66 protein-coding genes and 1 riboswitch (2 of these 67 only partly in view) are annotated in these 53,783 nt (G+C 59.5%); of the genes, 16 read left to right on the top strand and 50 right to left on the bottom strand.

Annotated features, from left to right (window positions below):
- The 14 genes from J3353_RS03185 to J3353_RS03120 all read right to left on the bottom strand — a co-directional run.
- Positions 1–362, bottom strand: the 5' end (the start) of a protein-coding gene (locus J3353_RS03185; protein WP_207684148.1) for a hypothetical protein. The gene continues 1,270 nt to the left of window position 1, outside the view; only the first 362 of its 1,632 coding nucleotides appear in the window; its start codon is at positions 360–362; the stop codon falls past the left edge of the window.
- Between the two features lie 4 nt (positions 363–366).
- Positions 367–1,380 carry a siphovirus ReqiPepy6 Gp37-like family protein gene (locus J3353_RS03180; protein ID WP_207684147.1) on the bottom strand — a complete coding sequence of 338 codons (1,014 nt, stop codon included), beginning with the start codon at positions 1,378–1,380 and terminating at the stop codon, positions 367–369.
- Positions 1,377–2,249: a phage tail domain-containing protein gene (locus J3353_RS03175; RefSeq protein WP_207684146.1), complete on the bottom strand. Its 873-nt coding sequence runs from the start codon at positions 2,247–2,249 to the stop codon at positions 1,377–1,379. The genes J3353_RS03180 and J3353_RS03175 overlap by 4 nt, the downstream gene beginning before the upstream one ends.
- Before the next feature lie 15 nt (positions 2,250–2,264).
- Positions 2,265–6,032: a phage tail tape measure protein gene (locus J3353_RS03170; protein ID WP_207684145.1), complete on the bottom strand. Its 3,768-nt coding sequence runs from the start codon at positions 6,030–6,032 to the stop codon at positions 2,265–2,267.
- Positions 6,033–6,213: 181 nt separating this feature from the next.
- Positions 6,214–6,810 carry a Gp15 family bacteriophage protein gene (locus J3353_RS03165; protein ID WP_207684144.1) on the bottom strand — a complete coding sequence of 199 codons (597 nt, stop codon included), beginning with the start codon at positions 6,808–6,810 and terminating at the stop codon, positions 6,214–6,216.
- Positions 6,803–7,330: a DUF6673 family protein gene (locus J3353_RS03160; protein ID WP_207684143.1), complete on the bottom strand. Its 528-nt coding sequence runs from the start codon at positions 7,328–7,330 to the stop codon at positions 6,803–6,805. Before J3353_RS03160 ends, J3353_RS03165 begins: the two co-directional genes overlap by 8 nt.
- Before the next feature lie 66 nt (positions 7,331–7,396).
- The gene (locus J3353_RS03155) at positions 7,397–7,951 is read right to left on the bottom strand and encodes a phage tail tube protein (protein WP_207684142.1); all 555 of its coding nucleotides are present in this window, start codon (positions 7,949–7,951) and stop codon (positions 7,397–7,399) included.
- Positions 7,952–7,955: 4 nt separating this feature from the next.
- Positions 7,956–8,405 (bottom strand): hypothetical protein, encoded by a 450-nt coding sequence (locus J3353_RS03150; RefSeq protein ID WP_117533262.1) that lies wholly within the window; start codon positions 8,403–8,405, stop codon positions 7,956–7,958.
- Positions 8,402–8,809, bottom strand: a complete 408-nt coding sequence (locus tag J3353_RS03145; RefSeq protein ID WP_207684141.1) for a hypothetical protein — start codon at positions 8,807–8,809, stop codon at positions 8,402–8,404. Before J3353_RS03145 ends, J3353_RS03150 begins: the two co-directional genes overlap by 4 nt.
- Positions 8,809–9,219 carry a hypothetical protein gene (locus tag J3353_RS03140; protein ID WP_207684140.1) on the bottom strand — a complete coding sequence of 137 codons (411 nt, stop codon included), beginning with the start codon at positions 9,217–9,219 and terminating at the stop codon, positions 8,809–8,811. Before J3353_RS03140 ends, J3353_RS03145 begins: the two co-directional genes overlap by 1 nt.
- Before the next feature lie 14 nt (positions 9,220–9,233).
- Positions 9,234–9,629 (bottom strand): hypothetical protein, encoded by a 396-nt coding sequence (locus J3353_RS03135; RefSeq protein WP_207684139.1) that lies wholly within the window; start codon positions 9,627–9,629, stop codon positions 9,234–9,236.
- Between the two features lie 3 nt (positions 9,630–9,632).
- The gene (locus J3353_RS03130) at positions 9,633–10,628 is read right to left on the bottom strand and encodes a hypothetical protein (RefSeq protein ID WP_207684138.1); all 996 of its coding nucleotides are present in this window, start codon (positions 10,626–10,628) and stop codon (positions 9,633–9,635) included.
- Between the two features lie 14 nt (positions 10,629–10,642).
- On the bottom strand, positions 10,643–11,272 hold the full coding sequence (locus tag J3353_RS03125) for a phage scaffolding protein (protein ID WP_207684137.1): 630 nt from the start codon (positions 11,270–11,272) through the stop codon (positions 10,643–10,645).
- 444 nt (positions 11,273–11,716) lie between these two features.
- Positions 11,717–11,944, bottom strand: a complete 228-nt coding sequence (locus tag J3353_RS03120; protein WP_207684136.1) for a hypothetical protein — start codon at positions 11,942–11,944, stop codon at positions 11,717–11,719.
- Positions 11,945–12,111: 167 nt separating this feature from the next.
- Here J3353_RS03120 and J3353_RS03115 point away from each other — a divergent pair, with 167 nt between their 5' ends.
- The 7 genes from J3353_RS03115 (at position 12,112) to J3353_RS03085 (ending at position 14,182) form a co-directional block, all read left to right on the top strand.
- Positions 12,112–12,267 (top strand): hypothetical protein, encoded by a 156-nt coding sequence (locus J3353_RS03115; RefSeq protein ID WP_207684135.1) that lies wholly within the window; start codon positions 12,112–12,114, stop codon positions 12,265–12,267.
- Positions 12,268–12,270: 3 nt separating this feature from the next.
- Positions 12,271–12,522 (top strand): hypothetical protein, encoded by a 252-nt coding sequence (locus tag J3353_RS03110; RefSeq protein ID WP_117533255.1) that lies wholly within the window; start codon positions 12,271–12,273, stop codon positions 12,520–12,522.
- A gap of 3 nt (positions 12,523–12,525) precedes the next feature.
- Complete coding sequence (locus tag J3353_RS03105; RefSeq protein WP_207684134.1) at positions 12,526–12,756, top strand: hypothetical protein; 231 nt, start codon at positions 12,526–12,528, stop codon at positions 12,754–12,756.
- Positions 12,757–12,758: 2 nt separating this feature from the next.
- A complete protein-coding gene (locus tag J3353_RS03100; RefSeq protein WP_207684133.1) occupies positions 12,759–13,004 on the top strand; it encodes a hypothetical protein in 246 nt (81 codons plus the stop codon).
- Between the two features lie 3 nt (positions 13,005–13,007).
- Positions 13,008–13,229, top strand: coding sequence for a hypothetical protein (locus tag J3353_RS03095; RefSeq protein WP_207684132.1), 222 nt, complete (start codon positions 13,008–13,010; stop codon positions 13,227–13,229).
- A 13-nt stretch (positions 13,230–13,242) separates the two neighbouring features.
- Positions 13,243–13,509: a hypothetical protein gene (locus J3353_RS03090; RefSeq protein WP_207684131.1), complete on the top strand. Its 267-nt coding sequence runs from the start codon at positions 13,243–13,245 to the stop codon at positions 13,507–13,509.
- A gap of 112 nt (positions 13,510–13,621) precedes the next feature.
- Complete coding sequence (locus tag J3353_RS03085) at positions 13,622–14,182, top strand: hypothetical protein (RefSeq protein WP_207684130.1); 561 nt, start codon at positions 13,622–13,624, stop codon at positions 14,180–14,182.
- Positions 14,183–14,322: 140 nt separating this feature from the next.
- On the opposite strand, the gene J3353_RS03080 is transcribed toward J3353_RS03085, so the two are convergent.
- From J3353_RS03080 to J3353_RS02940, 29 genes are all read right to left on the bottom strand, one after another.
- Entirely contained in the window at positions 14,323–14,832 is a 510-nt protein-coding gene (locus tag J3353_RS03080) for a hypothetical protein (protein ID WP_207684129.1), read from the bottom strand.
- A 65-nt stretch (positions 14,833–14,897) separates the two neighbouring features.
- On the bottom strand, positions 14,898–16,106 hold the full coding sequence (locus J3353_RS03075; RefSeq protein ID WP_207684128.1) for a phage minor capsid protein: 1,209 nt from the start codon (positions 16,104–16,106) through the stop codon (positions 14,898–14,900).
- On the bottom strand, positions 16,100–16,303 hold the full coding sequence (locus J3353_RS03070) for a hypothetical protein (protein ID WP_207684127.1): 204 nt from the start codon (positions 16,301–16,303) through the stop codon (positions 16,100–16,102). Before J3353_RS03070 ends, J3353_RS03075 begins: the two co-directional genes overlap by 7 nt.
- Positions 16,290–17,813, bottom strand: coding sequence for a phage portal protein (locus J3353_RS03065; protein ID WP_207684126.1), 1,524 nt, complete (start codon positions 17,811–17,813; stop codon positions 16,290–16,292). Before J3353_RS03065 ends, J3353_RS03070 begins: the two co-directional genes overlap by 14 nt.
- Entirely contained in the window at positions 17,810–19,102 is a 1,293-nt protein-coding gene (locus J3353_RS03060) for a PBSX family phage terminase large subunit (protein WP_181967220.1), read from the bottom strand. The genes J3353_RS03065 and J3353_RS03060 overlap by 4 nt, the downstream gene beginning before the upstream one ends.
- A complete protein-coding gene (locus J3353_RS03055) occupies positions 19,029–19,439 on the bottom strand; it encodes a helix-turn-helix domain-containing protein (RefSeq protein ID WP_117533246.1) in 411 nt (136 codons plus the stop codon). The genes J3353_RS03060 and J3353_RS03055 overlap by 74 nt, the downstream gene beginning before the upstream one ends.
- A gap of 149 nt (positions 19,440–19,588) precedes the next feature.
- On the bottom strand, positions 19,589–20,854 hold the full coding sequence (locus tag J3353_RS03050; RefSeq protein ID WP_207684125.1) for a DNA modification methylase: 1,266 nt from the start codon (positions 20,852–20,854) through the stop codon (positions 19,589–19,591).
- A gap of 73 nt (positions 20,855–20,927) precedes the next feature.
- Positions 20,928–21,173 (bottom strand): hypothetical protein, encoded by a 246-nt coding sequence (locus J3353_RS03045; protein WP_207684124.1) that lies wholly within the window; start codon positions 21,171–21,173, stop codon positions 20,928–20,930.
- 17 nt (positions 21,174–21,190) lie between these two features.
- Entirely contained in the window at positions 21,191–22,009 is an 819-nt protein-coding gene (locus tag J3353_RS03040) for a hypothetical protein (RefSeq protein ID WP_207684123.1), read from the bottom strand.
- 70 nt (positions 22,010–22,079) lie between these two features.
- Positions 22,080–22,241, bottom strand: a complete 162-nt coding sequence (locus J3353_RS03035) for a hypothetical protein (protein WP_207684122.1) — start codon at positions 22,239–22,241, stop codon at positions 22,080–22,082.
- Between the two features lie 23 nt (positions 22,242–22,264).
- The gene (locus J3353_RS03030; RefSeq protein ID WP_207684121.1) at positions 22,265–23,116 is read right to left on the bottom strand and encodes a hypothetical protein; all 852 of its coding nucleotides are present in this window, start codon (positions 23,114–23,116) and stop codon (positions 22,265–22,267) included.
- On the bottom strand, positions 23,116–23,790 hold the full coding sequence (locus J3353_RS03025; RefSeq protein ID WP_207684120.1) for a DUF4417 domain-containing protein: 675 nt from the start codon (positions 23,788–23,790) through the stop codon (positions 23,116–23,118). Before J3353_RS03025 ends, J3353_RS03030 begins: the two co-directional genes overlap by 1 nt.
- Positions 23,791–23,940: 150 nt before the next feature.
- On the bottom strand, positions 23,941–24,150 hold the full coding sequence (locus J3353_RS03020) for a hypothetical protein (RefSeq protein WP_207684119.1): 210 nt from the start codon (positions 24,148–24,150) through the stop codon (positions 23,941–23,943).
- On the bottom strand, positions 24,147–25,520 hold the full coding sequence (locus tag J3353_RS03015; RefSeq protein WP_207684118.1) for a DEAD/DEAH box helicase: 1,374 nt from the start codon (positions 25,518–25,520) through the stop codon (positions 24,147–24,149). Before J3353_RS03015 ends, J3353_RS03020 begins: the two co-directional genes overlap by 4 nt.
- 33 nt (positions 25,521–25,553) lie before the next feature.
- Complete coding sequence (locus J3353_RS03010) at positions 25,554–25,952, bottom strand: VRR-NUC domain-containing protein (protein WP_207684117.1); 399 nt, start codon at positions 25,950–25,952, stop codon at positions 25,554–25,556.
- A 396-nt stretch (positions 25,953–26,348) separates the two neighbouring features.
- Positions 26,349–28,751, bottom strand: a complete 2,403-nt coding sequence (locus J3353_RS03005) for a virulence-associated E family protein (RefSeq protein ID WP_207684116.1) — start codon at positions 28,749–28,751, stop codon at positions 26,349–26,351.
- Positions 28,748–29,014, bottom strand: a complete 267-nt coding sequence (locus tag J3353_RS03000) for a hypothetical protein (protein WP_117533240.1) — start codon at positions 29,012–29,014, stop codon at positions 28,748–28,750. The genes J3353_RS03005 and J3353_RS03000 overlap by 4 nt, the downstream gene beginning before the upstream one ends.
- Positions 29,011–29,217 (bottom strand): hypothetical protein, encoded by a 207-nt coding sequence (locus J3353_RS02995; protein ID WP_147322501.1) that lies wholly within the window; start codon positions 29,215–29,217, stop codon positions 29,011–29,013. Before J3353_RS02995 ends, J3353_RS03000 begins: the two co-directional genes overlap by 4 nt.
- A gap of 5 nt (positions 29,218–29,222) precedes the next feature.
- The gene (locus tag J3353_RS02990; RefSeq protein WP_207684115.1) at positions 29,223–31,226 is read right to left on the bottom strand and encodes a DNA polymerase; all 2,004 of its coding nucleotides are present in this window, start codon (positions 31,224–31,226) and stop codon (positions 29,223–29,225) included.
- Positions 31,227–31,285: 59 nt separating this feature from the next.
- Entirely contained in the window at positions 31,286–31,831 is a 546-nt protein-coding gene (locus tag J3353_RS02985) for a DUF2815 family protein (RefSeq protein WP_117533237.1), read from the bottom strand.
- A 2-nt stretch (positions 31,832–31,833) separates the two neighbouring features.
- Positions 31,834–32,988: a DUF2800 domain-containing protein gene (locus tag J3353_RS02980; protein WP_117533236.1), complete on the bottom strand. Its 1,155-nt coding sequence runs from the start codon at positions 32,986–32,988 to the stop codon at positions 31,834–31,836.
- Complete coding sequence (locus J3353_RS02975; protein ID WP_117533235.1) at positions 32,975–33,559, bottom strand: hypothetical protein; 585 nt, start codon at positions 33,557–33,559, stop codon at positions 32,975–32,977. The genes J3353_RS02980 and J3353_RS02975 overlap by 14 nt, the downstream gene beginning before the upstream one ends.
- 207 nt (positions 33,560–33,766) lie before the next feature.
- Positions 33,767–33,961, bottom strand: a complete 195-nt coding sequence (locus tag J3353_RS02970) for a hypothetical protein (protein WP_117533234.1) — start codon at positions 33,959–33,961, stop codon at positions 33,767–33,769.
- Between the two features lie 56 nt (positions 33,962–34,017).
- Entirely contained in the window at positions 34,018–34,641 is a 624-nt protein-coding gene (locus tag J3353_RS02965) for a hypothetical protein (protein WP_117533233.1), read from the bottom strand.
- The gene (locus J3353_RS02960; RefSeq protein WP_117533232.1) at positions 34,638–34,829 is read right to left on the bottom strand and encodes a hypothetical protein; all 192 of its coding nucleotides are present in this window, start codon (positions 34,827–34,829) and stop codon (positions 34,638–34,640) included. Before J3353_RS02960 ends, J3353_RS02965 begins: the two co-directional genes overlap by 4 nt.
- Positions 34,826–35,182: a type II toxin-antitoxin system PemK/MazF family toxin gene (locus J3353_RS02955; protein ID WP_117533231.1), complete on the bottom strand. Its 357-nt coding sequence runs from the start codon at positions 35,180–35,182 to the stop codon at positions 34,826–34,828. Before J3353_RS02955 ends, J3353_RS02960 begins: the two co-directional genes overlap by 4 nt.
- Positions 35,183–35,184: 2 nt before the next feature.
- Positions 35,185–35,469: a hypothetical protein gene (locus J3353_RS02950; protein ID WP_117533230.1), complete on the bottom strand. Its 285-nt coding sequence runs from the start codon at positions 35,467–35,469 to the stop codon at positions 35,185–35,187.
- The gene (locus tag J3353_RS02945; protein ID WP_117533229.1) at positions 35,466–35,726 is read right to left on the bottom strand and encodes a helix-turn-helix transcriptional regulator; all 261 of its coding nucleotides are present in this window, start codon (positions 35,724–35,726) and stop codon (positions 35,466–35,468) included. The genes J3353_RS02950 and J3353_RS02945 overlap by 4 nt, the downstream gene beginning before the upstream one ends.
- A gap of 5 nt (positions 35,727–35,731) precedes the next feature.
- Positions 35,732–35,923 (bottom strand): helix-turn-helix transcriptional regulator, encoded by a 192-nt coding sequence (locus tag J3353_RS02940; protein ID WP_207684114.1) that lies wholly within the window; start codon positions 35,921–35,923, stop codon positions 35,732–35,734.
- A gap of 198 nt (positions 35,924–36,121) precedes the next feature.
- On the opposite strand from J3353_RS02940, the gene J3353_RS02935 reads away from it, so the two are divergent.
- The 3 genes from J3353_RS02935 (at position 36,122) to J3353_RS02925 (ending at position 39,225) form a co-directional block, all read left to right on the top strand.
- Entirely contained in the window at positions 36,122–36,775 is a 654-nt protein-coding gene (locus tag J3353_RS02935) for a LexA family transcriptional regulator (RefSeq protein ID WP_207684113.1), read from the top strand.
- A 429-nt stretch (positions 36,776–37,204) separates the two neighbouring features.
- Positions 37,205–38,275, top strand: coding sequence for a site-specific integrase (locus J3353_RS02930; RefSeq protein ID WP_117533226.1), 1,071 nt, complete (start codon positions 37,205–37,207; stop codon positions 38,273–38,275).
- A gap of 311 nt (positions 38,276–38,586) precedes the next feature.
- A complete protein-coding gene (locus J3353_RS02925; RefSeq protein WP_207684112.1) occupies positions 38,587–39,225 on the top strand; it encodes a hypothetical protein in 639 nt (212 codons plus the stop codon).
- A 57-nt stretch (positions 39,226–39,282) separates the two neighbouring features.
- On the opposite strand, the gene J3353_RS02920 is transcribed toward J3353_RS02925, so the two are convergent.
- Entirely contained in the window at positions 39,283–39,429 is a 147-nt protein-coding gene (locus J3353_RS02920; protein WP_207684111.1) for a hypothetical protein, read from the bottom strand.
- 322 nt (positions 39,430–39,751) lie between these two features.
- Between J3353_RS02920 and J3353_RS02915 the strand changes: the two genes are divergently transcribed.
- On the top strand, positions 39,752–40,522 hold the full coding sequence (locus J3353_RS02915; RefSeq protein ID WP_207684110.1) for a TraX family protein: 771 nt from the start codon (positions 39,752–39,754) through the stop codon (positions 40,520–40,522).
- A 62-nt stretch (positions 40,523–40,584) separates the two neighbouring features.
- On the opposite strand, the gene J3353_RS02910 is transcribed toward J3353_RS02915, so the two are convergent.
- On the bottom strand, positions 40,585–40,776 hold the full coding sequence (locus tag J3353_RS02910; RefSeq protein WP_242700832.1) for a hypothetical protein: 192 nt from the start codon (positions 40,774–40,776) through the stop codon (positions 40,585–40,587).
- Positions 40,777–40,859: 83 nt separating this feature from the next.
- Here J3353_RS02910 and J3353_RS02905 point away from each other — a divergent pair, with 83 nt between their 5' ends.
- Positions 40,860–42,599: an ABC transporter ATP-binding protein gene (locus J3353_RS02905; RefSeq protein ID WP_207684109.1), complete on the top strand. Its 1,740-nt coding sequence runs from the start codon at positions 40,860–40,862 to the stop codon at positions 42,597–42,599.
- Positions 42,596–44,239, top strand: coding sequence for an ABC transporter ATP-binding protein (locus tag J3353_RS02900; RefSeq protein ID WP_207684108.1), 1,644 nt, complete (start codon positions 42,596–42,598; stop codon positions 44,237–44,239). Before J3353_RS02905 ends, J3353_RS02900 begins: the two co-directional genes overlap by 4 nt.
- Before the next feature lie 60 nt (positions 44,240–44,299).
- On the opposite strand, the gene J3353_RS02895 is transcribed toward J3353_RS02900, so the two are convergent.
- Positions 44,300–45,382 (bottom strand): mechanosensitive ion channel family protein, encoded by a 1,083-nt coding sequence (locus J3353_RS02895; RefSeq protein ID WP_207684107.1) that lies wholly within the window; start codon positions 45,380–45,382, stop codon positions 44,300–44,302.
- A 126-nt stretch (positions 45,383–45,508) separates the two neighbouring features.
- A riboswitch (FMN riboswitch) is annotated at positions 45,509–45,628 on the top strand.
- Between the two features lie 141 nt (positions 45,629–45,769).
- Between J3353_RS02895 and J3353_RS02890 the strand changes: the two genes are divergently transcribed.
- A complete protein-coding gene (locus J3353_RS02890; RefSeq protein WP_005932003.1) occupies positions 45,770–46,369 on the top strand; it encodes an ECF transporter S component in 600 nt (199 codons plus the stop codon).
- 59 nt (positions 46,370–46,428) lie between these two features.
- Here the strand turns inward: J3353_RS02890 and J3353_RS02885 are convergent, their stop codons facing one another.
- Both J3353_RS02885 and J3353_RS02880 read right to left on the bottom strand, forming a co-directional pair.
- A complete protein-coding gene (locus J3353_RS02885; RefSeq protein ID WP_207684106.1) occupies positions 46,429–49,221 on the bottom strand; it encodes a class I SAM-dependent DNA methyltransferase in 2,793 nt (930 codons plus the stop codon).
- Positions 49,222–49,245: 24 nt separating this feature from the next.
- Positions 49,246–50,652 (bottom strand): MATE family efflux transporter, encoded by a 1,407-nt coding sequence (locus J3353_RS02880; RefSeq protein ID WP_207684105.1) that lies wholly within the window; start codon positions 50,650–50,652, stop codon positions 49,246–49,248.
- Between the two features lie 227 nt (positions 50,653–50,879).
- Here J3353_RS02880 and J3353_RS02875 point away from each other — a divergent pair, with 227 nt between their 5' ends.
- Positions 50,880–51,824 (top strand): phospho-N-acetylmuramoyl-pentapeptide-transferase, encoded by a 945-nt coding sequence (locus J3353_RS02875; RefSeq protein WP_207684104.1) that lies wholly within the window; start codon positions 50,880–50,882, stop codon positions 51,822–51,824.
- Positions 51,825–52,092: 268 nt separating this feature from the next.
- On the top strand, positions 52,093–52,707 hold the full coding sequence (locus tag J3353_RS02870; protein WP_207684103.1) for an MATE family efflux transporter: 615 nt from the start codon (positions 52,093–52,095) through the stop codon (positions 52,705–52,707).
- Between the two features lie 50 nt (positions 52,708–52,757).
- Here J3353_RS02870 and J3353_RS02865 read toward each other — a convergent pair whose 3' ends face one another.
- Positions 52,758–53,273, bottom strand: coding sequence for a cob(I)yrinic acid a,c-diamide adenosyltransferase (locus J3353_RS02865; RefSeq protein WP_207684102.1), 516 nt, complete (start codon positions 53,271–53,273; stop codon positions 52,758–52,760).
- Positions 53,270–53,783, bottom strand: partial view of a histidine phosphatase family protein gene (locus tag J3353_RS02860; RefSeq protein ID WP_207684101.1) — the 3' portion only. 83 nt of this gene lie beyond the right edge of the window; only the last 514 of its 597 coding nucleotides appear in the window; its start codon lies beyond the right edge, outside the window — the gene reads right to left on this strand; it ends in the stop codon at positions 53,270–53,272. The genes J3353_RS02865 and J3353_RS02860 overlap by 4 nt, the downstream gene beginning before the upstream one ends.

Raw genomic sequence — 53,783 nt, 5'->3', positions numbered from 1 at the left:
GTGCGAGAGATGGCCGGGGCCGTGGGAGTGCTGGATGCCGTGCCCTGCAACACATGCAGGCTGGCGGCTCTGGCACCGGCATCATAGCGCATGACGATGCGGTCGATGCGGGGGAGAGACGGGTCGGCCAGCGGCATGGTCAGGGTGTCGGCCTCCCGCTTGGTGATGGAGTAGCCAGTGAAGCGGCTGGGGTGCACCCAGCCACGGCCCGCCCCCACGGTGACCGTCAGCCCGCCTGCGGCTGTCACCGGGAAGTCCTCAGCTCCGCTAAACACACCCGAGGTGAGGCCCGCAAGGTAGGCCGCCACGTCTGCGGCATCGAAGTCGCAGTCGTTGGCGGGATATAAAACGATTTTGCTCAAAAGATCATCTCCTTAGCTTGCGCCAGACCGGCGTACCCAGCCGCACGGTGCGGGTGGTGCTGTCGCTCTGGCTTTGGGTGATGACATCGGCCACCCGGACGGTGGCCTTGTAGCCCAGCTCCGGGATGGTGCAGAAGGCCACGTCACCGGGGGAAAGGCCCTCGGCATCGATGATCAGCTCAATGGAGCCGGTGCGCAGCTGTTCCAGCAGTTTGTTGGTGCCCCGGGCCATGAGCCGTTCGAGGTAGGCTTCGCTCCTGCTGGTCTCGCCCTTTTCCTCGTCCGGCTGCACATCCCGGGCATCCACATACAGCTCCCGCCGGTCGGCCCCGGTGGCATCGGTCAGGCCCACGGTCACGGTGGCCCGGTTCTCGCCCTCACCGGCCCCCTGCACCACGGCGACGTTGGCATAGTCGCTGTCCCCAAAGGCCCACGCAGCCTGCTGCAGGGAGCCCCACTTGGTACTGAACCTGTTGTTGAGGTCGGCGGTGGGCCGATAGACCTCGAACGTTAGTTTTTTCTGGTCGTTTTTACCACTGAGCCGCACCCGGAAGCCCAGATCACAAGCCGCGCCGATGGTCATCAGGTAGTCCATGATGCTGCCGCCGGAGGTCTGGGCGGTGTAGGTGGTGTCGAAGCCCACAGCAGCACCCAGCTCCAGCTTGGGCCATGGCTGCATTGCGCTGACCAGTCTGCGCATGGCCTGTTCCGCGTTCTCGTTCTTCACGATGCTGGTACCGGCCCGCTTGGTGAAGATCCACGTCCCCGGGAAGCCGGTGACCACTAAGTTGCTGTCCTGATTCTCGTTGCTCCGGTGGCAGATGCGCATGGGCACATCGCTGTCATTGCGGCGCAGCCAGCGGCCCTCCCGGAGAAGAGCGAGGTTCTCCTCGGTGGGCCGCACTTCCAGCGTCATGCTCCCCTCGGTGTTGTAGGGCTCGTCCCAGTAAAGGCTCACCCACACCTCCACCCGGCCCAGCCGGGCGAGGGTCAGCTCGTCCAATACGTCCAGCGTCACGAGATCACCTCCGGCAGGATGCCCGAAACCATGGGATAAAAGCGCACCGTCACCTGCAGGCTGGTCTCGCCGCTGTCGGCGGTGGCTTTGAGTAAGTTGTCGCCCGGGGCCAGCTCCAGCAAGTCGCTGTCCTCATCCAGCAGGGAGAAGATGTTCTCCTCCGTGCCGTCCTCTGTCCGCTTGACAGCCAGCTTGTCGGTGGTGGTGCGGTAGATCTCGATGACCTGCCCGGGGGTCAGGGTGGTCAGGATGCGGATGCTCTGGCCGGTGACGATGTTCAGCACGGTGGGGTTGACCACAGCGCCGTCGCTCTTGAGGGTGGCCGTGAAGGGCACTGCCAGTGCCCCGGGGTTGACCGCGTTCAGCCAGCCGACGGAGGTGCGCACGCCGAAACGGTGGGGTGTGCTGTAGTTGATGGGCAGCCTGAAGCTGGGCACAAAGCCGTTGATGCAGAAGCTCTGGGCGGTCAGGTCGTACCAGAAGGGTTTCGGGCAGAAGAGCATGAAGGCCAACACCGGGTAGGGGTGGATGCTCTTTGTGTAGGGGGTCTTGGAAAGCACGAAACGACAGAAGAATTTATCCTCGAAATACATTGTGCCGCTGGTGAAATAGGGCAGCTTTTCCAGCAGTAATTCCGCATCCGCATCGCCGTGGGAGCTGTGGCAGTGGATGATGAGCTCACGGCTCACCCCGGCCACGCTCTGGCGCTCCACGCTCACGCCCACCTGGTTCACGCCCTGTGCGGTCTGCACGTCCACGTCTACGCCATTGATGGGGTCGAGGGAGTAGGGCGTGCCGTAAGCCCACCCGATGTCGAGAGTGGCCCCGGCATCCGTGACCAGCTGCAAATGGTCTTTTCTGAATGGCATTGTGGAGCCCTCCTTTCATCGTTTCTGGGCCTTGGCCCGGTCGGCTTCCCAGCGGGCTTCCCGCTGGAGGTCTGCCGCCGTCTGGGCCTTGGAGTAGATATACTGGTTGACCGTGGTGTCGCCCTCCCGGTGGTAGTTGTTGGCGGCTGCGGCCACCTGTGCCGTGCCGGAAGCGGCCACAGACCGGCTGATGGCCATGTTGTCCGATAGCACCAGAGAATCGGCTTGCCGCACCATCTCGGCCAACTTGCTGTTTGCGGCCAGCAGGGCCTCGGTGTTGGCCTCCACAGCGTCGGTCAGGTCTTTGTCCGGGGTGGGAGCCGTCGGCGTGGTGGGGGCCGTCGGCGTGGTGGAGCTGCTGGTCTTGGTGATGTCATTCAGGCTGCGCTCAATCTTTGTCTGGATGCCATCCACATAGGTGGTCACGGTCTTGTAGGAGCGCTCCACGCCGTCCACCAGCTTGGTACCCGCCTCGGTGACGGTCTTGGTCACTCGCTGGGTGATCTTGCCGGTCTCGTCCTGCAGCTTCTCGGTGAGCACCTTGGTGGTCACGGTGCTGCCGTCGGCATTGGTGGTCTTGCTGGTGTCGGTCATGCTCTCGATGACCTTCTGAGAGCTGGCGGAGGTGCCGGAGTTGCTGGGGTTGTTGATGGCTTCCTGCTGCTGTTTCCGTTCCGCCTGCCGCTTGGCCCGGTCGGCAGCGATCTTGTTGGCGTAGTCCCACGCCGGATTGGAGATGTAGTCAATGTGACCGCCGAAAAATCCGGCCACGAAGTTATAGGCACCGATCAACCCGTTGATGAGGACGATAAAGCCCTCGATGCCCGCCGCCACGACGCGAAGCAGGCCCTCGAAGATGTAGCTCATAAAGTCCTCAACGCCCGCCCAGACATTCTGGAAAGTGTTGGCAATCTCTTTGTTTTTGCCGGAGAAGTTCAGCAGGGCACCCACCAGCATCCCGATGAGGGAGATGACGAGGAGGATGGGGTTTGCGTCCATGGCCACGTTCAGGGCGGTCTGCCCGGCTGTGGCGCTGGCCGCGGCGGGCACGAACTGCGCCACCAGCCCCATGGCCAGCTGAGAGAGGTTCCCGAACACGCCGCTCAAAGCGCTGCCCAGCTGGTTCAGGGCCCCCAGAGCGATGGAGTTGATCTGCGCCTGCTGTTCCTTGGTGCAGGCCTGCCAGAAATAGCTGGCAGCCCACAGGCCCAGGCTCTCGAGGTCGCCATCCTTGAGGGCCGTTGCCAGCGTCTCGATGGCCCCCAGCGCATCCGTCTGGATGTCGGACTGGATTTGCGCCCAGCCCTCGGTGAGCTTGGTGCGGAGCTGGGTGGTCAGCAGCTCACCCACGCTGCCGTACTGGGGCCCGGCATCCTCGATGGTCTTTGCCACAGTCTGTGTGCCGTCGGCGGCGATGGTGGTCACGGTCTTGACCGTGTGCTGCACGCCCTCGATGACCTCAGTGCCGGTGCTGGTGATGACCCGCTTGACCTGCTCGCTGCCGTCTGCCAGCGTCTCGGTGGTGGTCTGGGTGGTGACCTTGGCCCCGTCCACGAGGGCCGTCTGGGTCGCGGTGACCGTGGAAACCACATCACGGACGGCTTCGATGCTGCGCTTGACAGATTCAGAGCCATCGGCGGCGCGTTCCGTGACCGTTTTTACGGTCTTGGCCACGCCGTCGATGATCTGTTGCGAGGTCTCCGTGATAATCTGTTTCTGCTGGGTGGAGCCGTTCGCCATGGTTTCGGTGACGGTCTCGGTCACGGTGGTTACGCCGTCCACAATCTGTGTAGCGGTGTCTGTGACGGAAGCGACCACAGTCTTGGCTGCGTGCTTCACCCGGGCGGTGCCCTTGCTCAGACCCTGCGCCAGACCTTTGCAGGTGTTCACGCCGATCTCGTCAAAAACCTTGGAGGGTGAGTGGATGCCCAGAACCCGCTTGACGATGTCGGGCAGCTGCTGGGCCAGACCACCGACTTTCTTCACCAGGGTCGCCCAGCCGCCGGTCAAGCCCTTCCACAGGCCCTCTACGATCTGTGAGCCGATGTCCAGCCACCGGAAGGCGATGAACACGTCAAAGATGGCCTTGCAGATCTGGGGGATATTGGCCACGAGGGTAGGCACTGCCTGAAGCAGCCCCTTGCCCAGCATGAGGATCAACTGGATACCGGCCTCGAGAATCTTCGGGGTGTTGTCATTGATGATGCTCGCGATATCCGAAACGATACCGGGCAGATACTCAATCAGGGTAGGCAGCCCATCCATCAGGCCCTGCATCAGGCTCAGAATGAGCTCGATGCCTGCGTCTATGATCTGGCCGATATTCTCCCGCAGGCCGCTGGCAAAATCAGCGACAAGGGGGAGCGCCTTGGCCAGAAACTCGGGGATACCGGAGGCCAGGCCCGCGCTCAGCTGAGAGATCATCTGGATGCCGGTGCTCACCAGCTGAGGCAGGGCAACGCCCAGCGCCTGCACCAGAGCGCCGATGATCTCAGCGCCGGACGAGAGCAGCTGCGGTGTAGCTACTACGATATCCTCTGCAAGCTGAACGATGATCTCGGTACCGGAGGTTACCAGCCCCGGCAGCTGTGCGGTAACGCTGGCGGCCAGATCGGAGATGATCTGACCCGCTGCCTGAAGCATCGCTTCCGGGCCGCCCTCAGACAGGGCCTTTGTCAGGGTAGAGAAGCATTCGGAGCCCCACTTGGCTGCCTCGTTCAGGCTAGGCTCCAGATAGTCGTAAATACCCAGCTGCAGGCCCTCCAGGGCGCTCTGCATGATGGTGACGGAGCCCTGCAGGTTGTCCAGCTGTGTCTCTGCCATCTGGGCCATAGCGCCGGAGTCACCGGCTGCCTCGCCCGCTGCGTCGATCTGCTGGGCCAGTGACTCCCACTGCTCACCCTGCGCCGTCAACAGGCCGTTGACGGCTGCGAGGTCGGTCTTGTTGAACAGCGCGTTGATGACGCTGTCCTTCTGCCCCTGTGTCAATCCAGCCAGAGAGCCGCTCAGGTCGGTCAGGATGTCGTCCAGGCCGCGCATATTGCCCTGCGCATCGTACACCTGCAGGCCCAGCTGCTCCATGAGCTTGGTGGCATCATCGGTGGGGGACTGCAGGGACAGTATGATGTTGCGCAGGTGCGTGCCGCCCTCTGCGCCCTTGATGCCGACGTTTGCCAGCAGGCCCAGGGCGGTTGTTAGCTCCGTGGTGCCGCCCTTCAGATTCGCGGCGGTGCCGCCCACTGTCAGGATGGCTTCGCCCAGCTGACTGACGTTGGCGTTGGCTTTGCTGGCCGCCTTGGCCAGTTTGTTGCCGAACTCGTCCACATTCTGCTTGTTGGCCTCGAGGTTCAGCGAGGCCATAGCATCGGTGACCAGATCGGACGCATAGGCCAGATCCATGCCGCCCGCTGCGGCCAGGTTCAGGACGCTGGGCAGCACCTCAGCAGCCTTGTTAGCATCGTAGCCAGCAAGCGCCAGATAGTTCAGAGCGTCCGCTGCCTGTGTAGCAGTGAACGCTGTAGTGCTGCCCATCTCCTTGGCCTTGTCCGTCAGGCTCTGGATCTGATCCACACCCACGCCCATGGTGGCGGCCACCTGGGACATGGAGGACTGGAAGCTCATGCCGACACCGACAGAGGTTTTTGCCAGCGCTGTCAGCTTTCCGGTAGCAGCTTGCGTCAGCCCGGAGATCAAATTGCCTGCGGCTACCGACATCGCGCTCAGGCCCTTATTAAAGCCGCTTGCGTCCAGCCGGGTATCGCCGGTAATACTGTAGTCCGCCACTGTGTCCACCTCTCATTCGGAGCACGGGCACAGGGGCACAGGCTGTTATAACTTGATTTCTACCTCCCGCTTACATGCGGGGTTCTTACATTTCACCCACAAACCGTGGGCGCAGGCTTCGGGAGCCGCCCACACGGGCAGCGCTCTGCCGCAGAAGGGGCAGGGCACCGGGGCGCGGGAATCAACCGAAGCGGTCGAGGAAAGCGTCCTCGTGCTCTTGCAGGGTTTCGCGCCGCTTCACCCCCTTCAGCCCATCCGGCAGGGCAAAACGCTCTTTCAGGGTCTCGTAGTAGTCCCGGTCGGCTCTGTCCATATCGGAGGTATCCTTGCCCCGGATCTCCACGATCTTGCCCAGCGACGTTTCCGGCGGCAGGGCATGAAGCAGTGCTTTGAAGCGCCACCAGTGCACCTTGTCAGCGGTCAGGTCGATGCCGTAGGCCTGCTGAAAGGCCCCCACGATGTAGTCAGCATCGCACCGGTAGTCCAGCACAGGCTCGTCCTGTGGGTCGCTGCTGCTGCCAGTCCCGGTGCGCTCCTCGTCCTCGGGGCCGCCGCCCTGGCAGAAGCGCACCAGAGATTCAAAGGCTTCCTGGTACTGCACTCCGGGCACCGGCTCTACAAAGAACCGCTGAACGGCTTCACAAATCATCCGGGCGCTGTCCTCGTCAGTCTTGGCGCGGCGGGTGCGGATCAGCAGCCAGATCATGGGCCGGAAGTCAGGGTCGATGGCGCGGCCCTCCCACTCGGTGGGCAGGGTGTCCGTCAGCAGGTCATGCATTGTCCAGTGCCTCAAGCTCTGCCTTCAGCTGGGCACGGCGGGCGGCCTTTGCCGCTTCCTGTGCTCGGAAATCCACCACGGCGGGATGTGTCTTGACCGCGGCCCGGCGCTGCTCACGGTTCATGGGGGCAGGGATGGCCTGTGCTGCCGAAACCTGTGCTGCCGAAACCTGTGCTGCCGAAACCTGCGCCCGCTCCTCGGTGGGGTGGATCAGCGCGCTGGCACTGGCCTTTTCTGCGGCCATGGCCTCGGCAAAGGCCTTGCTGACCGTCAGGCAGGCGTTGAAGTTGCTGCCGTCCAGCCCCAGCTTCTCAGAAGCACCCTCGCCTAGAACTTCGTCCAGGTAGTCCATAAAGATGCGGCACTGGAAGCGCAGCCAGGCAGGGTAATCGCTCTCGGGAGTGTAGCGGCTGCCCTCCGTCCGAGCACGTTCCTGCTGCCGGGTCTGTGCAGCCAGCATCCGATCCACGTCGTTGGCGTTCAGGGTGGAAAAATCAAATTCAATGCCGTTGATGATCATGGAAAATCCTCCTGTTACAAAAAGGGCCCCCGTTCACCGGGGAACGAGGGCTGTGTGGTGTTGTTATCAGACCTTGGCAGCCTTGGTGGACTGCGTGTCGGCCTGAGTCAGGGTCAGGTAGTTGAACTCAGCCGGAACGCCAACACCCTTCACGTCGCAGGCAAAACCTGCGGAGTTGCTGGCGGAGCCGCTTGCATCGGAAGTGACGATAAAGGCAGCTGCGCCCTTCTCGCCCTTGCCGGTCTTTGCGCTGAAGTAGATATAAGGGAAAACCACCTCAGTGCCGGAGCCGAACTTGATCTTGTGGGAGAGCAGGAAATCCTGCGCAGGGTCGCCCACGCAGCGGTTACCGTTCAGGGAGAAGGTGCGCTGGGTCTCGCCCTTCTCGGTGACAGTGCCTGCGCGGATATAGGCCACGTCCTCGGTGGAAGCGTTCAGGGCACCGGAGTGCTCCTTGACACGCTCTGCAAACACGACCCAGTCGCTCTCCTTGGTCTGGGTGGAGGCATCGGTCTGGATTGCAAAGATGAAGTCATCGGCTTTTTCGGTGCCGGTGTAGTCCGCGCTGGGCACGATGCCCTTCTTGGTCTTGAGCGCGGTCAGGGTTTCGGAAACAGTCATAGGGTTATCTCCCTTCCTGATAGTATTGAAGTTGAAGCTGAATTTGGAATCGGCAGGTGTTGGCATCCTGGTTCAGGATGTACCCCGGGGAAAGGCACACCACAGCCTCTGCCTTTTTATCACCTGCCAGCTTGGGCAGATTCTGCGCGGAGGTCTGCGTCTCCACCCAGTCGGCGAAGTCGTCCCAGAAGGAGCTGTTCGCGGCCTGCTCCACCACGTTCTGGGTGTAGCTCATCCGAGAAGCCAAGACGTAGTTCTTGGCCCTCAAGCTGCCCCTGATGTACTGCTCCAGAATCGGCGCGGTCGGGGTGCTCTCCAGGGAGAACTGACAGGGCTCTGCGCCCAGATAGTCGATGGAGAACGCCACATCGCCGTCGTTCAGAGAAGCGGCAAGCGGGCAGGAGGCCAGCCATTCCAGCATGGCCTGAATGTCGGGGGTTTTGGTTTCGTTCATTTCAGCTCCTTCTGCGCCCTGGCCTTGACAAAGGAGATGAACTCCTGCCCGTGGTCATTGACACAACGTTCGCCCCAGTGGGGGCCTCGTCCGTCCTCCCGCACGCCCCGGCCACAGGGCAGCCGGTAGTACTGGGCGGCGGCGTAGGGCGTGGCCTGCACGATCTGCCCACTGCCGAGAACGGTATGATCGTTCGTGCTGCCTGCCAGAGCGCCGGTGCGCAGGGGGATGTATGGTTTTACCAGCCGGACAAATTCGCCGTCGGCCTCCTTCTGGAGCCGTTCAAAGGCTTCTGTGTACTGCCCGGCGAGGTCTGCTTTCCAGCAGATGCCGAGGTTCAGGTTGCCCTTCTGCCCCAGCTTGACATCTGCGGGCTGGTTGATCTTCAGCAGAGGGTTGGCCATCAGCTCACCTCCACATACCAGTGAGGGCAACGTCCGCTGCGGTTGTCCTGGACGCACGTTACCGTCCCGGTGCGCCCGCTTGGTAGAAGCACCTTGTCCTCCAGCGCTACTGTCCACCGACGGTCCCGGAGCGCGGCCTCTGCGGCCTTGAATGCCTCGGGGGTGAGGAACGTGCTGCCAGCCGGATTGGGGCTCTCAGCAGCCCCCTCCGGGGCTGCTGTGGTGTGGCCGGGAAAGATGCAGAACGAAGTCTGCTCCTGCCGGGCAAAGCCGGGGGTCTCTACGTGAGCGCTGCTGACTTCACGACAGCTGACACCGGACAGTACTGTGGTGTAGCTCTTGCTCACAGTGCCCTTGCGGATGATGTGAGTGATGGTGACAGTCTGGTCTGCGCCGAGAGGCTTTCGCATCGGTTGACCTCCCTTCAGCGTCTGCGGGGCGGGTGGTACACGCCGCCCTGGTACAGCATCCAGCGGGTAACCGGGGCGCTCAGGGTCTGCTCCACGATCTGCTGCTGCCGTGCGCCGAGGTAGGATTGCATATCCAGCCCGGATGCATAGCTCTCAGTGTACCCGTGGTTGCTGACGTTGGTCACACCGTCCCAGCTGGCGCTGACCTCTTCTGAGAGGGCCACCAGCCGGGCCTGGCACAGGGCCAGAAGCTCTGTCTGCTCCGGCTCAGCTGCGATGCTGGCGCACCAACGTGTAGCGTTCTCGATGAAGAGCGCCGCGTCGATGGCCATTGGCGTGAACTGCGGCTCAGTCAGACTGCTGTCTGGGTACTTCTCCTTGAAATCGGAGTAGGTCAGCCAGCTGTCCATAGGTTACGCCTCGGCAAAGTTCGCCTTGGGAATGGTGATCTTACCCATGCGGACGTTCTTGTGGTCAAACTTCAGCTTCCAGTTGGTGGAAGTGGTGAACTCTGCGTCGGTGGGGGTCTCCTTAGCAATCTTATCCGCGTCGAAGCTCAGACCGTTGGGGTGCAGGATGAAGGCGCGGTTGTTGTACAGGATGTCCGTACCGCCTGCCTTGGCTGCATCGTACTCGGTGGTGTCCGGGGAGATGACCTTGGGGTTTGCGGTCAGAACGGAACCCTGACCCAGCAGGAAGGTGTTGTAGTTGGTGCCGTCATCGGTGCCGCGGTCGTTCTCGATGACGACCAGGCCGTTGATGGTGGGCAGGCTGACTTCCTTCTGGAGCACATTGGTGATGGTGTACTTGTTGTAGTTCAGCAGGCCCAGCTTCTTATACTCGGCCATGATCTTGGAGTGCACCACCAGCAGGCCGAACTTGCCGGAGAAATCGCCCAGGGCGCTCTGCTGCACGTCGATCAGCTGGTTTGCGGTCACGCCGCCGGTCTTGACGGTCAGAGAGTGGTTCTCCAGGCCGGTAACGCCCAGAGCGGCGTTGACCAGCTTGACCAGCAGGCCCTGCTTGTACATGCGCCAGTAGCGGCCAGTGTTGCGGGCCACAGCAGCCATAGGATCAGCCGCGGTCAGCTCACGGGTCAGCTCGGTGGCTTTCCAGGCCTTCATGCGGTCGATACGAATCCAGCTCTGCTTGCCGCCGGAGATCTCGGTGGGCACGTTGTCGGCCACGCCGTCGCGCACCAGAGGAGCGTCCTGATCGGGGTCGAGGGGGTTGTAAAAGCGGATGGTACCCTGCACGCCGCCGTTGTCCAGGGCGGAGGCCATGCTCTGGTCGTTGGCCAGAATGCCGGATGCAAGGATGGAATCGGAGAAGGTGGCCTCCTGATCTACGAAGCCCTGATAGACCTCGGGGTCAAACGGGAAGCCGCCAAAAGTGCCGGTGATAGGCATAGCTCATTACCTCGTTAGTGTCGTGCAGCCCTCACCAGTGTGGAGAGCTGCTGGAAAAGCGCCGGGTTGCGGGTGCGCAGGGCCATGCGCTCGGCACCGGTCATCTGGAGAAACTCCTGCAGGGTGGGCTGTGCACTGCCACCCTGGCTGCGGGGCTTCGGGACGATGATCGGGTTGCCCTGGGGCTCGTTGCCCGGCTGCGGTTCGGAGCCGCCATCCTGCGGGGCGGGGGAGCCCTGCTGGAAAAGGTACGGCTTGCGGGATTTGAGATCAGCGAATGCCTGCTTGACATCCTCCGCCTGATTCTTGCTCTCACGCAGTGTAGCTCTGTCCGGCAGCAGCTGGATCACGTCCGCCTCATCCAGAGCGCCTGCCTCCCGGGCAGCGCTGCGTAGCACGTTGTTGAATGCGTACTCGGCAGCCTGGGTGTTCAGCTGGTTCGTCAGGTTGGTGATCTGACTGCGCAGGTCGTTGACATCCACGCCCTCAAAGGCGGCCAGTCCCTGCTGAGCGGTGGCCAGCTGCGCCTGCAGGCCCTGTACAGTGGCCTGGTAGGTGGCTGCGTCCTGCCCGTGCAGGCGCATGATCTCGTTGATCTGCTCCTCGGTCAGACCTTCGATGGCTCTCAAATCATCACGTTTCATGGTTTTACCTCCCGGAGGGCGTACAGCAGATGTTTCGCGCTGCCGGTCGCGGTGCCCTCTGCGCCGCTTATACACCGGGCGCGTGGTGTAATCTGGGATTATCGTATCACAAACCAGGGGCCCAAAACGTTACGACTTGAGCGCTGCGTACCTGAAACAAAGCATACAAAAATTCCTATAAACCCTACGCGGGCGGGCATCAAGCGTGCCCTCGCGTGTATGTATTCTTATTTTCTTCTATTCAGGGTCAGGATAAGAGTTTGAGTAGACATTGTATGTTTTGGCCTGAAAACCCGCATGAACACTCACTTTTTCGTGACTACAAAGTTTGTATTGCGCTGAATGTTGCGACAAGCTAGAATTTTGTTGCAACCGTATACAAGCAAAACGCCCCGCGCCGGGAGGTTTGTCCTCTTCAGCGCGGGGCGTTTTGCGGTGTAGCGGTCACTCCTCGTCCGGTGCGAGGATAAGCTGGGAGCCGTCCGGGAGGATGAACGCCAGCTTTGCGCCGCAGAGGGCGGCGGCCTTGGCGAGGTCTCTGGCCGACCAGCTGTCCCGTCTCAGCTTGTTGCTCATGGCCTGCGGGGTGGTCATCCCGAAAGCGGCGGCGAAGGTGTTCTGGTCGGTCTCGGTCAGCTCCAGAAGAGCCTTTACTCGGCTTGATGTGGTCATCTCGGGTCACTCCTTTCTGCCACAAGGATATGACTTGCCGGGGCAAAAGTCAACAACAAAAAGAAATTAAAAAATAAATCAAAAACAACTTGACTTTGTTTCCGCGCAGAGGTAACATACAGCCACCGAAAGGGTTTTGGGATAAAAATAACGGAGGAAAACGAAAAATGAGATGTGATGATTGGGCATCCGCAGCGGCGCTGTATGACGGCGGCTGGCGGGCAGAAGACCGGGACGAGCTTGTAGCGGAGTACGACCTCTCCGAAGAAGAGGCAGACGCAATCTGCGAGGATCTCCGCAGGATGGATGAGAAGGAGGATTGAACCATGAAGAAAGATGAACTGCGCCGCCACCTGGGCACCGTAACCCTCGGGCTGGATACTCAGTGGGGCCTCATGCACCGGCAGGACTTGGATGACAGCACTCGGGTGGCTGCCGCTGGGCAGTATCAGGGGATGCTCTTCACCATCACTGCTCTGGGCGGTGATTGGCTGCGGGATGACAACAACAAGCATCGGGTGTTCCTGATGGGCGAATCCAGCCGGGACACCGACGAGTACAACAGCAAGGAGGACTGAACCATGAAAGAGCGTGCATTGACCTACGAGGAGTTCATCGCACTGGCCAAGGCAAACTATACCAAGGGCGGCGATGGCTACGTCGAGTGCTGGGATGACCGCACCTTCACCTACTTCGTGAAGGAGTTCGGGCCCATCACCAAGACCCAGGCGCTGCAGATGTTCGCTGCGGCATTCGACGAAGAGAAGGAAGAACGGGCAATCGCCCAGGCAGCTGCGAAAGGAGAATGGTAACCATGAAGAAGCTGAACATCACTTACGACACCGCAGAGATCGAGAACGGTGAGAAGATCGTCGGGGAGACCTGCTACACCGTCACAATGCAGGACGCGCTGGCCGAGCAGCTGCTCCGTGACCCCGGCTCCTGCGGGGCCATCGATATGGCCCACCTCGAGTTCCTGCTCCAGAGCGTGGAGATCCTGCAGGGCCGGAGATTCGTGGACGGCAGCATCAAACACTATGAACTGGTAAAGGAGGGCTGATCTATGAAAACAAGCGCATTCAACCGCATTTATGCGGAAGCCCAGCACGTCAATATCCAGAGCAGCGAGTGGTTCAACTTCGCCGGATTCTTCTGGATGCAGTGCACCGAGCACCAGCTGTCGAAGATGCGGGAGCTGCTCCGGGCACAGGGTTGCAAGACCGTGCAGAAGGACGATGGTGTGTGGTTCGCATTGGACAACGGCATTCTGATTAAGGCAAATTGAGGAGGGCTGATCTATGAAGAAAGTCAACTGGAAGGTGTACGGCGAAGCGCTGGATGCACTTCAGGCGCAGTTCTCTGCGGAGGACGGCATCCAGATCCACAACTGCAACTTTGCTCGGCAGGGTACCCCGGTGAAGATGGGTGTCCAGTGGGCCTCCCTCGGAACCAAGAGCCCGGAGGAGGCTGCCGAGTATGCAGACCGGATTCTGGATGCTGCCATGGCGGCAGAGCACTTCGTGTATAACGGCTACGTGGTGGACTATAAGGGAGGCGATCAGTGATGCGTGGATTCCGTGCGGAGATGGGCGGTCAGTTCTGGCACGAGGGTCAGGCTGAGCGGCGCGGTCACTGGTTCGCATACCATTCAATCGGTAGGGATGTATAAGGGGTGAAATGATGGAATCTTTACATTTTAAGGTCGATTCGCCTGCAAACTTTGTTAAGCTGGCCTGTACAATTCTTTTTGAGCGAAAAGAAGAACTGGTGAAGGAGTACGGCTCAGTTTGGCATGATGTGTTTGACGGGAAATCTGGGGATCAGCGTTTTCAGCAGTTCATGGAAGAACTATTCCCGGATGGATGTACCATCGGAGAACGGGAGCTGAATCGGCTGACGGATCAGGCGATTCGGTTTTTGAAAACAGATACGGTTTGCCTCGACTTGAAAGCGGGATACGACAAGATGCGGTTTACTTTCTGGGTGTACTTCATTCCAGAGCATAAGGTTTATCCGTGTCAGTTTTCACAGCACGAAGAAACCGTCATTGATATACTGGTTAATTTTTTCGGCGTGAATGTGCAGAAGTATAGCGTGGATAGCTTGCAAAAATTTATACTTGGCGCATTTCAGATTCAGTCCAATAATACTTCTGTGCGAGCCATTGCTGATGATTCTGCGTATATTCAGCGGACGGTGTATTATAGGGCTGATGGGTTACGCAGAGCCGGTAAATAAGTAACAGAAAAGGCCCGTAGGCGTTTAACCTACGGGCCTTTTCTACTGTCATCACGAAACACATCTTGATGAGCCGCACATTGAGTTCGTATGTGCGCGTTATGGAGGTGCATTCCTTCAGGGCGTTTTCGATGTTTTATTTATCGGACTTTCTCGAGCTCGCCGGTTTCGATGTTCACAAAATATTCGGCCAGCACAGTTCCGCTGCCCAGCATCTTTGCGTCGTGCTCTTCCTTGGCAACGTACTCCTGTACGGTTACGTCCAGGTCGCCGCCCATCACCATGATTTTGGTGGTCGTGTTGTAGTTGAAGTTAACGATGAAGTGAATCTCGCTGTCGTCCGTGAAATATTGCTTGTAGTAGTCCAGGGCATACTCGCTCATGTCGATGTTCTCTGCGATCAGCGAAATACGCCATTTCCCGGTGGTATCATTCCGGACTTTATCCGCTCTAAAGCTGATGCCATCCAGCGGCGAGGATTCTGTGCTGGCGGGTTTTGCCTCTGGTGCGGTGCTCTCGGCCACGGAACTGGCCGGGACGCTGGATGCCACGCTGCTTGCAGTGCTGGAAGCGCTGCTGCCACAGGCGGTCAAGCTGACGGCCAGCGCGAGCAGGACGATGCCCGCCTGGACATGGTTCTTGATTTTCATAGGGTGAGACCTCCTTTATTCTGGCCTGAAGTATAACACGGCCTTTTCAGAAAGTCCAGCACGACTCATTTTCTCGCCTGGGCTGCTGCGCTGGAGGCCTCGCTGCGGCCAAAGCCGGGCACGCTTTCTCGCAGCTGATACTGCTTGAGCCCGGTCTGCTGGAGGAAGTCCTTCAGCTTGTCTCGAGAGGCCGCCAGCTTGGCCGCTGCGGCCTTTTCTGTGTCCTTCTGGCCGCTTTCCTTGGCAACCAGAAAGGCCCGTTTCTCGGCCCTGATCTGGCGCTCCTGGGCACGCTGTATCTGGGTTGCTTTGTACCGTCCGATCTCCTTGCCGTTGTAGGATACAGTAGCTGCGTTGATTGCGGCCAGCCTCTCGGGCGTGTAGCTTCGCACACTTGCGCCCTCCCAGTACATGCTCCAGTTGTGAGCGCAGTTGGCCCCCATAAAGCCGCGCACGTCTCCGTAGCCGATGTCGTCCAGTGAGAGGTAGCCGTGCTTGCCGCTCCGGCTGACAATCTGGCCCTGCCACCAGCTGTGGTTTGTCAGGTTCTGCCCGCCGTCCCCGGTGCGCGCACCGACGTGGGCATCCAGCTCCATCAGGTCGCACTCCAACTGATCCGCGTTAAAGCGGGTGATCTCTCCGGCGGTTTGGTTGATACCGGTGCGGGTGGCCCGAAGAACCACCACGTCCAGACTGTCCATGTGGCCGCTGGGATAGGTGATGGCCCCCACGCCCTTGGCCGCCAGCTCGTTGAGCGCCCGCCTGGCAGAATCGTCCGAGCTGAACGCTCCGCTGACGGCATCGGCGTGGGCCATGTCGAGGTAATACGCCAGCTGCCGCTGGGTGGTCTCCACCATGTTCTGGTTGCCCATCACGGCCCGGGTCTGGGTCAGATTGTACAGGGTGTTCATGGTGCGCCGATAGCCGCTCTGGATGATCTGCTGTGCCTCTTCGCTCTCGCCAAGAGGGGCCAGAGAGCGGCCTGCTGCGGCTGCATCCTGCACGTCGATGCCGTAGGCCTGTTTCATTGCCTGGGCAAACACAGCGGCCTCCTGGGGCCCCAGCTGCTGCACGATGGCCTGCATCTGCTGGAGGAGGTATGCACGGCTGGCTCCCAGCGCCTGGGCGCGGTAGCTTTGCCATTGTGCGGTTGCCGTAACGCTGCCGGTCTTGACGATCCGGCGCACCATGTCACGCAGGATGCGCTCGCTCAGCTCGTCCCACGGTGCTGCCATGAGCCCGGCATAGCCGTTGACCTCGTCCGGTGTCAGCATGGGTGCACCTCATGCTTGCCGCCTGTCTGGGTCACCGTGAAGCCCAGAAGCTCGGCGGTGTGTACTGCCTCGTGATACTGGCCCCACACAGCGGGGTCTCGCAAAATGCGGGCGTTGGCTGCCAGAAAATCCAGCCGGTCAGCTGCCTGCGCCATCCGCTCGGCCTGCAGGGCCCTATTGGTTTTAGCCGTCGCCATTGTCCAGCACTCCCTTCAAGATATCCGCAGCCCCGGCCTCCTGCTGAATGGCCCGCACTGCCTGTGTAGCGGTCTCCTCATCTTCACCAAAGAAGTGCATCCGGTACTCTGCCTTGCTGCGGAGACCCATGCTGACCTCCTGCTGCCACTGGGCCATCTCGGTGAGCCGGTCGAGGATGATGCTGTCATCCCACTTGAAGGCAATGTTCAGCTTGCCCTTGCCCGGCGCTCCGGGGATGTGGTCGGCCCAATAGTCTAAGGCACTGATCAGCCCTCGCAGCGCGTCCTCCAGTGCTGCCTGAAGGTCGGACACCGTGGCGTACAGCTTCTGCTTGCTGTTGACAATCTCGGTGGCGGTCTTTTCTACGTCCGCTACCTGCGAGATCACACCAAAGCTCAGGCCCGCATGGCTTTCCACGTTGCGCAGATACTGGTTCAGACCGGTCAGGTAGCTTCCGTCCCGCAGGGCGGGGGAGAACACCTGATAGAAAGGGGTGCTGTCGGTGATGCCGGTGTTGACGTTGATGCCGTGGAACAGCCGCTCTCTGTGGTGCGGGGCAGTGTGGTCAATGGCTTCCGGCGGTACGCCGTATTCCTTCAGCGCCTGCGCCTTGGAGAGCTGCTGCCCGGTGGCGCTGGGCTTGAGGAACTTCTCGTCGGTGTCCACGGCCAGTTCTCCGCCCTCGTACTCCCAGTCCAGCCGGGTGTACTGCTCGTCGGCATCAATGATCTGCCTGCGGGCGGGCTCGAACACGGCAGCCCCCAGCTCACTATCGGGATCAACGCTGTTGACGATAGGGGTCACGAAATAGCCCACGGGCAGCGTCTCCTGCCCGGTCAGATAGGCTACGGGCTCGATCTCGTCCCACTCCGGGCGGATGCTCAGATCCTCCGGGCTGCCGAGGCTGTCCTGGGTCGCACTGCGGAAGGCAAGGTTTACCACCTTGATGCAGGGAAACTGTGTAGGTGCTGCGAGGTCATAGTCCTCCAGTTGCGCCAGCTCGGCATCTCGCAGATCCTGTCGGCGCTCCAGAACGTGCATCCACTCCAAACGGTGGTAGTAGCTGTCGTCCTCCTGGATGGTGTCGATGAACACGCCCTCGGTCAAACTGCCCTCGACATCGTGGGCGACCGGGAAGTACCGGGTTGCGTTTGCAAAAGAGATGCCCAGCTTGTTGCCGCTCTGGTAGGGTTTCCAGATGCCGCTGCCCAGGGCCAGCGCCACCGTAAAAATGCGCCGTTTGCGGGGCGTGAGCACCCGCTGCAGCCGGGTGTTGATCCAATCCGCGCGGTCACTGCCCTCCACTGTGGCTTCCAGCTCGAGTGTCGTCAGCCGGGCCAGCTCGGCGCAGATCAGCGCGGGCAGGTCGAGGGTCAGGGTCTCCGGGTTCTTGTCCAGCGGCAGGCCGTTGATGGCTGCATCGTACCAATCCTCGATAGCCCGCTGCATCCGGTCAGTGACAAGGGTCTTGCAACCGATGATATTCTCAATATCTGCGTGGTTTATCATGCGTTTTGAACACCTCTCTTTTGCCAGACGGGCTCCATGGCGTAGCGTGTCATATCGATGCTGTGGTTCGCTGCATCAACATACCCCGGCATCACGTCGCCGGTCTTTTTGTCGATGGCGTACTCATACTCGGAAAACTCCCGGGCCGTCCACGGACAGCGCTGGGGGTCAATGACGATCTTTGCGCGGCTTTGCAGCCACTTCATGCCGTCGGTGACGGACGTGCCGCCGTGTGCTGCGTACTTCCGGCAGCCCCGCAGCCGGTCAAAGCCCAGATCGCGCAGTGTAGCGATTGAGCGATTGGCCGCACTATCGCCGATGATCTCGTCGTGCAGGTGTCGGCGCAGTGCCTCGGCCAGCTGGGCATCGGTCTCCTTCTGCGCCCTGTGCTCCTCGAAGATGTACAGGGTCTGCTGGGCGTGCTGATAGGCCATGCCGCCAAAGTGGTTCGGGTCGGGATACCAGCCGAAGTCCAGGCCGTAGTAGCGGCGGTCGAAGCCTGCGATCTCCTCACTGGTGATGGGCCGCAGCTCCAGATTCTCAAACACGGCAGTGCCACAGCCCACGACCTCGCCCAGATACTCGTGGGCGTAGGCCACCGGGTCGCGCTGCTTCAGGGTCTCTGCGTCATCGTAGAAGCGGGGGCCCAGCCACTCGGGCGGGGTGGTCAGGTAGGTTGTGTGATGCCGGAACTGCTTCGGCTTTGCCTCCCGCTTGTACCGGTTGACCCAATGCCGCGCCATGGCGGGGGAGTTGAAGGTCTTGAAAGAAAAGCTGAAGGGGCCACCACGGAACACCGACTGCTCTACGTTTCGTATCTCTTCGGGCCCATCGTATTGGTCGAACTCCTCAAAATGCATCACACCGAAATAGCCAAACGGAACAGCGATGGATTTCAACTTGCCAGGGTCGTCCAGACCGTAGAACTGGATGGTCTGCCCGGTGGGAACATAGGTCAGAGTGTACGGCTTCTTGGTCTGCTTCCAGAGATGCCGGATGCCCATCCGGTCAATCACGCGGTTGTACTCCGGCCAGACGCTGGTGGCAATGGTGTTGCCGACCTTGCGCAGGACGACCGCGTGGATGTTCGGCACCCGCATGACGAGTAGCACCACTTCGGTGGCTGCAAAGGTGGACTTCAAGCTGCCGCGTCCACCATCGCCCAGATACTCGTTATACTCACCTGACCAGATGGCGGTGTGGGCGGCGTAGTATTCAGGGATGATCAGGCTGCTGAGTTTCAGTTGCTGCTTGAGCAGGTTTGGGGGCTGCCGTCTTTGGTATGTCATCCACGAACACCACCTTTCCATCGTAGCCGCGCAGCTCTGGGTGCTCGCTCCAGTGCTCGGGGTCACGGTTTTTCAAAAAGAAACACATTGCGCCCAGGTCTCCGCTCTGGGCTTTCTTGAACAGGGCATTCTCCACGCTGGCCAGCGCGGCCTCTGCACCTACGCTGATTGCCTTCTTGATACGCGGGTCTTGAGTGCACCAGCGCCGGAAAGTGCGCACCGGTACGCCGATCTGCTCGCAGATCTCCGCCTGCGTCAGGCCGTGCATTGCCAGCCGCTGCAGACGCAGCAGTCCGCTGGGGCTGTTCCATTTTCCGATTTGGGATTCTCGTGCCAAGGTTTCACCTCCGTATGAGAAAACGGCGCACACTGGTTCCACTCTGGAGGAACCCTACGGGCGGAGGATGACCCGAGTGTGCACCGTTTTGGCTATGAAAAATGCCGGGGCGGGAAAGGAGTAGAAAACCGGCCCCGGCAGGGGAATGGTTATTTCAGACGGACGGCCTTTTCACCGGTGAAGTCCTCCCAGCGCTGGACGATCACGTCCACATAGCGCGGGTCGTACTCCATGGTGTAGCACTTCCGGCTCAGCTGCTCACAAGCGATCAGCGTAGAACCGCTGCCGCCGAACAGATCGAGCACGGTCTGCCCAGGCAGGGAGCTGTTTTTGATCAACTTGCCGCAGAGCACCACCGGCTTCATGGTGGGGTGCTCTGCATTGCGGGGCGGCTTGTCACAGCGGATGACGCTGCTGGGCTTCTGGGTCAGCAGCTCCTGGGCTTTGATGGCCCACTCCAGCAGCTGGTCTTTCTTCATGTGCCGCAGGTCGTCTGGCTTTGCGTCGTCGATGACAGTGGTCTGGCTGCGGTCGTTGACAAAGTAGTGGTTTGCGCCGGGCTTCCAGCCATACAGGCAGGGCTCGTGCTGCCACTGGTAGTCGCTGTGGCCGAGAACGAGGCTGTTCTTGACCCAGACCAGACATCCGTGCAGGCCCCAGCCTGCCTCCCGGAACATGGCCCGGAAGGCCTCGCCCTCCGTGTCTGCGTGGAATATGTACGCGCTGGCACCGGTGCGGCAGGCCTCAAAGGCCCGACTATATGCCTGAAGCAGGAACTGCCGGAACTGGCTTTCTGCCATGTTGTCGTTCTCGATCTTCTTGCCGTTCGAGCCCTGATAGTTCACGTTGTAGGGCGGGTCGGTGAGCAGCAGGTCGGCCAGCTGGCCGTCCATGAGCTGCTCCACGTCCTGCGGGCTGGTGCTGTCGCCGCACATGACCCGGTGTTCGCCCAGCAGCCAGATGTCTCCCCGCTGGGTGACCGGCTGCTCCGGGGGCTCTGCGCTGAAGTCGTCCTCCTTGACCTCCTCGTCGATCTTGATCTGGAGGTTCAGGCCGAAGTCGGTCATATCGTAGTCGATGCCGGTCAGCTCCTGCACCAGAAGCTGCAGATCCCACTCGGCAACTTCGCCGGTGGAGTTGTCTGCGATGCGCAGAGCCTTGACCTTTTCCGGGTCGAGCTCTGCCGCAACGATGACCGGCACCTCCTGCAACTTGAGCCTCCGGGCGGCCTTGTACCGGGTGTGCCCTGCGATGATCACGCCGTCCCTGTCCACGATGATGGGGGACTGAAAGCCAAACTCTTTGATGCTGTTGGCGACGGCTTTTGCAGCCTCATCATTGCGCCGGGGGTTGTTGTCATAGGGGCGGATTTCGTCCAGCCGTTTGTACTCGATTTGGTGTTTCACGCTCTCCATGCAATCCCTCCGGGCAAATAAAAATAGGCTCTCTGGCAATTGTACCAGAGAACCTATGGCAAAACGTTACGACTTACTTTTTGGCTTTCGCCTTGGTGGTCTTGGGCTTGGCCTTTGCGGCCTTGTCCAGCTTGGCGTAGGGGTCTTTCCAGCCCTTGGGGAGATCACTTTTTTCAATGCGTCCGGTGTGAGCGTCCCATTCCATGGCTGCAACAGAGCGGCAGTCCCGGAGTTCACCGGGGGTCTTGGCCTTTTTCCGGAGTTCTGCTTCTCGGGTAGAGATGAATGCCTCTACTTGGTTGTTGGTGTAATTTGCCATGGTCGTCCTCCTTGTTCTCACCAGTTGGTGCCCTTTCGCTCGACCTGTTGTCTGCTCTTGATCGTGGAACAGATGGTCAGGGCTTTTCGACTGTATGCGACTTTGTATCCCCAGTCTCCGTTGTCGTACGCATTGTAGCCGGAGCTTGTCAGCCATATAGTTTTCAATTCGCTTTTACCCCACTGCGTATTTGTATGGCTGCTGATTAGGTATTGGTACGTCTTGGGGTGCTTTGTCTCGAAATTGATTCTGGCTTGTTTTAGATCAGCGGCTTTGGCTATGCGCGCATGGTTATTCAGGAACATCTTTACCTGAGAGCCGTGCGTGCCTGCATACACAGTGGCGTTACCAACAGCGTCATAGTCGAGGTAGGTGCCGCTCCCGTGGGTGCCGAAAGAAGCAAATGCGGTTTTGCCTGTTTGAAGCTGCTGCAGGGTCTTTACTGCCGTTGTCGCCTTGCCGTCATAGGGGGCATCACTGTGGTACAGTTTGTTTGCGCCTGCTTTGCGGCGGGCCTTGCCGAAAGCCACATCATCCAGAACCTCGGGCATCTCGTTTGCCAGTCCGGTGGCATTCAACCATCGTTGACAGAAGGTGTCATTCTGGGTGCCATCCGTTGCGATGGGCTGCGCAGCAATCGCCTTGACCGTTTCCAGCGCATCCTGATCACTCATCTGCATCAGGGCCGCCGGGTTGCCCTTGATCTGTGCCAGCAGCTGCTGCTGGCGGGTCTGGGGTGCAGCCTGCGCCGGTGCTGCTGCTTTCGCTGCACCGCCTGCGCTGCCGCCTCCGCCCATGCCGTGGCTGCCGCCCATGCTTCCGCCTCTGCCTCCCATGTGAATCCTCCCTTGGCCGTGAATTTCTCGGTCAAGAGTAACATGAAAAGCGGGGGCAAAACGTTATGACTTACTTTTTCTTGGGTTTCGCCTTGGTGGCTTTCTTCTTGGCTGCGGGCTTCTCCATGCCCAGATTGGGGAAGGGGCGGCTCGTTTTCGGGGTGTCAAGAGGCCGGAACTTCTGCTCTGCGGTTTCGATCTCTTTCAACTTCTGTGCGGAAATTTTCGCCATAGTGAGATACCTCCAATTTAATTTTACCACACTTCGATTTCCAGTTCAATCACGCGCTTGCCAGAGCCGAGGGTGTGCGAGGGCCCGGTGCGGGTAGACCGGACACCGGTGATTTTGTGGTGTGTGCCAACGGCCAGAACGGCTTCCGACTGGCTGGGCTGGATGAACGCCGCCCGGGTGCTCTTGGCGGTGTGATACCGGATCAGCACCTCACGGTTACCGGAAACGGAGCCACCCTGGCCATGTTTGCCGGTGCTTCGCCTGCCGCCGGGCTGCGGCCAGAAGGGGTTGTCCCGGCTGTCGTAGGCTGTGGACTCCAGACAGTCGTTCGTCCAGGTCTTGCCCACCAGCGCCTTGCGCAGCTGGCTGTCGCTCATGCTCTGGTAGTTGTTGATCTTCAGGCGCTTCAGGAAATCGTCGTGGTCGGCGCGGTACAGGGTGGTTTCCTGCCCGATGGGCTTTGCCAGCTTGTCCACTGCATCCATCATGGCCTGCTGCCGCTTAGTCAGGGGCAGCCCGTTGGCTGCTGCCCAGTTGGCGTTCTGGCTCAACGCCTTGCCGTTGCTCTGCATGACCGGGTTGATGTAGTCGGTCACGCCTGCTGCCAGTGCCGGGTCACGCATCATCTGCCGCTGTGCGGCGCTCTCCATCGCGGAGACCTGCTGCGGTGTCAGGTGGCCGAAGCCGTTTGCACCGGTGGGCGGGCCTGCCTGCTGGGGCGCTGCTTGAACTGCCGGTGCTGCCTGAACTGCCGGTGCTGCCTGAACAGCAGGTGCCGCCTGAATCGTGGGCATTGCCTGTGCGGCTGCTGCGGGCGCTCCTGCGCCGCCTCCCATGCCCTGGGAACCTTTCATGCTGCTGCCTCTGCCGCCCATTACTGCGCCTCCTCTCTGGCCCTGACGCGGGCCGCCATGCTGTGCGGGAATGCCTGCCAGGCTACGTTGTGCTCCCGGAGCATCGCTGCCATCTCCTGCGGCACTTTGCCGTAGACCAGCAGCTCCTCCGGCTCGGTCTGCCGGATCAGCTCCGCCACGCCACGCAGGAGCCCTTGCAGTGCGTCCTTGTGCACCAGGCATCCCACCGTGCTCACAGCCACCGCGCCGCCCTTGCTGATGCCGTCGAAGCACCAGCGGAAGCTGTCCTCGTCCGACCAGCTTGCGGTGGGAATGGTGCAGACACCGTTGTGCTGAAGCCATGCGGTCAGCAGCTGGTTCCGGTAGTGGTTCCAGTGCTGGATGGGCGCGGGGAAGTCGGTGTAAAGCGAGAAGTCCGGGCCGATGACCAGCGGGCACTTCTCCAGCGCGTAGAGGTACCGCTCCGGCATCCTCCAGAATCGCTCGAACTGGTAGTCATCGAGGAAAAAGTGCACGCCTGCGTTCTCCGGGTGCTTGCAGGTCAGAAGCTCGTTGAAGCCGATCAGGTGGTCAACCCCGAAGGGCAGTGACAGGGCCTGGGTGACAGGGTATCCCGCCGGGGTCAGCTCGAGGCCGTCCAGCAGGAACCAGTTCACCAGCTGCCCTGTCCTCATCCTCTCGTTAGAAAAACCCATGCTCTGTCCTCCTGTGTGTTATCCAGAAGAGCATAGCATGGGTTTTGCTGTGAAAACGTTATGACTTGCGCACAGCGGCCCCTGCGGGCTTCTGTGCGGGGCTCTTGAGTGCGTTGCGGGAAGTTTGCCGCCTTGGGTGCTGCGCGGCTCTCAGAGGCGCTGCAGCTCCTTCCAGGCCCAGACCCGCAAGGTCTCAGGGGATATGCCGCCACCGTAGAGCAGTGCCGCTTTTTGCCAGCTGACCTTGCCCGGCCCGAGAAAAACGATCTCGAAGGCCCGGCGGGTCAGCGGGTCGGTGATCGTGTCAATGAAGCCCCGCCGCTGGGCGCGGGGAAGTCTGCGGAATGCCCGAATACTCACTTGCTGTCTCCTCTCTGCGCCGCCTTGATGTGGGTCTTGACGGCCTGCATCAGGCTGTTCTGGTCGGTGTCCTTGCGGTTCAGCGCCTTGACCACCATCTCGTCGGCACCACCCTTGACGATCAGCCGGTGAACGATGACGCTCTGGGTCTGGCCCTGGCGGTAGAGCCGCGCTTCGCCCTGGGCGTAAAGCTCCAGGCTCCAGGGCAGGCTGTACCAGATCAGGTGGTGACCGCCCTGCTGCAGGTTCAGTCCGTAGGCGCAGCTGGCGGGCTGGGCCAGCAGAACGTCCAGCTTTCCTGTGTTCCAGTCTGCGGCATCCTGCCCGGAGCGCAGCACGGCGAATCTGAGGCCCTTGTGGCGGGCTCTCAGGGTCTCGGTGAGCTGTTCCTCGTCGAAGCGGAAACCGTAAAACACGAGGGCTTTCTGGCCGTCCAGCGCGTCGATGAGCTCATCGAAAGCATCCAGCTTGCACCGGTGGATCTGGTGCACCGTGCCGTCCTCGTCGTACAGGCTGCCGTTGCACAGCTGGAGCAGCTTGCCGGTCAGGGCGGCCGCCTGCTGGGCGGTGATGGTCTCGCCGTCCACCTCCAGCAGGTAGTTCTTCTCCAGCTTCTTGTAGGCCGCCTTGGCGGGCTTGTCCAGCACCACGGGGATGTCGTCGGTGATCTTCTCCGGCAGGGTCAGGTGGTCGGCGGCTTTGAAGCTCAGGACGATGTCCTTGATGCGGCTCTCCACCGTCTCGGCGGCACCCTCCCGGGGCTCGTAGCTGTACTCGGTGGGCCAGAAGTAGGCCTGCCGGTAGTGGGTGATGTACCGGCCCAGCCGCACCCCTTGGTCGAGCAGGTAGATCTGGGCCCAGAGGTCGAGCAGGCTGTTGGGCCTTGGCGTGCCGGTCAACTCGACCACTTTGTGGATGCGGGGACGCACCGCCTTGAGGGCTTTGAACCGCTGGGCGGCGTGGTTCTTGAAGCTGGATGCCTCGTCCAGAACCACCATGTCAAAGTTCCAGCCCCGGCCCAGTGTGTGAACCAGCCAGGGGACGTTCTCGCGGTTGATGATGTAAATATCCGCTGGGGCTTCCAGTGCGGCTTTGCGCTGCTTCTCTGTGCCCAGCACGGTGGAAATGCGCAGGTGCTGCAGGTGCTCCCATTTCTCTGCCTCATCCTGCCAGGTGGCTTCGGCTACTTTCTTCGGGGCGATGATGAGCGCTCTGCTGATCTCCAGCCGGTCGTAGATCAGCTGGTCGATGGCGGTCAACGTGACCACCGTCTTACCCAGGCCCATCTCCATCCAGAGCGCCACCCCGGGCTTCTCGAGGATCGCTTCGATGCCCGCCTGCTGATACGGGTGCGGGTGAAACTGCTGCATTGCTTTGACCTCCGTTTCTTTTAGGGCAGCGTGTCAGTCGTCGCTCTCCTCATCGTCAGGCCCTTCGCTGTGGTCTCCGATGAAGTGCCATGCTTTCATAGCCTCTTCATCTTCCGTCTGCCGCCGGAGGCTCTCGGCGCTGAGGTCTGCGGCCAACTGCTGCGCTTGGTATTTGTCGTTAACCTCGTGGCATGGGAAGCCAAAGCTCTGGATCTTCTCTCGCCACCACTCCTGCAATCCTCCCGCCTTGACCTTTGCCCCGGGTCGCTTGAGTTCCACAAAGGCGATGATGCCGCCGGGGAAGAGGATCATCCGGTCAGGTACACCTCTGTGTCCGGGACACACCCACTTCAGGCACAAACCTCCCTCGGCCTCCACGGCCTTGCGCAGGACGTTTTCGATGCTCTTCTCGAGGGGCTTATTTGTCGGCATTTTAGTTTCTCCTTTCGTGCTTGGGCTGAACATACAAACATACTCAAATCCTATAAAACCCTCACGCGAAGAATATAAAGCTCTCACGTGTATGCGCGTGCGCTCTTATTTCCTTTGATTTTTCCCTTTAAAGAGAAAAAGTGTGTATGTTGAGTATGTTTTGGCCTGAAAACCCGCATGGATGCTCGCTTTTTCGTGCATACAAACTTTTTGGCCTTTGTATGTTGGCTGTATGTTGTGTATGTTTTGACCGCTGCTGCTGCTCTTGTTTTCTTCGGTTTTCTTAATGTTTGCCGAGTTCTCTGTATGCTCGGTTTCGCCGACCTGCTCTGTATGTTCAGTATGTTTTTCAAAGCGGTTTCGGCGGGTTCTGTATGCTCGTTTTTGAACGGGTAATTACTCCGATTTTCTGCGCCAGATACGCTGCATTCCGTAGGGCCCGCAGCGCTGGGGATACTTGCCCGGAGCCCACCCCGGGAGGCTATTCAGCACGGCTGCAATGCGCTTGGACTGCTGCCGGTCGGGGGCCTTTCCGGTGCTGTCGAGCACCTCCCGCCAGACCTCGTTGACGCAGATCGAGGTGCGCTGCTGGGTGGCAGTTGCAGGGTCTGCGGGGCCGTTCTCCCACCAGCAGACCCGCTCGTCGATGGTGCGCTTGGCCCAGTCCAGAGGGAGGGGCTTGTCCAGAAAATCGAGAATGCTGCCCTCCCAGGGGTCGCGCTCGGTGTGCGCCTGCTGCTCTGCCAGAGCGGCCTTCTGCAGCTCATCCCGGAGGATCAGCTCCTCTCCCGCGTTGAATCGGGCCACCGCTTCGGCCCACAGCTGATCCACTTCTGCGGGGGTCAGATCATCGTGCACGACCCGTGTGCGCCGCTCGTAGCTGCAATCTATGGGCCAATATCGGCGGTTGCCGGTGGCATCGCGGAGAAAATCGGAGCTGTTGGAGGTACCGAAGAACACGCACCTGCGGGGGTACTGCACCGTTCTCCGGCCATAAGCGGCCCGGTATCTGTCCTCCGTCTGGCTCAGGAACTGCTTGGCCGCCTCGGATTCGCTCCTGCTGAAAGCCGTCATTTCGCCCAGCTCTACGATCCAGACACCCCGCAGGTTCTCCCGGGCCTCCTTGCCGTCGAAGCTGGTGATGCTGTCGTTGAACCACTCCTTGCCCATCCGGCTGAGGAGCAGGCTCTTGCCGATGCCCTGCTTGCCGCTGAGGATGCAGATCTGGTCGAACTTGCAGCCTGGGCGGAAACACCGGGCCACCGCAGCAACGAACATCTTCCTGGTGACCGCGCGAGTGTAGCTGCTGTCCTCCGCGCCTAAGTAGTCGATGAACAGAGTGTCCAGCCGCTCGGTGCCGTCCCATGTAAGCCCGCTCAGGTACTCCCGCACCGGGTCTTTGGCGTGGCGGCCTCCGGTCAGCGCCACCGCGTCGGCGGCTTTATTGACCCCACTGAAGTGGTAGGCCGTCTCCAGATACCAGCGCACGCCAGCGTCGTCCTCGTCGCTCCAGTCCCGCTCCTGGGTCTTGTCGCTCCAGGGGAAGGGGCCCTTGCACCGCAGCCGCTCCGAGAAGGTATCCGACCAGATCCGGCCTTTGAGCACCGGGTCGTGCTCGAGGATGAGCCAAGCATTTTGAATGGTGCAGGCAATCGCGCCCTTCTGGGTGCGGTCGAGCTTTTCCTGCCACTTATCCGGGTCGGTGTCCTCCTCGGGCAGCGGCTCGAAGCCCTCCATCGCGTGGTCTACGGTCTCCTGCCGCAGCAGGGCCGCCGTGGGGCCGTCGTTCTCGGCCAGGGCCCGCATCTGTTGCCAGCTGGGGAGGGACGCTGCGGGTGTGCCCGGCGCGGCATCGGCATCCAGCTGACCGAAGAGGTGGATTCGCACCAAATCCCAGGCATTCAGCAGCTTGCCGCCTGCGGGGTCGGTGCTGTGGTGGCTGTAGATGAAGTTGCCTTTGTCGTAAAGCACCGCGCCCGCCGTGGTGCTGCCTGCGGCGTAGGTCAGGCGGCCTGCGCCTGCATCCACGTACACACCGGGGAGAAACTTCTCAATCGCTGCGGGCACGTCGTAAGTCCGGCAGAAAGCGCCCACCACGCCCTGCTTGGCGGTGGGGTCGGCTTGCTTGCCGCCGGGCAGCTTGACCGTCTCAGCGGAGCAGGCGGGCCATTGGCGCACGTCGTGCCAGTCCTCGTAAAGCCAGAGGGTGTCGTCCACGCTGATCCGGTCACCGTCCTCGGTGGCCTCGCAGACCCACTGGCTGTCGCTGCTGCGGCTGGGCCAGTACATCAGGCGCTCGGCTTCAAAGGTGGTTTTGTCGAACACCTGCATGGTGGGGTCGAGCATCTGGGCCACCATTCGGGCGCAGGGCTGGTACTCCTCTGGCTGCATCACGCGGTCGGTGGGGAAGATGGCCCGCAGCCGTGGGTGCTCCGGGTCGTGCTTCCGGGTGGAATAGACCGCTGCTGTGCCCAGGGCCTTGATGGCGGCCACCCACTGCTGTGTGCTGCCGGGGGCGCAGCCGTCCATGTCCAGCGTGATCAGGCTGCGCCCGGTGCAGCAGCCGCGGCGGCGCAGGCCGTCCCGCAGGCTGCCGCCCACAAAGCCGCCCACGTCCTTGCGCTTGTCCTGCTCTGCCTTGGACAGGGCCATGTACTCGGCGTGGGTCTCAGTGCTGGCGTTGTTGTACATCCGGGCCGACAGGCTTTCGGTGAAGTCCTCCCAGGTCATAAGATCCTGCGCCCAGCTGGATGCCCATCGGCTGCCGCCCACGCTGATCTCAATTGGTGTAGCGCTCATTTGTCCTCCTCCTTCAGCGGGCCATAGCGGAAGCGGTGCGCGTTCCATCTGGCCTTTGCATCAATCTGCGTGCTGCCGCGCTCGCCGACCCTGCCGCAGCGGGTGCAGACCACCGACCAGCCTCCGTCGGCTGCGTACCTGCTGCTCTTGCGGTACTTGGTCAGCCCGACCGTCCCGTCAGTCCTCACCCCGACACCGTAGGGCAGGGCCCCGCAGGTGCAGGGGCACACACCTGAGTTGTCGGGTGGATAAGTCTTGCTCATCGTCTGCTCTCCCTCCATTCCTTTTGGGTGAGAATGTGTAAATCTAAGCTGCGGATGATCCGCATTGCCAACGCTACGCCGTGAGCATCACCGAAGCGTTTCTGCGTAAACAGGGCATCATACTCTGCTGACAACCGGGTCAGTGCATCCTCCTTCGAGATTGCGTAGACAGCCGCCTTGTCGGAAATCATGGAGTTTTTCATCGTCCTCAGTCCTTTGTAAAGAAGTCACCGTACCAGCCTGCCGCGTTCAGGGGCAGCCCCTCGGCCCAGGGCGGCACAATGCTCATACTGCGTACCACGTTGTCCAGCGCGGCCTCTGCGTCCTGCGTGGTCGGCAGCTCGATGATGACCTCGTCGTGGACGTGGAACACCACCTGGTACCCAGCCCGTCGGAGGTTGTCCAGCGCGAAAGCCAGGCAATCCCGGCCCACAGCTTGGGTGAGGTTCTCGGTCAACTTGCCACCGTAGGTCTCGGCTTCCCGCCAGCTGCCCGTGTCCCACTCCTTATAAGTAATGCGGTCATCCGGCGTGGTGCCGGGGTCGGCGTAGAAGAGCTTGCGCCCGCTGGGCAGCTGCATGGTCAGAAACGGGAAGGGGAACCCGAGGGCCAGCTCCTTGCGGAGCGTCACCCCTACTCGGGGTACGGTAGTCCTGCCGGTGCGGATGGTGTGCACGGCGGCTTTCTGCATCGTATCCCAGAGCTTGCAGATGCTGGGGTTCTGCCTGCGCCAGCGCCGGACGATGTCCATCAGGCCGTCGTCGTCCAGGCCCAGCTGATCGCCGCCCATCCGTTTCATGGCCCCGACACCGCCCTGGTAGCCCAGGGCCAGCGTTGCCACCTTGCCGCGCTGGCGGTACTTGTAGTTGGGGTTGCCCTTGACGATGCTGTCGAAGGGCACACCGAAGATGCGGGCTGCGGTGGCCTCGTAGATCTTGCCGGTGGTGCGGAAAACGTCCAGCACCCACTCCTCACCAGCCAGCCATGCGATCAGCCGGGCCTCGATGGCCGAGAAGTCGGCATCTACGAAGGTGCACCCTTTGCCGGGCACCAGCGCTGTGCGGATCAGCTGGCTCAGAGTGTCGGACACATTGTCGGTCAGCAGAGCTAACGCTTCGGGGTCGTGTAGCTTTACAATGCTGCGCCACTCAGCTTGATGGTCGAGGTAAGTGCGGGGCAGGTTCTGCACCTGAAGCAGCCGCCCGGCCCAGCGCCCTGTCCGGTTGGCCCCGTAGAATTGCAGGGTGCCACGCACCCGGTGGTCAGGGCCCGCGCTGGCTGCGATGGTCTCGTACTTGGTGTTGCTGGTCTTGCCCAGCTGCTGCCGGAGCTCCAGCACCCTGCGCACGTCGCTGGGCAGCTCTCCGGCCAGCGCGTGGGTCACATCCTCTTTTGTCAGCCCCGGCAGCTCTATGCCCCGGTTGTGGAGCCAGCCGAGGAGCTGGGCACGGCTGCCGGGGTTGGTCAGCCCGGTCAGTGTCTTGCTCTCGGCGGTCTGCTCCTCCGTGATCAGCGCAGAGCAGGCGAGGGCTCCCTCTACCAGGGCCATATCCACAGCCACGCCCCGGGCGTTCATCTCCACATCCTCCCGCCACTGCTGCATGATGCTCTCGGGAACCGGCCAGGGAGCCAGCTTCCGGTCGTTGGCCCGCTCAGCGATCACGTCCATACCGTTGTACCTGCAGAACAGCCGCCACTTATCGGGGTCGTGCTGAGGCAAGTTGCGGGTGCGCCCGCCGTTGCGCTTTGTGGGCTTGCAGGGTTTACAGAAGTAAGTGATCAGCGCCTTGCCCTCTTTCATCTTGAGGGCATCCTCCGGCTGCTGCAGTACCTGACCCAGCGCACCCAGCTGGGCGGGCAGGCCGCAGTAGAGGGCGTGGATCATGCTGCATTCCCACTGCTGCAGCCAGAGCACCCGCTGTCCCCAGCTCAGGCCCATGGCCTCCGACAAGCACCACCACTCAAACGCAGCATTGTGCGCCCGCTTGGTGTAGCTGGCATCCAGCAGCCACGGCAGCTGCTCCCGAAGGAAATGTGCCGTGTCTGGCCAGGTTGTCAGGTCGATGACCGTTGGAGTGTCCAGATCTTCGTTGACATAGCCCAGCAGCAGGATCTGAAAGTCTGGGTCTTGGGCGTATCGGTAGGCACCGACCTTGGCGATGTCCTGCGGCGAGTAGGTTTCTATATCCACCGTGATGATCGGTTTCTTCACGGCTGCCTCCTTTCAAAAAGGCCGGAGGCCCGTTGTGCGGAGCCTCCGGTGGGTGATACTCAGTTCAGAAAATCGTCGTCCTCGTCGGTCAGCACCTCGAAGCCGTCCAGGTTGTTGCCTCCGCTCAGGCGCTCGCCGTCGCGGATCTTCTGGATGACTTCCAGCCCTGCGCCGATGCCCCGGTTGCCGCTGGCGCTGTAGGAGAAGAAGCCGACCTTGACCTTGGCGTAGCAGCCGCTGTACACCTCGTCCTGATCCAGCACTTCGTTGCAGGCCCGGTCGATGATCCGGGGACGGCGGTCTGCGTTGGCGTTGGCGTTGATGAACCAGCAGCCTGCGTAGTTCTCGTCGTCCTTCTCCTCGTCGCCGTCACGCAGGGGCTCTTTCAGCTTGGGCGGCAGCTTGCCACCCCACTTTGCCAGGGATGCGGGGTCGGTCTTGATGGCCTCGATGGCCTTGCGGATGGCGGCCAGGGCGTTGGTGTCACTCTTCTTAATGAGCAGGCAGCAGCTGTACTTGGGGTCGCCGGTGCCGTTCACTTGCTTGGGCTCCCAGATGTTGGCGTAAGACAGACGGCAGGGAATGATAACTTCGTTGGTGTTCATGGTTAGTCCTCCTCGGGCTTGAAGCCCTCTAAACGATCGTAGGCGGGGCGGGGGTCACTGGCCTGTGCCAGCTTGGGAGTCCCCGGGGCCTTGGTGATAAAGGCCGACATGGTTTCGGCAAACTTCTTTTTGCCGATCATCTTCTCGGCCACGGTCAGGGAGATGGGTGTGCGTGTGTACAGCATGGCCTCGTCGATGCCGTCCGCCTGCATCTGCTGGAAGGCGGCATCTTGGTCTGTCCACTTGCGGGTGCTGCGGCCCTGTACTAGCTTCCATCCGGGCAGGGCACGGCCCTCCATCAGCGCCTGCTGGGCGTACTCTTCCAGATCCCTGGCGTAGGCGGCCAGACCTTCCAGCTTCTGCAGCCACTCGCCCAGCTCCTCGTCAGAGAGTGTAGCGGGTTCCGGGTAAGGCTCAAATCCGGCCAGCGGGCCGTACTTGTCCTTCCATGCCCGGCAGGCGGGGTGTGCCTTGCAGAAGCGGCAGTGGGGGCCGGTGCAGAACTCGCCCTTGCCCTTCCATGCCATCTCAGCGGCAGGCTGCAGCACCTCCCGTGCCCAGGTGAGAAGGTCGGCCAGGGAAACCACCCAGGTCTGGGGCTCCTCCTGCATCCGGGGCTGTACGATGCTCAGGCGCACTGTGCTGACCTCCTCGATGCCCTCAAAAAGGGCGTAAGCTCCGAGGGCGTAGTACATGAGCTGCGGGTTGCGCTCCGGGCTCACCGGCACGCCCTGCCCGTACTTGAAGTCGATGATGTGCAGGATGCCGTCGCCGATCAGCAGGCAGTCGCAGGTGCCGAAGCCGCCGGGCACCCACTGGCTCACGTCCACCTCCTGCTCGATGAACACCTCGGGCTGGTGGAGGTAAAGCCCCCACTGGAGGTACACAAACTCCACGTATTGGTTGGCGGCGTTGACCATCTCTGTCAGTGTCGGTTGATGCACCCAGTCGGTTAGCAAGTTAAAGGGTTTTCCGTTCTCCCAGTCTTTGAGCTTGTGACGGAGCGCAGTTTCACATACCTCGTGCGCCTGTGTGCCCTCTTCGGCGTACTTGCTGGTCTCCCCGGGCAGATTCTCGGTGGCCCGGGCGCTGGGCGGACAGGCGATCCACCGGGCCGCGCTGGAGGCCCCCAGCAGAGCGTGTTTAATTGGAGGCATTTGCGTCCACCTCGTCTTTCAGCTTGAGCAGCTCCTCCCAGACGCTGGTGTAGCTGTCAGGCGGCAGCTTAGAGATGGATGCAGCACCGGTGGCTTTGATGGCCGCCTGAACCCCTGCCCGCTTGCCAGCCACGATCAGGCTGCGGGCCAGATCACGGATCTTGTTCAGCATGGCGGGGTCAGTGACGGAGCCGTTTGCAACCGCCGGGGTGGTCGCTGTTGCCGGAGGTGCAGAGGGGGCAGCAGGGGCGGTCGTAGTCGCAGCAGCACCCGCATTCTGGGCAGGTGCACTCGTAGGGTTTGCAGGCTCCTCCGCAGGGGCGACTGCGGGCTCCCGTGTGGGCTTTTTGGCTTTGGCGGTGGTCTGCGCCTTGGGCTTGTCCGGCTGCTGCACAGGCTCGCTCTGGGGCAGCGGAGAGGTGTGCCGGGGAAGCTCGGCTGCGGTCATGGTGTGGGTCTCGACCCCGCCGTTGGGTGAGGTGTTGACGTTGATGGTCATGCCGCCCAGCTGGGTCAGGGTGTCCAGCAGTTCGGCTGGGGTTTCGCCGCTGATAGTCAGTGTGAAGTTCATAGTCATGCTCCTTTTATAAAAAGATTCTGTTGAATCTACGCTTTGCTCTTTGCCATTGCCACGCCTCGCCATCGTCGCGCTGCCATGCCTTTGCTAAGCCAATCTTCGCGTCGCGATGCTATGCCATTGCTGTTCAGCGCAGAGCCAAGCCTTTGCCACCGCGTCGCACCACGAATCCAAGCATCTCCTTTGCGCTACTTTACGCCGCTAAGCCATGCCGTCGCCAAGCCATGTTATGCCGAGCCTTTGCAGAGCGAAGCATCCCGTCGCAATGCCTTTGCCATACAAAGTCATGCCTTGCCTTTGCAATACGAAGCCTCGCCATGCCTTGCCGTTGCTATGCTTCCACAGCAGTGCTTTGCCGTCGCATATCTGGGCAATGCCATCCGTTGCCGTTGCCATGCCGGGCCGGGCATTTCCTTGCCGTTGCGTCGCACGGCAGCCCAATGCCTTTGCAGTCAGCCGAGAATCTCGTAGGTGAAGCGGCCTTTACCAGAGTTGCGCCACTGGCCCAGGCCCCGGAGCTTGCCGTAATCCAGCCACTCCATCACCGCTTTTTCGTGGGCATCGTCCATGCAGGTGATCTCGAACTCGCAGGTCGAACCAGCTGGAATCTGCTCGGAGTTGGCAAGGCTCACGCGTTCGCCCTGGGCTGTCTGGGCCCGCAGGGGGCGCTGGCACTCGGTCATCTCTCCGCTGAGGATCAGAGGGATCTGGCGGGGCCCGACAAAAATCAGGCCGTCGATGATCTTCTTGTAGGCTGTCAGCTTGCCGGATTCGTTCACTGCTTTCTTCTTGCCCTTCTCGTCTTTGCCGCCGATGCGCCCCAGCATACCGCAGGAGTCCTTAAAGAACCCCTTGAGCTGGTAATCGTATAAGATCGGCTGCCCCGCCTCGTTGCGGGGGAATACTGTCATTGCCCTATCGGCTGCGGCATCTGCGCCCAGGGCGGCCACCTCATCCTCGATGGTGGAAGCGTCGGGGCCCTTGGATGCGATGTACTCGCGGGCCACGTTCGGGTTGGCAGGCCAGGTGCCGAGCAGCGGCTCGGTGAAGGTCAACTTGACTTTGATCGTTTTCATTCTGAAAAATCCTCCTTTTTCAGCTTTTCAACGTAGAATGTGTACTTGCTGCTAATGCCTGCCCGGGCATGGCTGACTGTGCTGTAAAAGACCCCCATTGTCATACCCAGGGCTTTGGCACATTGCGGGCCGGTACCGCTGGCGATGACCTCCTCGGTCGAAGCCTCGTATACCGTGTACCAGGTCATAATCCGAGCGCGCTCCGGAGCGCTGCATCGAGGCGGCGCATGTCCGCGTCGGTCAGGTGGCCGAGGTACTGCTGCAGATCGGCTCGGTCTGCGCCGTGTACCTGCCTCGGCAGGGCCATGCTCGGCTCACCGTAGCCCAGAAGAAGGACGTTGTCGCAGAATCCGTCGCCCCGGGCCAGCCTTGCGGGGCTGGAGGTCATGGGAACCACCGTCGCCGTGCTGCCGGTCTGGTTGGCGCTGTCGCTGCTGACCACGATCACCGGTCGGTCGCCCCGGATCAGGCAGGTGTCTGCCGGTTTGCGGTGGGTGTCACTCATCCACCAGATGTCTCCGCGTCTCTTGTCAGAAAACATGCTCAGTCCTCCTGTTCGCGGTTCTGCCGGTAGGCTGTGCAGTCTACCTTGCCGTAGCTCTGGCGCTTGTACCGCTCATTGTCAGTCAGCAGGCTGTGTAACGATAAGGCCAAGCCTGCAGCCAGGGCAAATACCAGGAACGGAGCCGCCTGGGCAGCTTCTGTCGAGCTCCAGCTGCCCCACTGGGTCAGGGCGTGTGCTGCGACCGTGCAGGCTCCCTGCGCCACCTTGACCGCCCCGATGAGAGCGAGCAGCGCAATGCTGCCGGTGATCGTGATCTTTTTCACTGTGATTCCTCCTTTTCGATGTCGGGGAAGAAGTAAGCCCCGACCTGCTCCTGCGGGATGTTCAGCACCCGGCAGATGGTCTTGATCTCGTCGGATGTCCAGGGCATCGTGCCCCGCATCCGGCGGCTGAGAGTTGACTGGGCGATCCCGGTGGCCTGTGCAAGCTCGGAATCGAACAGCCCGTAGTCCCGGAATCTTGCCCGCAGCCGCCAGAAGGGGCTCTGATGAAAGCTGCCCAGTGGCGTGCTCGGTGTCATGGCGGTCACTCCTTTTCGGTCAGCAGCTTCTGGATGGCTGCTCTGAAGGTGTTCTCCGCGCCTGCGGGGTTGCGCCGCTTGTTCAGCACCATACTGACGTACTCTGGGGTGACACCTGCGGCTTCGGCGAGGTCGCTGCGGCTGATGTTGTTGTCCTTCATCATCGCGAAAACCTCAGCTTGCCAGGATAGGTTCATGTAAATGTACTCCTTTCTTTGCAAAAAAGTGTTTACAAAAATAAACCCTTATGGTATACTCAGGTTGTGAAGTTGAGCTTAAAGTCTATTTTTGTGAACCGCTGTGCACAGTATAGTTCATCCGAGTAGACTTTTCAAGCCCTAAAAGTGCATTTTATTGAACTTTGACGATTTGCACAAAGTCTATGGAGGTAAACTATGTTTTATGACAAGTATCGCCAGCTTTGCAAGTCCGTGGGAAAAAGCCCCTCTGCCGTGGCCATAGAGCTGGGTATCAGTAAGGGCACGGTGTCAACCTGGAAGAACCTGGGGCGAACCCCGCAGGTGGCGCAGCTACAAAAAGTGGCGGATTATTTCCATATTACGGTTGACCAGTTGCTCGATGAAAACAAAAACGCCCCCGTGGCGAAAAGCCACGAGAGCGCTGACTGGAAGCAGAGAGTGGGAGCTACACCGTGCAACGTGGCACAGGTAGCGCCGCTGCTGGGGACAGTCCGGGCGGGACTGCCCATGTATGCCGAGGAGAACATTGAGGGTTATATTCCGATCCGGCAGACCGACGGTGCAAAATATTTTTGGCTGAACATCCGGGGCGATAGCATGAACGCTGCGGGGATGAATGATGGCGATCAGATCCTGGTGCGCGAGCAGCCTGAAGTGGAGAATGGCGAGATCGCGGTGGTGCTAGTGAACGGCGACGAGGCCACGGTAAAGACCTTCCGGCAGGAGGGGAACCTTGTGATCCTGACACCCCGTAGCTCCAACCCGGTGCACCAGCCGCAGGTGTATGACCTGAAGAAAACGCCGGTGCAGGTTCTGGGCCGAGTGATCGAGTGCCGGAAGGTCTACTGACCTCCCTCCCGGGGCGTGGGCAACCTGAAACAAAGCATACAGAAATTCTTATAAACCTTACGCGGGCGTGCATCAAGCGCACTCGCGCGTGTATATATTCTTATTTTCTTCTATTCAGGGTCAGGATAAGGGTTTGAGTATGTTTCAGTATGTTTTGCCTAAAAACCCGCATGAACACTCACTTTTTCGTGACTACAAACGTTGCGCAGGTTTGTATGCGACTGAATGTTGCAAACAACTAGAATTTTGTTGCGTGGGTAGCGACCTGCTGCCCGTGCCTGAAAATGCAAAAACGCCCCCGGTGTTGGCGCACCGAGAGCGTTTAGATAGATCAGGCTCACCCGGAAGGTGATACACAGACCAGACATCTGTATTGTAGCACCTCCGGCTGGGCTTGTCAAAGTGTACCTGTCTTTCGGAGGTGTTTATATGGGAAAAAGAACAAATACGGCTGTCTGGATGGAAAAGCAACAGCGCTGGCAGATCAAAGTGCAGAAGAACGGGGAGCGGAGAGCGTTCACGTCAGCTACACCGGGCAGGACGGGACAGCGTGAGGCAAATCGCAAAGCCGATGCCTGGCTGGATGACGGCATCGCAAATACGCGGGTGCTGGTGGAGAATGTTTACGTGCAATGGATCGGGGAACTGAAGCTGACGACCAGCCGCTCGAACTGGGAACCGGTAGAAAGCCGCTGGAAAGTTTGGGTTAAACCGGTAATCGGTCGCCGCCGGGTTGAAGATCTGACCGAGGCACAGATGCAGACTGCGGTGAACCGTGGCTATGCGGGTGGCTTGAGTCGAAAATATCTCCGTTCCATGTGCGCTGATCTCCGGGCGTTCTGCAAGTGGATGAGACTGGGCAAAATGTCCACGCTATACCCGGAATCGCTACACGTGCCGAAGGGGGCCAGGTCGAGGGAAAAGACCATCTTGCAACCGGAAGATCTGAGAATTCTCTTTGCCATTGATACCACCCTGTGGCGTGGGATGACCGTGCCAGATCCTTATATCAACGCATACCGGTTCAGCGCGGTCACCGGGATGCGCCCGGGGGAGATGATCGGCCTGCGTTGGAGGGATGTAAAAGGCTCTGTGATCCAGATTCACCGGGCCATCAATTCCAGAGGGGAAGTGACCCGGGGCAAAAATGACAACGCCCTTCGTGCGGTACAGTTGACTCCGACGGCGGAGGAGATTCTGGCCGCGCAGCGTCTGCTGACAGGTGGGTCAGACTCAGTGTTCGGCATCAACTCAGAGAACACCTTCCGACACCGCTGGAAGCGCTACTGTGAGGTCAACGGACTTTCCTACGTTCCGCCGTATAATCTGCGGCATACCTTTGTGAGCATGGCCAAGACGCTACCGGAAGGTGCTGTAAAGCCTTTGGTCGGTCACTCCCGCCAAATGGACACCTACGGTATCTACGCCCATCTGATCGAGGGCGAAGAAAAGGAGACCACTGCCGCGCTGGAATCAGTGCTTCAGAAAATATTGCGGTAACCCACTTTAGTAACCCACTTTTTCTGGTAAAGCGTGAGCATCAAACGCCACCGGTGAATATCGGTTTTTCAAAACGGCGCATTTTCGTCAAAAATGCTACGGCGTATCCTCTCCCGGCAGTCCTTGACCGGGTTCGAGTCCCGTATCCTGCTCCAGAAAATAGCGCTCCAACGTGTAGTAAAGAACATGTTGGGGCGCTTTGCATTTTGATGCACTTTTGGCGGGCGGCTTGTGCTTTGCCGGAAAATATGGTTCAATAGAGGAAAACAGGCGGGAACGCACAGTGAACAAGACAAAACGAGGTGGATACAATGAATCTGAAAGAAGCATTCCGCTATCAGAACAAGCTGCAGGCCCTTTTGGATGAGGCCCAGGGCATTCTGGACTGCGATTCCAACGTGACGAATGTGGCCAACACCTACCTGCGCCACAAGGTCATGGCAGAGGCTGAGGACGAGACAATCCTGGACTTGCCCCAGACCGAATATGCCCAGCAGATCACCGATATTGCCCGGTTCATGCTCTATCTGCTGGAGGAGAAGGGCCGCCTGTTCGCTGCCATCCGCAAGGCAAAGGATGCGCTGGACATGGATATGGACAGCGAGGTCAGCTTGAACGCTGCGCGGCAGAGCGTGGCGCGCACCTTCAAGCGAATGAACGACCTGCGCAGCTCCGAGCAGCTGCTTTCCGGCGGCGGTACCGGCTACCGTTTCAATGCGGAGGGCAACCAGATCGCCTACCGCTGTGATGTGAAGCGAGTGACCACCATCAACTATGACCGCAAGGTCATCCATGCTGCTCTGGGCAAGCTGAACCGGCAGGCGGACGAGACCTCCAACCGGATCGACCTGTGCCTTGTGACCTCCCGTGTGGACTATGCAGTCCCCTTTGATGTGAACGCCAGCTTTGCCGAAGCATTTGAGACCTATCTGGAAAGCACCAATGCCTGAATAAACGCTCCACCGGCTATTTTGGGTGCGGCAAGCGCCGGGTGCGCGGCTGCCGGTTCAGGTGCAGATGAACGATAACGCTGCACAGTTCCGCAAGGAAGTTTCGGTCCGGTTCACCTTACGAGCCAGCATCATTGAAAAAATCTTGCGTTCGGCTTTTCCGCCACCGCCAGACGTTTCTTCGCCGAAACCGTCCTTTGCCATTCCTCACATTCCTGCTTTTGTGCTTACGTCTCCATGGGCAGGCAGGCAAGCCACCCTTTCTGAATTTGCCCCGCAGACTGCTGCGGGAGCATTTTTCCGCCTGCGGGGCGGGTGCACTGCATCCCCCATTTTGCAGGCAGAGCAAATGGCAGAAGCTGCCCTGGATGCTTGCCGTATCCAAAATGGCCGGTGCAAAACCGGAGGGATAAGCGATGAAGAATTGCAGCCCCGGCAGTTTTTACCGCCGGGGCTGCAATTCTTGGAGGGAGTCGTTCGTATTCCAGACAAAGCAACTGAATTTAGACAAAGACGAGGTATGATCATGTCAACCAAACCGATTCGTCCCGCTGCCGCAAATTGCATTGACCTGAGTGCAGCAGCGCTTCATCTCATTGCCATGGCGCTGATGCTGATGGATCACCTGTGGGCGACACTTCTGCCGGCGCAGGACTGGCTGACCTGCGCCGGGCGGCTGGCGTTCCCTATCTTTGCATTTATGGCAGTGGAAGGCTACTTTCATACCCGGAATCTGAAGCGTTATGCCCTGCGGCTGCTGTTGTTTGCACTGCTTTCGGAAGTGCCCTTTGATCTGATGTATGGCGGGACATGGTTCTACCCGGTGCATCAGAACGTGATCTGGACGCTGCTGCTGGGGCTTCTGGGGGTGCATCTGATGGAAACGATGCGCAAAAAGCAGAAAACAGGGCTGTACCTGCTGGTATCCGCTCTTGTGGTGGTGGCGGGCGCGGTGCTGGGCACGCTGGGCATGGTGGATTACTACGGTGCCGGTGTGCTGACCGTGTTCGCTTTTTACATTTTCCGGGGCCGGAAATGGTGGTGCCTGCTGGGACAGGTGCTGACCCTGTACTGGATCAACGTGGTGCTTCTGGGCGGGCTGATGTACCCCATCCGGCTGTTCGGCATGGAGTTTGAGCTGTGTCAGCAGGGGCTTGCGCTGCTGGCGCTGGTGCCCATCTGGCTGTATCGCGGGCGGCAGGGCTGCCACAGCAAACCGTTCCAGTATGCCTGCTACGCCTTTTACCCGGTACACATGCTGCTGCTTGTGCTGGCGCTGAATTTCGTGAACCGATAAGAACGTAACTGTTATCCCTGCGGGCTATGGGTGCCCGCAATCTGATGGTATCCCGGGGGGATCTATTCTGCACTTTCCTGAGTCTGCTCTGTGGGCTTGATGGTCTTGACCCGCAAGGTGAAATACAGAAGATGGCAGACCCACACCACTGCAATGCAGATCCTGCCGACGGGAGCATTTTTCATACAAAGAAAACCGATCGCCATGACAGCGGTGACCATTGAAATGATCTTGCATTTTGTTCCTGCTGTCATGGCTTTTTTCTGAACAAAGCTGTCCAGATGCTTTTTGTACCGTGGTATACTGAATGGAACACCCACAGGAGGTAAAATGCCCCATGAAAAAAGATAAATCGTTCCGCCCGGACCGGGTCCTCTCCTATTTCAGGGTGGAGTGGTTCCCGCTGCTCCTTGTGACCCTTTCGGGCCTTGTCTATAACATCGGTCTGCTGGCCGCGCCATGGTTCGAGGGCCGGTTGGCCCAGTGCCTGGCGGATATCCTGGGCGGCAGTGAGACTGCTGCCCAAATGGCGCTGCTGGTGCTGGCCTACATTGCGGTCACACTGCTGGTGCAGGCGGCTCGCTTCGTCAAACGTTTTTATGTGCGCCGCTTTGCCAACAACATCAACCGCCGGATGAAGGGCATCCTGTACGCCAATCTGGTGCGGCAGAGCCGGGCAGCGCTGGAAAAAGAGGGGGCCGGTGAGCTGATGACCAAGGCCATCGCCGATGTGGACGACTGCGTGGAGGGAATGCGCAAGTTCACCACGGAGGTGTTCGACACCGGTGTGGCGCTGGCGGGCTATGCGGTCATGCTGCTGGTGTACGACTGGCGGCTGGCGATCCTGGGCCTGCTTTTTACTCCCGTGTCCTATGTCTGCGCGGCAGGGATGAAAAAGCCAGTGCAGCGCGCCGGTGCAGCTTATAAAAAGGCCGCCGGTGCTCTGAGCAGTGCCACGCTGGACCGTGCCCGGAATGCCGTGACCTACCGCATCTACGGCTGCGAGGAGGCCCGGATGGAAAAATACGAGGAGGCCCTGAGCCTTTCCGAAAAGACTGCCGTGCGGAACAACGTGTGGCAGTCCGCTCTGCCGCCGCTTTATCTGGCGGCATCCGAGGCAGGGACCCTGTTCATCCTGTGGTTCGGCGCAAAGAATGTGCTGGGCACCGGCTGGAACCACTGGGATATCGCCGCCTTCACCACCTTCCTTTCCTGTTTTACCAAGCTGGTGGTCAAATCCTCCAAGGTGGCCAAGCTCTTCAACGCGGTGCAAAAGGCAGAGGTCTCCTGGAAGCGCATCAGACCCCTGATGAAAACGCCCGAGCAGCTGGATGCCCTGCAGATCCCGGCGGCACAGGAGGTAACACTGAAAAAACTCGCCTTTTCCTATGGGGAAGAGCCTGTCTTTTCCGGCCTGAGCCTGACGGCCCACCCCGGCGATATCGTCGGCATCACCGGCCCGGTCGCCTGCGGAAAATCCACCCTTGGCCGCGTATTCCTCTGCGAAGCGCCCTATCAAGGCTCAGTCTGCTTTGGCGGCAGAGAGCTTTCCGCCCTGACCCCGCGCCAGATCGCCGCCACGGTCGGGTATCTGGGCCATGACCCGGAACTGAGCGCCGACACCGTGCAGAATAATGTCCTCTGCGGCAGCGAACAGGATGCCATGCCGTGGCTTGCAGCCGCTGCCCTGAAGGAGGAAGTGCTGGCCATGGAAAAGGGTACGGAGACGGTCATCGGCAGCGGCGGCACCCGCCTTTCCGGCGGGCAGGCACAGCGTCTGGCATTGGCCCGGACGCTGGCCCATCCCCGCCCGGTGCTGGTGCTGGATGACCCCTTCTCGGCACTGGACCGCAGCACCGAGGATGCGATCTTTGCCGAGCTGCAGGCGTATGCCAGGGATAAGGTGGTGTTCCTGATCTCCCACCGGCTGTACCATTTTCCGCAGATGCAGCAGATCATTTTTATGGAGGGCGGCAGAACCACCGTTGGCACCCACGGGGAGCTGATGGCAGCGGTTCCGGTCTACCGCCAGCTGTACGAAAGCCAGACCGGCCTGAAAGGGGGAGAGGGCGCATGAAAAAGAAAAATGATCACGGCGTGTTTGCTGCCGTCCGGATGGCAGCGGCTTCGCACCGCCTTCTCACGGTGGGCACGGTGCTGTGTGTGGCAGCTTCGGTGGCGGCATCCCTGCTGCCGCCCCTGCTGCTGGCCCGGGTCATCGATCGTCTGACCGCGGGCCTCCCGCTGTCCTTTCTGGCCGTGCTGCTCTACTTCGGCAGCCTTGCACTGGAAGGCGTGCTCACCTCGGCGCAGGAAAGCCTGCTGGTGCTCTTTGGCCAGAGGATGACCCATGCCCTGCGCTCGGAGATGTCCCGGAAGCTGAGCCGCCTGCCCGCCGGTACACTGGCAGAGCAGAATCCCGGCGAGGTGGCCGCTCGCTTTTCGGGCGATGTGGACACGGTGGAAGCCCTGTTCACTTCCGGCATCATCAGCATGGCAGCAGATGCCTGCCGCATCGTCTCCATCATGGGGGTCATTGCGGTGAAAAACACCGGCCTTGCACTGATCCTGCTGCTGGTTCTGCCGCTGTTTGCCGTGTTCACCCGTCACGTCCAGAAGCGGATGCTGGCCGCGCAGCTGGACAACCGCCGCGCAGTCGCCGCTGTCTCCGGGCAGGTGCCCGAGACCCTGCACAACATCCGCACCATCCGGGCGCTGGGGCTGGAGGATTACATGGAGCGCCGGTATGACCGGTGCATCGGTGACAGCTATGCCGCCATGGAGCGCACCAATTTTTATGATGCCGTCTATTCGCCGGTGGTGCTGCTGCTGAATGCTGCTGTGGTCGGCATCGTGATGCTGCTCTCCACTTCGGGGAACGCACAGCTTCTGACCCTGTTCGGCATGTCGGTGGGCACCTCGGTGGCCGTCATCAACTACATCTCCCGCATCTTCGCCCCCATCGAAAGCCTGGGCATGGAGATCCAGACCATCCAGTCGGCCATGGCGGGTGTCAGGCGCATCGATGCCTTTCTCGACCAGCCGGAGCGCACGATCCCTCCCGCGCGCAGGGAGGCTGCCCGGGGCGATGTGGAATTTGCACACGTCACCTTCGGCTATGGGGAACGGCACGTTCTGAAGGATTTTTCCATGACCGTGAAACAGGGGGAGCAGGTCACGCTGGTGGGCCGCACCGGTGCGGGCAAGAGCACCGTGTTCAAGCTCCTGCTGGGCCTGTATCAGCCGGAGAACGGTACGGTGACCATCGGCGGCGTGAAGGTGGGGGACATCACCGACCGGGAGCGCCGCACCTGCATCGGCTGTGTGGAACAGCATTTCTCCCGCGTGCCGGGCACCGTGCTGGAACAGATCACGCTGGGAGACCCGCAGATCACCGGGGAAATGGCAAGGGCTGCCGCCGCACTGGCCGGGATCGATGCTGCCATCCGGGCTCTGCCGGAGGGCTATGACACTGTCTGTACCGAGGGCATCTTCTCGCAGGGCGAGTGGCAGCTGCTGTCCATTGCCCGTGCCGCCGCCGCAGACCCCGCCGTGCTGCTGCTGGATGAGATCACCGCCAATCTGGATGCCGAAACGGAGGCCCGCGTGCTGGAAGCTCTGCGCCGCGCGTCTGCAGGCCGCACGGTGCTCTCCGTCTCCCACCGCGTCTATGAAAATCTTGGCGGCAGAACGATCGAGATCAGGACCCGGGAATGACGTATGATAAAAACGCCCCCTGTGCGCCGCAGCAGGCACACAGGGGGCGTTGTGGTATGCTCAATTCTTTTCGATGTAGACGCTGGTGGAGGGGAAGGCGAAGTCCACGCCGTCTGCCTGCATCACGTCCATGATGTTCAAGTTTAGATCATTCTGCTGCTGCAGGAAGGTGGCATAGACGTTGGTGGTCAGGTAGGCCGAGATGAGGATGTTGATGCTGGAATCGCCAAAGCTGGTCAGCCGGACGATGTTGGTGCCCTTGTTGGTGTAAGGGCTGTTGTCCAGCATGGCCTGCAGGTCAGCCATCAGCTTTTCCAGCTGGGCACGGGTAGTGCCGTAGGTGACACCCAGTGTGAACTTATAGGGCCGCATGGTGCGCAGGGCTGCGTTCTGGACAGTGGAGGCGCAGATCTGGCTGTTGGTGATAATGATTACGCTGTGGTCCATGGAGCGGATACGGGTGGAGCGGAAGTTGATATCGATGACCTCGCCCTCCACATTGCCCACGGTGATCCAGTCGCCGATGGAAAAGGGCTTGTCCAGCAGGATGACGATGCCGCTGAACAGGTTGCTGGCGCTTTCCTGCGCGGCCAGCGAGATGGTCAGGCCCACAAGACCGGCACCGGCTACGATGCTGCCGATGGGGAAGCCGACGATCTGCGCGCAGGTGGCAACACCCAGAATGATGACCAGCACTTTGTAGGTGGTGTCCAGCAGGGAGCGTAAGGTCTTGTTGCTCCGGATTTCCGGGCTGCAGGAGGCCAGCAGCAGGTCGGCTACCTCAGAAGCATTGTACAGGCCCTGGCAGAACAGGAGGGTCGTTGCAATCTTATAGGCCGTGAACAGAAACTTTGTCAGGCCCGGAATGGCCCACGGCAGGCTGGTCAGGGCCAGATACAGGCCGCTGTAAAAGGCCATCCGCGCCAAAGGGCTCTGTAAGCTGCGCAGGAGGATGGGCGTGGCGGCAAAGTGCCAGCTGCGGGCCTGCAGAGCGGGAAAGATCTTCCGGCGCAGCAGCCAGCCGACCAGAAGCCCCGCAAAAACGATGACTGCGGCGCAGACGGCCCGGGCAGCCAGCGCCCACCAGCCCTCCAGCAAAAAAGGCCCGATCTCGAACCCGAGGTCACGAACGGTAAAAATCATGGCAAAAAGCTCCTTGTATCAGAAATTGTAACATCCTGTCCCACAGTATACCATATCCGGCCCGTGCAGGGCAAATAAAAAAGGGGTTGACAAGGCGGAGCAGCCGCGTTATACTTTTGGCCAGAAAGTTCGTTTCAGGGCGGGGTGAGATTCCCCACTGGCGGTACAGCCCGCGACCACCCGCAAGGGTGTTGACCCGGTGAGACTCCGGGGCCAACGGTATAGTCCGGATGCAAGAAACGGCAGGCAATACGATTTGTCTACGCGCCCTGTTGCAGTGTTTGCTGCGGCAGGGCGCGTTTTTGATTGTCTTCCCGGTTCCGAACCACGCGAAAGGGGCTTTCCAATCTTTGATTTGGGGCCAGAACGCCCCGGGAGGATATTACCATGAAGAAAAACACGACCCGCAACCTGACCGTTGCCGCCATGCTCAGTGCGGTGGCCTTTATCCTGATGTTCATCGAGTTCCCGCTCCCGATGCTCATCCCGTCCTTCGTCAAGATGGACTTCTCCGACCTGCCCGCTCTGCTGGGTGCCTTTGCCCTTGGCCCGGTGTACGGTGTGATCATCAGCTTTATGAAGAACCTGCTCCATGTGGTCATCAAGGGCACCTCTACCGCACTGGTGGGTGAGCTGTGCAACTTCATGCTGGGTGCGGTGTTCTCCGCACTGGCCGGTTACCTCTACAAGCACCACAAGAGCCGCAAGAACGCCATCATCGGTGCCGTGGCCGGTGCCGTGGCCATGGCCCTGTTCAGTGTGCCGTCCAACTACTTCATCACCTACCCGGCCTACGTCAAGTTCTACCACATGCCGCTGGAAGCCATCCTGGGCATGTATCAGGCGATCCTGCCCTCTGCAAACAGCCTTATCAAGTGCCTGATCATCTTCAATATGCCCTTCACTCTGGTCAAGGGCCTGCTGGATGCCCTGATCTGCATGTTGATCTATAAGCCGCTCTCTCCTATCCTGCATGGCCGGAAGTGAGTGACAGAACAAAAAAGAAAGGACGCGAAAGCGTCCTTTCTTTTTTGCTATTTGAGAGATTACTTCGTTTGTGTCAACTCCTGATAGCGTTTCATCAGGAACGCTACACAATCGGCTTCAGAGGTGTCCTTGACTGATAAACCATAGGCTTGCATGACGGCCCTGTCGTTTGCGATATGGGCTTTTAACAGCGGTTCAGGCATGGCCAGAGGATTGTACAAATCTGCAAGACAATTGTTTGGATACATTGCTCGTGTGTTAAGAATGGCCTGTGCAGTTTGTTCTATTTTGGCTTTTTGTTCTAAGGTGGGAGTAGGCCAAGGAAAATTATTATAAACTGCGGGGGAATACCTGAAATCGCTTTTTATCCTACCACAAGTAACACGCATCCACGCATTATGAACATTAGATGTCAGAACTCCGAATTCATAGATTGTGACATTTGGAATAATACTGCAAGCGTCTCCGGCAATTACACTAGAGGGCATAAAACCAATCGGGATATACCGCCTATTCTGTGAAGAATGTCTTGGAAACACAAGATAGGTTGATAACGGTTGCCGAATTTGGCAGAAAAGGTAAGGATAATCGGCCATTTTCTGTATCCGATCTGCATTACTGCTTTTTCGCAAAGCACGGACTTTTTCAAGGCGTTCTGTGATTTCTTTTATATTTACATAATCAGAGACATTACCATCCTTAAACCATAAGCAATATCTGGAATAGCTATTTACATTATCATGTAAGAATTCTTTTGCACCTATAAAAGGCTTGATGTATTTTGCCAATACGGGATATTGTTTCTCAAGTTCTTCTTTCTCTGTTATGCTAAGTGTTAGAGCGCCATCATCTGTCGGAGGACTACCGGTGGTCATTTTGGGTAAACCATTTTGAGGTTTATTAATTCTGTTTGTAATCCAAATGTCAGGAGCATCTAATAGATAGGGGTTTATATGTTCTGCCTTTGTTTTTGTTTCTTCAGTATAAATGAATTTTGTATGAGAGCGGCTAAAGTTGGAGAAACCGATGATGACACAATGAACTGCCGCTTTTTCATTTGCCTCACTGTCCCATACAAAAGAACGATATGCGAAGTGAATTTCAGCACCAGAATCAATCATTTTCTTCCAAAATGTTGGAACGGATTCGCCCTGACAAATGGAATTCGTGGAGACAAATGCAATTTCGATATTCGTGCTGGATGTATTGATATAATCTAGCGCTTTTTTGTACCAGCAGATCACATAATCGAGTTTGGTTTCTATTTCACCCTGTCCCCAGATATCGTTCATATCGTGAGCTTGATCTTTTGTTCGGACAGATTGCCCAACAAACGGTGGGTTTCCCATGATATACGATAATTTGGAGGGGGAGATGATGGAAGCCCAATCCATCTGCAAGGCATTCCCGATATGGATATTTACATTGCTTTTTAATGGAAGGAAATCAAGATGCATTAAGACAACATCTTCAGTTTCCTTCATCATCTGGCTTTCTGCAATCCAAAGAGCGGTTTTTGCAACATCACCGGCAAAATCGTTGATTTCGATGCCGTAAAACTGGGAGATGGAGACTTTAATAGGATTCCAATTGGTATCACCAAAGATGACCTGTCCGTTTTGCAGTTCCCTTAAAATGTCATTTTCCAGACGGCGGAGCGAAATATAGGTTTCTGTCAAGAAGTTGCCAGAGCCACAGGCTGGGTCTAAAAAGGTCAGTCCGGCTAATTTGTTCTGAAACTCTTCCAGCTTCTTTTTCTTTTGCTTCTGTACACCAATTGTCAGAATCTCTGCGAATTCGTTTTTCAAATCATCCAAAAACAGCGGGTCGATTACCTTGTGGATATTCTCAATCGAGGTGTAGTGCATCCCGCCTTTCCGTCTGGTAACCGGATTCAACGTGCTTTCAAAAACAGCGCCGAAAATGGTAGGCGAAATATCCCGCCAATTAAAATGCCCGGCTTCCGCAAGAGCGTCTTTGATTTCCTGTGTGATTTTTGGAATGATAATATCCTCGTTGGCAAATAGGCCGCCGTTGACATAGGGGAATGCTTCCAGCTCTTCCGAAAGATATAGGTCGGGTCGGTCAGGATAGGGAGTATCCAAAACCTTAAACAGTGACAACAGAGCCGGACGCAGGTCTTTTGGCTCGTATTGAGCAATGTATTCGCTAAAGGAATCTTTTTGCTCAAACAGACCGGCATCCTCAGAGTAAAGGCAGAATACCAGCCGGACGCAAAGAACATTCAGGCTTTCGAGGGCTTTTTTGCTTTCTGGGTCATGGTACTGCTTCAAAAATGCATCATAGATTTTGCCAACGAGTTTGCCCGCTTCTTGTGACAAATCTACTTCTTTAGAGACTTGGACAACCTTTTTCTCCAGCAGAAAGTCCAGAAGCGAAGAATTGTGGTGAAGATCATCGATATGGATTTTTACAACATTATTTTCAGGAACGCGGGTATCCATATCGTAAATCCACAGTTCCTGAAAATTGGAAGTGATGATCCACTTTGCTTTCTCAGAAGTTGGCAGATTATCATTGTAGCGTTTGGCCTGTTCGTAAGGAGTGAGTTCGGTTCCACCGGACTGCGAGATCTTCTTGTCCAGAGGAATGCCTTCTGACTTCTGTTCAATAATGATTTTTGTTTCAGGGATATAGGCATCGATTTTTTTTGTGTTTCCGTTAACGATTACTTTTTTCTGAAACTCAATTCTGTCGGTTGCATCAGCACAACCCAGTAAGCGCTGCAAGATATCCAGCCAATAGGAGCGGTCGTCCTCGTCTTCTCTGCCTTTATTATGCCACTTTTGAATCAATTGCCGTGCAGCTTCACGCTTTTCTGCATTTGTCATAATGTAATCTCCCTGTTTTGTGTATTAAGACAGCGCGCCCTTTTCCAGCCACTTGCCCCGGGCAAGGCGGATGAGGAACAACAGGCCCCGGATGCTTAATTCGCAGCACATGGCACCCCAAACGCCCATCAGGCCCAGCCGGGGAGCCAGCAGGAACGCCAACGTCAGCCGGATGCACCACATGCTGAATATGTTCAGCACAAAGCAGGAGGTGCTGTCGCCCGCACCCTGCATGGCACCGCTGGCCACGATGGAGGCACCGAACATGGGCTCGGCCCAGGCTTCGATGCGCAAAACCTGAGCACCCAGAGCGATGACAGCCGCATCGGTGGTGAAAAGGCTCATCAGGGTGGGGGCAAAGATCCACAGACCAACGCCGGAAAGGGCCATGACCCCCATGCCAAGGCCGGTACACAGCCAGGCAAACCGCTTGGCCATATCCTTCCGGTTGGCACCCACGGCCTGGCCGATGAGGGTGACAGCTGCGCTCTGGATGCCGTAGCCTGCCATGTAGCACAAGCCCTCGGCGTTGACAGCCAGGCTGTTGGCGGCAATGGCCACGGTACCCAGGCCAGCCACGATGCGCACCACCACCACCTGCGCCAGAGAGATGGCGGCGCGTTCTCCCGCCAGAGGACCACCGACCCACAGCAGGTTCCGCAGGCAGGAGCGGGTGATCTTCCAGGGGGCAGGCTTCCGGATGCAGAGGGGGCCTTCCCGCAGCAGCAGGATGGCCAAAGCCAACAGGCCGCCCACCACGGTGGCCAGGGCGGTGCCCAGGGCTGCGCCGGGCACGCCCAGCCCGGCACCCCAGACGGTGATGCCCCACAGCGTCCGGGTGGGGTTGATGAGGAAGAAGTTGAAGATGGCATCCAGCACACAGACCAGCACGCTGATGAGGCTGGCGGTCAGGGCGTAGCCTTCTGCCCGGAGGATGGAGGTGTACATGCCCATGGCCATGGTGAAGGGCAGAGCCGTTGACCAGATGGCAAAGTAGGCTGTGGCGTTTGCCCGCAGGGAGGGGTCAGCTCCCAGCCACCCCGGCAGAAAGGGGCTGATGCCCAGGCCGAAAAGGGCGGCTCCCACGCCAAGGATCACATTGAAAAGCATGGCCTGCCGCAGCACGCTGCGGGCATCATCCTGCCGGTCGGCCCCCAGATACTGGGCGATCTGGATGGAGAGGGCAGTGTACAGGCCCACCAGAACACCGTGGAGCAGCCAGGTGCTGGAGCTGACGATGCCGATGGAAGCAGTAGCTTCTGCACCGATGTGGCCCACCATGGCAGCATCGATGTATCCCATGGCAGTGACCACCAGCTGCTCCAGAATGGAGGGGATGCTCAGCGCCAGAGCCACCTGGGCCGTCTGGCGGGAGGGGATGGTCTCACCCTGCCGCATCCGGGCCGAAAGCTGTTCAAGTGAAAGTTTCATGTCTTCTCCTTTTTCTCCGATTTTCCTGTGAGACAAAAAAATACCCTCGAAAGGGCGTTTGTCTTCCCATTATAGACAGGGGGGCGAAAAATGTCAACCCATCAGCCCATGGGGTAGCCATTGCCCCAGAGATTGATTTTTTGGCCCGGGCGTGATACACTTCATTTGTATCCAGCAGTGAAAGAACAGGAACGGCCTCTGCCGCTCCGGGAAAGAGGAAAAAAACTATGCTTCAACTGCTTTCTGGCAACCCGCGCACCGTGGATGCGCTGGGCTTTCTGCTTGCATTTGCGCTGACCGCGCTGATGGACTCGGTGTTCCACGATAAGCTCCCCCACGACCATGGCCGCGCGTTTGCCGTGAACGGCGAACTCTCCAAGGGCAAGGCCCGGGGCTCCGGCCTCATCTTCGTGCTCTGCATCGCACTGGTCACGCTGGCCGTGGTGCCTTTTAAGGCAGAGTATGTCATCTACACCGTCCTGCTCATTGCGTCCATGCTCTCCGGCTATTTTGACGATGCCGCCGAGACTGCCTGGAACGAGTACAAAAAGGGCCTGATCGATCTGGTCATCGCCGTTGTGGCGGGCGTGACCTACCTGAACTTCAACGGCACGGAGGGCAACTTCCTGAGCTGGAGCTTCAGCCTGCCCTATGCCGTCTACCTTATCCTCATCATCGTCCTGATCTGGGCCAGTATCAATGTGGTCAACTGCACCGATGGCGTGGACGGCCTTTCCGCCAGCCTTGCCGTGGTCAGCATCGGAACCTTCCTGCTGGCCTACTGGGAGGAACTGGGGGATTACGCCACCGCAGGCATCGTGTTCATTGGTGCCCTGCTGGCCTACCTGTGGCAGAACGCCAAGCCTTCCACCCTGCTGATGGGTGACGCGGGCAGCCGCGCCATGGGCTTCTTCCTGGCCGTCCTGGCCCTCAAGAGCAGCCATCCCTTCGCCTTCCTGCTGGCCGCGCTGGTGTTCATCGTGGACGGCAGCCTGGGCATCCTGAAGATCAGCTTCAAGCGGTTTTTGCACATCTCCATCCTCAAGAACACCCTGACCCCGCTGCACGACCATGTGCGCAAGCGTCTGGGCTGGAGCGATGAGCAGGTCGTGGCCCGCTGGCTCATCCTGCAGGCTGTGGCATCCGCCTGGCTGCTGCTGTTGGTGCGGTAAAACACAAAAAAGAAATGCAGCGCCCGCACAGGAAAGCTCCTGCGCGGGCGTTTTGCTGTTCTGGTCCGGGAGGAAAGTTCCAGCTTCCGGGCCAGCGTTTCCAGACAGGCTGGGTCACGAATTTCCTGCATGAGTTCACCTCATTTCTTTTGTTTCATTGTGCCATGTGTCACAAACAAATGCAAGCAAAACCTTTATAATAGGGACGAAATCTGTCAAGCTGTCCCAGTGCCACGTCACGGGCAGGGAGCTGCAGCAGATTTTGGGCGTGGGTGTTACTGCCGCGCTGAGCAACCTGATGCAGAGCCTGACTGTCATTGTGATGAACCAGTTCCTCTTGCCCTATGGCAACGATAAAATTGCCGCCATGGGCATTGCCAGCAAGGTGAGCATGATCGCCCAGCTGGTGCTGGTGGGCTTCTCGTTCGGCGGCATCCCACTGTTCGGTTACCTGTACGGCGCAAAAAAGCGGGACGTGATGCGCAAGCTCATCCGCTTCTGTCTGACCTTCCTCGTCTCCATCGCCGCGGTGCTGTCCCTCATCCTCTGCCTGAATTCCGGTGTGCTGATGCAGATCTTCGTGCAGGATGCCGGGATGATCGCCACTGGTGCGCAGATGCTCCGCTGGCAGGTCTACACCGCAGCCTTTGGCGGCGTGGTGCTCCTGCTCACGGTGCTGTTCCAGGCAACTGGTAAAATCGTACCGTCCTTCCTGCTCTCCATCAGCCGTCAGGGCGTGGTGTTTCTGTTGGCACTGGTGGTCTGCGTACATCTGTTCCAGTATCAGGGTGTGCTGATGGCTCAGGCTGTGGCCGACACCCTGAGCGCTGCGCTGGCCCTTGGCCTGCTGGCGGCCAGCCGTGATATCATCGCAAAACAGTAAACACAAAAACGCCCGGAGGGCCGCTGAAAGCTGCGGTTCTCCGGGCATTTTTAGTATTCGATGCCTTTGCGCGCCTTGATGCCCTTCTGGTAGGGGTGGCGGCAGCATTTCATTTCGGTGGAGTAGTCGGCGGCATCCAGCATCCACTGCGGGGCCTTGTGGGCGGTCAGCACGCATTCCTGTGCGGCGGGACGCTCCAGAACGGCCCGCCGGAGCAGGTCTTTGTCCACCATGTCCAGCTCCCAGGCCGAACCGGCTTCATCTAAAATAAGCAGGTCGGCAGGCTCGGCCAGTGCGGCGGTCAGGTTTTCGTTCTGCACGGCCCGGGCAGCGGCCTTTTCCGCTTCGTTCATCTGGAACACGAACTTCTGCCCGCCCTTGCCCCGGAAAATTTTTGCCCCCAGCTGGGCCAGCAGAGGGATCTCGCCGCTCTGCCCGCCCTTGAGGAATTGCACGATGACCACCCGTTTGCCGCTGCCCAGTGCGCGGAGGGCAAGGCCCATGGCGGCGGTGGTCTTTCCCTTGCCGTTGCCCCAGTAAAGATGCAGCAGGCCCTGTTCCATCATCCGTTCTCCTTGGTGTACTGTACGGTCTCCACCAGGTGCAGGATGTGCTGCTCCGGCCAGTCCCGGGCATCCAGCACATAGCCGCCCGCGTTGGGACCGCACCAGTTGTGAAAGCTGCGGCGGGGCACGCCAAACCGCTCCAGTGCGGCCATCTGGGTGCCGCCATGGGCCACGATGACCAGCCACTCCTGCCCTTCGGCAAGGGCCTTGTCAATGAGATCAGCCAGCGTTTTGCACACCCTGTTGCAGAAATCGCTCCTGCGCTCCCCATCCGGGTGGGCAGCGTGCTCGTTTTCCTGCACCCATGCCAGATACTCCGGGTCCTGCTCCACCTGCACGAAGGTCTGGCCCTCGAACCGGCCGAAGTTCATCTCCTTCAGCCCGTCCACCGGAATGAGCTTTGCCCCGGGAAAGAACACCCGCGCCGTCTGGGCGGTGCGCTGCAGCGGGGTGACATAGACCACCTCCGGCGCAAAATCTGCCTGCCGCAGCTGGGCGATGCCTGCGGCG

Source organism: Faecalibacterium sp. Marseille-Q4137 (genome assembly GCF_017377535.1).
GTDB classification, from domain to species: Bacteria; Bacillota; Clostridia; order Oscillospirales; family Ruminococcaceae; genus Faecalibacterium; species Faecalibacterium duncaniae.
Note: the sequence above shows the minus strand (reverse complement) of the source record. Positions and strands in the feature narration are given on the sequence as shown.

Coding starts and splice junctions, on each gene's coding strand:
- J3353_RS03175 (WP_207684146.1), bottom strand. CDS start 2,249: ATGCCATTCAGAAAAGACCATTTGCAGCTGGTCACGGATGCCGGGGCC.
- J3353_RS03165 (WP_207684144.1), bottom strand. CDS start 6,810: ATGCATGACCTGCTGACGGACACCCTGCCCACCGAGTGGGAGGGCCGC.
- J3353_RS03160 (WP_207684143.1), bottom strand. CDS start 7,330: ATGATCATCAACGGCATTGAATTTGATTTTTCCACCCTGAACGCCAAC.
- J3353_RS03155 (WP_207684142.1), bottom strand. CDS start 7,951: ATGACTGTTTCCGAAACCCTGACCGCGCTCAAGACCAAGAAGGGCATC.
- J3353_RS03150 (WP_117533262.1), bottom strand. CDS start 8,405: ATGAACGAAACCAAAACCCCCGACATTCAGGCCATGCTGGAATGGCTG.
- J3353_RS03145 (WP_207684141.1), bottom strand. CDS start 8,809: ATGGCCAACCCTCTGCTGAAGATCAACCAGCCCGCAGATGTCAAGCTG.
- J3353_RS03140 (WP_207684140.1), bottom strand. CDS start 9,219: ATGCGAAAGCCTCTCGGCGCAGACCAGACTGTCACCATCACTCACATC.
- J3353_RS03135 (WP_207684139.1), bottom strand. CDS start 9,629: ATGGACAGCTGGCTGACCTACTCCGATTTCAAGGAGAAGTACCCAGAC.
- J3353_RS03130 (WP_207684138.1), bottom strand. CDS start 10,628: ATGCCTATCACCGGCACTTTTGGCGGCTTCCCGTTTGACCCCGAGGTC.
- J3353_RS03125 (WP_207684137.1), bottom strand. CDS start 11,272: ATGAAACGTGATGATTTGAGAGCCATCGAAGGTCTGACCGAGGAGCAG.
- J3353_RS03120 (WP_207684136.1), bottom strand. CDS start 11,944: ATGACCACATCAAGCCGAGTAAAGGCTCTTCTGGAGCTGACCGAGACC.
- J3353_RS03115 (WP_207684135.1), top strand. CDS start 12,112: ATGAGATGTGATGATTGGGCATCCGCAGCGGCGCTGTATGACGGCGGC.
- J3353_RS03110 (WP_117533255.1), top strand. CDS start 12,271: ATGAAGAAAGATGAACTGCGCCGCCACCTGGGCACCGTAACCCTCGGG.
- J3353_RS03105 (WP_207684134.1), top strand. CDS start 12,526: ATGAAAGAGCGTGCATTGACCTACGAGGAGTTCATCGCACTGGCCAAG.
- J3353_RS03100 (WP_207684133.1), top strand. CDS start 12,759: ATGAAGAAGCTGAACATCACTTACGACACCGCAGAGATCGAGAACGGT.
- J3353_RS03095 (WP_207684132.1), top strand. CDS start 13,008: ATGAAAACAAGCGCATTCAACCGCATTTATGCGGAAGCCCAGCACGTC.
- J3353_RS03090 (WP_207684131.1), top strand. CDS start 13,243: ATGAAGAAAGTCAACTGGAAGGTGTACGGCGAAGCGCTGGATGCACTT.
- J3353_RS03085 (WP_207684130.1), top strand. CDS start 13,622: ATGATGGAATCTTTACATTTTAAGGTCGATTCGCCTGCAAACTTTGTT.
- J3353_RS03080 (WP_207684129.1), bottom strand. CDS start 14,832: ATGAAAATCAAGAACCATGTCCAGGCGGGCATCGTCCTGCTCGCGCTG.
- J3353_RS03075 (WP_207684128.1), bottom strand. CDS start 16,106: ATGCTGACACCGGACGAGGTCAACGGCTATGCCGGGCTCATGGCAGCA.
- J3353_RS03070 (WP_207684127.1), bottom strand. CDS start 16,303: ATGGCGACGGCTAAAACCAATAGGGCCCTGCAGGCCGAGCGGATGGCG.
- J3353_RS03065 (WP_207684126.1), bottom strand. CDS start 17,813: ATGATAAACCACGCAGATATTGAGAATATCATCGGTTGCAAGACCCTT.
- J3353_RS03060 (WP_181967220.1), bottom strand. CDS start 19,102: ATGACATACCAAAGACGGCAGCCCCCAAACCTGCTCAAGCAGCAACTG.
- J3353_RS03050 (WP_207684125.1), bottom strand. CDS start 20,854: ATGGAGAGCGTGAAACACCAAATCGAGTACAAACGGCTGGACGAAATC.
- J3353_RS03045 (WP_207684124.1), bottom strand. CDS start 21,173: ATGGCAAATTACACCAACAACCAAGTAGAGGCATTCATCTCTACCCGA.
- J3353_RS03040 (WP_207684123.1), bottom strand. CDS start 22,009: ATGGGAGGCAGAGGCGGAAGCATGGGCGGCAGCCACGGCATGGGCGGA.
- J3353_RS03035 (WP_207684122.1), bottom strand. CDS start 22,241: ATGGCGAAAATTTCCGCACAGAAGTTGAAAGAGATCGAAACCGCAGAG.
- J3353_RS03030 (WP_207684121.1), bottom strand. CDS start 23,116: ATGGGCGGCAGAGGCAGCAGCATGAAAGGTTCCCAGGGCATGGGAGGC.
- J3353_RS03025 (WP_207684120.1), bottom strand. CDS start 23,790: ATGGGTTTTTCTAACGAGAGGATGAGGACAGGGCAGCTGGTGAACTGG.
- J3353_RS03015 (WP_207684118.1), bottom strand. CDS start 25,520: ATGCAGCAGTTTCACCCGCACCCGTATCAGCAGGCGGGCATCGAAGCG.
- J3353_RS03010 (WP_207684117.1), bottom strand. CDS start 25,952: ATGCCGACAAATAAGCCCCTCGAGAAGAGCATCGAAAACGTCCTGCGC.
- J3353_RS03005 (WP_207684116.1), bottom strand. CDS start 28,751: ATGAGCGCTACACCAATTGAGATCAGCGTGGGCGGCAGCCGATGGGCA.
- J3353_RS03000 (WP_117533240.1), bottom strand. CDS start 29,014: ATGAGCAAGACTTATCCACCCGACAACTCAGGTGTGTGCCCCTGCACC.
- J3353_RS02995 (WP_147322501.1), bottom strand. CDS start 29,217: ATGAAAAACTCCATGATTTCCGACAAGGCGGCTGTCTACGCAATCTCG.
- J3353_RS02985 (WP_117533237.1), bottom strand. CDS start 31,831: ATGAACACCAACGAAGTTATCATTCCCTGCCGTCTGTCTTACGCCAAC.
- J3353_RS02980 (WP_117533236.1), bottom strand. CDS start 32,988: ATGCCTCCAATTAAACACGCTCTGCTGGGGGCCTCCAGCGCGGCCCGG.
- J3353_RS02975 (WP_117533235.1), bottom strand. CDS start 33,559: ATGAACTTCACACTGACTATCAGCGGCGAAACCCCAGCCGAACTGCTG.
- J3353_RS02970 (WP_117533234.1), bottom strand. CDS start 33,961: ATGGCAACGGCAACGGATGGCATTGCCCAGATATGCGACGGCAAAGCA.
- J3353_RS02965 (WP_117533233.1), bottom strand. CDS start 34,641: ATGAAAACGATCAAAGTCAAGTTGACCTTCACCGAGCCGCTGCTCGGC.
- J3353_RS02960 (WP_117533232.1), bottom strand. CDS start 34,829: ATGACCTGGTACACGGTATACGAGGCTTCGACCGAGGAGGTCATCGCC.
- J3353_RS02955 (WP_117533231.1), bottom strand. CDS start 35,182: ATGTTTTCTGACAAGAGACGCGGAGACATCTGGTGGATGAGTGACACC.
- J3353_RS02945 (WP_117533229.1), bottom strand. CDS start 35,726: ATGACACCGAGCACGCCACTGGGCAGCTTTCATCAGAGCCCCTTCTGG.
- J3353_RS02940 (WP_207684114.1), bottom strand. CDS start 35,923: ATGAACCTATCCTGGCAAGCTGAGGTTTTCGCGATGATGAAGGACAAC.
- J3353_RS02935 (WP_207684113.1), top strand. CDS start 36,122: ATGTTTTATGACAAGTATCGCCAGCTTTGCAAGTCCGTGGGAAAAAGC.
- J3353_RS02930 (WP_117533226.1), top strand. CDS start 37,205: ATGGGAAAAAGAACAAATACGGCTGTCTGGATGGAAAAGCAACAGCGC.
- J3353_RS02925 (WP_207684112.1), top strand. CDS start 38,587: ATGAATCTGAAAGAAGCATTCCGCTATCAGAACAAGCTGCAGGCCCTT.
- J3353_RS02920 (WP_207684111.1), bottom strand. CDS start 39,429: ATGGCAAAGGACGGTTTCGGCGAAGAAACGTCTGGCGGTGGCGGAAAA.
- J3353_RS02915 (WP_207684110.1), top strand. CDS start 39,752: ATGTCAACCAAACCGATTCGTCCCGCTGCCGCAAATTGCATTGACCTG.
- J3353_RS02910 (WP_242700832.1), bottom strand. CDS start 40,776: ATGACAGCAGGAACAAAATGCAAGATCATTTCAATGGTCACCGCTGTC.
- J3353_RS02905 (WP_207684109.1), top strand. CDS start 40,860: ATGAAAAAAGATAAATCGTTCCGCCCGGACCGGGTCCTCTCCTATTTC.
- J3353_RS02900 (WP_207684108.1), top strand. CDS start 42,596: ATGAAAAAGAAAAATGATCACGGCGTGTTTGCTGCCGTCCGGATGGCA.
- J3353_RS02895 (WP_207684107.1), bottom strand. CDS start 45,382: ATGATTTTTACCGTTCGTGACCTCGGGTTCGAGATCGGGCCTTTTTTG.
- J3353_RS02890 (WP_005932003.1), top strand. CDS start 45,770: ATGAAGAAAAACACGACCCGCAACCTGACCGTTGCCGCCATGCTCAGT.
- J3353_RS02885 (WP_207684106.1), bottom strand. CDS start 49,221: ATGACAAATGCAGAAAAGCGTGAAGCTGCACGGCAATTGATTCAAAAG.
- J3353_RS02880 (WP_207684105.1), bottom strand. CDS start 50,652: ATGAAACTTTCACTTGAACAGCTTTCGGCCCGGATGCGGCAGGGTGAG.
- J3353_RS02875 (WP_207684104.1), top strand. CDS start 50,880: ATGCTTCAACTGCTTTCTGGCAACCCGCGCACCGTGGATGCGCTGGGC.
- J3353_RS02865 (WP_207684102.1), bottom strand. CDS start 53,273: ATGATGGAACAGGGCCTGCTGCATCTTTACTGGGGCAACGGCAAGGGA.